Origin of the sequence: Pluralibacter gergoviae ATCC 33028 = NBRC 105706, from assembly GCF_001598855.1 — a bacterium.
GTDB lineage: Bacteria > Pseudomonadota > Gammaproteobacteria > Enterobacterales > Enterobacteriaceae > Pluralibacter > Pluralibacter gergoviae.
In genome coordinates this window covers 1-57671 of the sequence record NZ_BCZS01000018.1, presented here as the reverse complement: position 1 = coordinate 57671, position 57671 = coordinate 1, and the positions used below count along the sequence as shown (strand labels likewise).

At 60.2% G+C, this 57671-nt stretch carries 48 protein-coding genes and 1 riboswitch (1 of these 49 running past the window's edge); of the genes, 26 read left to right on the top strand and 22 right to left on the bottom strand.

Annotation, left to right across the window (positions count from 1 at the left end):
* Positions 1 to 1011 carry the 5' portion of an L-rhamnose isomerase gene (gene rhaA / locus ENGE1_RS17390; protein WP_048254757.1) on the bottom strand. The gene continues 249 nt to the left of window position 1, outside the view, so the window shows 1011 of its 1260 coding nt (coding positions 1-1011); the start codon lies at positions 1009 to 1011; its stop codon lies beyond the left edge, outside the window.
* Positions 1008 to 2474, bottom strand: coding sequence for a rhamnulokinase (rhaB, locus tag ENGE1_RS17385; RefSeq protein ID WP_048254759.1), 1467 nt, complete (start codon positions 2472 to 2474; stop codon positions 1008 to 1010). Before rhaB ends, rhaA begins: the two co-directional genes overlap by 4 nt.
* Before the next feature lie 302 nt (positions 2475 to 2776).
* On the opposite strand from rhaB, the gene rhaS reads away from it, so the two are divergent.
* Positions 2777 to 3613: an HTH-type transcriptional activator RhaS gene (gene rhaS / locus ENGE1_RS17380; protein ID WP_043081506.1), complete on the top strand. Its 837-nt coding sequence runs from the start codon at positions 2777 to 2779 to the stop codon at positions 3611 to 3613.
* A gap of 72 nt (positions 3614 to 3685) precedes the next feature.
* Positions 3686 to 4534, top strand: a complete 849-nt coding sequence (rhaR, locus tag ENGE1_RS17375; RefSeq protein ID WP_043081507.1) for an HTH-type transcriptional activator RhaR — start codon at positions 3686 to 3688, stop codon at positions 4532 to 4534.
* Here rhaR and rhaT read toward each other — a convergent pair whose 3' ends face one another.
* Positions 4535 to 5569, bottom strand: a complete 1035-nt coding sequence (rhaT, locus tag ENGE1_RS17370; RefSeq protein ID WP_048254762.1) for an L-rhamnose/proton symporter RhaT — start codon at positions 5567 to 5569, stop codon at positions 4535 to 4537.
* Between the two features lie 289 nt (positions 5570 to 5858).
* Between rhaT and sodA the strand changes: the two genes are divergently transcribed.
* Positions 5859 to 6479: a superoxide dismutase [Mn] gene (gene sodA, locus ENGE1_RS17365; RefSeq protein WP_043081509.1), complete on the top strand. Its 621-nt coding sequence runs from the start codon at positions 5859 to 5861 to the stop codon at positions 6477 to 6479.
* A gap of 225 nt (positions 6480 to 6704) precedes the next feature.
* Positions 6705 to 7379 carry a 6-hydroxyaminopurine reductase gene (gene yiiM, locus ENGE1_RS17360; protein ID WP_043081510.1) on the top strand — a complete coding sequence of 225 codons (675 nt, stop codon included), beginning with the start codon at positions 6705 to 6707 and terminating at the stop codon, positions 7377 to 7379.
* Positions 7380 to 7391: 12 nt separating this feature from the next.
* On the opposite strand, the gene cpxA is transcribed toward yiiM, so the two are convergent.
* Together cpxA and cpxR are read right to left on the bottom strand one after the other, a co-directional pair.
* A complete protein-coding gene (gene cpxA, locus ENGE1_RS17355) occupies positions 7392 to 8765 on the bottom strand; it encodes an envelope stress sensor histidine kinase CpxA (RefSeq protein ID WP_043081511.1) in 1374 nt (457 codons plus the stop codon).
* Positions 8762 to 9460, bottom strand: a complete 699-nt coding sequence (gene cpxR, locus ENGE1_RS17350; protein ID WP_043081512.1) for an envelope stress response regulator transcription factor CpxR — start codon at positions 9458 to 9460, stop codon at positions 8762 to 8764. The genes cpxA and cpxR overlap by 4 nt, the downstream gene beginning before the upstream one ends.
* Before the next feature lie 149 nt (positions 9461 to 9609).
* Here cpxR and cpxP point away from each other — a divergent pair, with 149 nt between their 5' ends.
* The 3 genes from cpxP to pfkA all read left to right on the top strand — a co-directional run bounded on the left by cpxP (position 9610) and on the right by pfkA (position 12294).
* Positions 9610 to 10107, top strand: a complete 498-nt coding sequence (gene cpxP, locus ENGE1_RS17345) for a cell-envelope stress modulator CpxP (RefSeq protein ID WP_043081513.1) — start codon at positions 9610 to 9612, stop codon at positions 10105 to 10107.
* A gap of 136 nt (positions 10108 to 10243) precedes the next feature.
* The gene (gene fieF / locus ENGE1_RS17340; RefSeq protein ID WP_048273269.1) at positions 10244 to 11158 is read left to right on the top strand and encodes a CDF family cation-efflux transporter FieF; all 915 of its coding nucleotides are present in this window, start codon (positions 10244 to 10246) and stop codon (positions 11156 to 11158) included.
* A gap of 173 nt (positions 11159 to 11331) precedes the next feature.
* Positions 11332 to 12294: a 6-phosphofructokinase gene (gene pfkA, locus ENGE1_RS17335; protein WP_048254766.1), complete on the top strand. Its 963-nt coding sequence runs from the start codon at positions 11332 to 11334 to the stop codon at positions 12292 to 12294.
* A 49-nt stretch (positions 12295 to 12343) separates the two neighbouring features.
* Here the strand turns inward: pfkA and rraA are convergent, their stop codons facing one another.
* The 7 genes from rraA to priA form a co-directional block, all read right to left on the bottom strand.
* Positions 12344 to 12829: a ribonuclease E activity regulator RraA gene (gene rraA, locus ENGE1_RS17330; protein WP_043081516.1), complete on the bottom strand. Its 486-nt coding sequence runs from the start codon at positions 12827 to 12829 to the stop codon at positions 12344 to 12346.
* A 91-nt stretch (positions 12830 to 12920) separates the two neighbouring features.
* Positions 12921 to 13847, bottom strand: coding sequence for a 1,4-dihydroxy-2-naphthoate polyprenyltransferase (gene menA, locus ENGE1_RS17325; protein WP_048254768.1), 927 nt, complete (start codon positions 13845 to 13847; stop codon positions 12921 to 12923).
* Positions 13848 to 13914: 67 nt separating this feature from the next.
* A complete protein-coding gene (gene hslU / locus ENGE1_RS17320) occupies positions 13915 to 15249 on the bottom strand; it encodes an HslU--HslV peptidase ATPase subunit (protein ID WP_043081518.1) in 1335 nt (444 codons plus the stop codon).
* Positions 15250 to 15258: 9 nt separating this feature from the next.
* A complete protein-coding gene (gene hslV, locus ENGE1_RS17315; protein WP_043081519.1) occupies positions 15259 to 15789 on the bottom strand; it encodes an ATP-dependent protease subunit HslV in 531 nt (176 codons plus the stop codon).
* A gap of 93 nt (positions 15790 to 15882) precedes the next feature.
* Positions 15883 to 16869, bottom strand: a complete 987-nt coding sequence (gene ftsN, locus ENGE1_RS17310) for a cell division protein FtsN (protein WP_071883293.1) — start codon at positions 16867 to 16869, stop codon at positions 15883 to 15885.
* A gap of 93 nt (positions 16870 to 16962) precedes the next feature.
* Positions 16963 to 17991 (bottom strand): DNA-binding transcriptional regulator CytR, encoded by a 1029-nt coding sequence (gene cytR / locus ENGE1_RS17305; RefSeq protein ID WP_048254770.1) that lies wholly within the window; start codon positions 17989 to 17991, stop codon positions 16963 to 16965.
* Positions 17992 to 18141: 150 nt separating this feature from the next.
* Entirely contained in the window at positions 18142 to 20340 is a 2199-nt protein-coding gene (priA, locus tag ENGE1_RS17300; RefSeq protein ID WP_048254772.1) for a primosomal protein N', read from the bottom strand.
* A 201-nt stretch (positions 20341 to 20541) separates the two neighbouring features.
* Here priA and rpmE point away from each other — a divergent pair, with 201 nt between their 5' ends.
* Positions 20542 to 20757, top strand: a complete 216-nt coding sequence (gene rpmE / locus ENGE1_RS17295) for a 50S ribosomal protein L31 (RefSeq protein WP_043081523.1) — start codon at positions 20542 to 20544, stop codon at positions 20755 to 20757.
* A gap of 47 nt (positions 20758 to 20804) precedes the next feature.
* Here rpmE and metJ read toward each other — a convergent pair whose 3' ends face one another.
* Complete coding sequence (gene metJ / locus ENGE1_RS17290) at positions 20805 to 21122, bottom strand: met regulon transcriptional regulator MetJ (RefSeq protein WP_043081524.1); 318 nt, start codon at positions 21120 to 21122, stop codon at positions 20805 to 20807.
* A gap of 262 nt (positions 21123 to 21384) precedes the next feature.
* Here metJ and metB point away from each other — a divergent pair, with 262 nt between their 5' ends.
* The 5 genes from metB to ENGE1_RS17265 all read left to right on the top strand — a co-directional run bounded on the left by metB (position 21385) and on the right by ENGE1_RS17265 (position 29539).
* Positions 21385 to 22545 (top strand): cystathionine gamma-synthase, encoded by a 1161-nt coding sequence (gene metB / locus ENGE1_RS17285; RefSeq protein ID WP_043081525.1) that lies wholly within the window; start codon positions 21385 to 21387, stop codon positions 22543 to 22545.
* Positions 22546 to 22547: 2 nt separating this feature from the next.
* Positions 22548 to 24980, top strand: coding sequence for a bifunctional aspartate kinase/homoserine dehydrogenase II (locus tag ENGE1_RS17280; protein WP_048254774.1), 2433 nt, complete (start codon positions 22548 to 22550; stop codon positions 24978 to 24980).
* Positions 24981 to 25203: 223 nt separating this feature from the next.
* A complete protein-coding gene (gene metF / locus ENGE1_RS17275; protein WP_043081527.1) occupies positions 25204 to 26094 on the top strand; it encodes a methylenetetrahydrofolate reductase in 891 nt (296 codons plus the stop codon).
* A gap of 229 nt (positions 26095 to 26323) precedes the next feature.
* Positions 26324 to 28510 carry a catalase/peroxidase HPI gene (gene katG / locus ENGE1_RS17270; RefSeq protein ID WP_043081528.1) on the top strand — a complete coding sequence of 729 codons (2187 nt, stop codon included), beginning with the start codon at positions 26324 to 26326 and terminating at the stop codon, positions 28508 to 28510.
* 108 nt (positions 28511 to 28618) lie between these two features.
* A complete protein-coding gene (locus ENGE1_RS17265; protein ID WP_048254776.1) occupies positions 28619 to 29539 on the top strand; it encodes a DMT family transporter in 921 nt (306 codons plus the stop codon).
* 1 nt (position 29540) lies between these two features.
* Here the strand turns inward: ENGE1_RS17265 and gldA are convergent, their stop codons facing one another.
* The 3 genes from gldA to ptsP are packed head-to-tail and all read right to left on the bottom strand — an operon-like array spanning position 29541 to position 33832.
* The gene (gene gldA / locus ENGE1_RS17260; RefSeq protein ID WP_048254778.1) at positions 29541 to 30644 is read right to left on the bottom strand and encodes a bifunctional L-1,2-propanediol dehydrogenase/glycerol dehydrogenase; all 1104 of its coding nucleotides are present in this window, start codon (positions 30642 to 30644) and stop codon (positions 29541 to 29543) included.
* A 12-nt stretch (positions 30645 to 30656) separates the two neighbouring features.
* On the bottom strand, positions 30657 to 31319 hold the full coding sequence (gene fsa / locus ENGE1_RS17255) for a fructose-6-phosphate aldolase (protein ID WP_048254780.1): 663 nt from the start codon (positions 31317 to 31319) through the stop codon (positions 30657 to 30659).
* A gap of 11 nt (positions 31320 to 31330) precedes the next feature.
* A complete protein-coding gene (gene ptsP, locus ENGE1_RS17250) occupies positions 31331 to 33832 on the bottom strand; it encodes a phosphoenolpyruvate--protein phosphotransferase (protein ID WP_064360661.1) in 2502 nt (833 codons plus the stop codon).
* Between the two features lie 305 nt (positions 33833 to 34137).
* Here ptsP and ENGE1_RS17245 point away from each other — a divergent pair, with 305 nt between their 5' ends.
* From ENGE1_RS17245 to ENGE1_RS17225, 5 genes are read left to right on the top strand one after another with little or no spacing between them, the layout of a single operon-like run.
* Positions 34138 to 35217 (top strand): PTS fructose transporter subunit EIIC, encoded by a 1080-nt coding sequence (locus ENGE1_RS17245; protein ID WP_048254783.1) that lies wholly within the window; start codon positions 34138 to 34140, stop codon positions 35215 to 35217.
* Positions 35218 to 35231: 14 nt separating this feature from the next.
* Positions 35232 to 35552, top strand: a complete 321-nt coding sequence (locus ENGE1_RS17240; RefSeq protein WP_045289264.1) for a PTS fructose-like transporter subunit IIB — start codon at positions 35232 to 35234, stop codon at positions 35550 to 35552.
* 50 nt (positions 35553 to 35602) lie between these two features.
* Complete coding sequence (locus ENGE1_RS17235) at positions 35603 to 37900, top strand: formate C-acetyltransferase (RefSeq protein WP_048254784.1); 2298 nt, start codon at positions 35603 to 35605, stop codon at positions 37898 to 37900.
* Entirely contained in the window at positions 37866 to 38744 is an 879-nt protein-coding gene (locus ENGE1_RS17230; RefSeq protein WP_048254786.1) for a [formate-C-acetyltransferase]-activating enzyme, read from the top strand. The genes ENGE1_RS17235 and ENGE1_RS17230 overlap by 35 nt, the downstream gene beginning before the upstream one ends.
* A gap of 1 nt (position 38745) precedes the next feature.
* Positions 38746 to 39102, top strand: a complete 357-nt coding sequence (locus tag ENGE1_RS17225) for a PTS fructose-like transporter subunit IIB (RefSeq protein ID WP_048254787.1) — start codon at positions 38746 to 38748, stop codon at positions 39100 to 39102.
* On the opposite strand, the gene ENGE1_RS17220 is transcribed toward ENGE1_RS17225, so the two are convergent.
* The 4 genes from ENGE1_RS17220 to argE all read right to left on the bottom strand — a co-directional run bounded on the left by ENGE1_RS17220 (position 39089) and on the right by argE (position 46049).
* Positions 39089 to 39946, bottom strand: a complete 858-nt coding sequence (locus ENGE1_RS17220; RefSeq protein ID WP_048254789.1) for a helix-turn-helix transcriptional regulator — start codon at positions 39944 to 39946, stop codon at positions 39089 to 39091. The two genes, ENGE1_RS17225 and ENGE1_RS17220, sit on opposite strands and share 14 nt — an antisense overlap.
* 80 nt (positions 39947 to 40026) lie before the next feature.
* Entirely contained in the window at positions 40027 to 41760 is a 1734-nt protein-coding gene (locus ENGE1_RS17215) for a phosphoethanolamine transferase CptA (protein WP_048254790.1), read from the bottom strand.
* Between the two features lie 191 nt (positions 41761 to 41951).
* A complete protein-coding gene (ppc, locus tag ENGE1_RS17210; protein ID WP_043081531.1) occupies positions 41952 to 44603 on the bottom strand; it encodes a phosphoenolpyruvate carboxylase in 2652 nt (883 codons plus the stop codon).
* Between the two features lie 294 nt (positions 44604 to 44897).
* The gene (gene argE / locus ENGE1_RS17205; protein WP_048254792.1) at positions 44898 to 46049 is read right to left on the bottom strand and encodes an acetylornithine deacetylase; all 1152 of its coding nucleotides are present in this window, start codon (positions 46047 to 46049) and stop codon (positions 44898 to 44900) included.
* Between the two features lie 88 nt (positions 46050 to 46137).
* On the opposite strand from argE, the gene argC reads away from it, so the two are divergent.
* The 4 genes from argC to oxyR all read left to right on the top strand — a co-directional run bounded on the left by argC (position 46138) and on the right by oxyR (position 50580).
* Positions 46138 to 47142 carry an N-acetyl-gamma-glutamyl-phosphate reductase gene (gene argC, locus ENGE1_RS28540; protein WP_048254794.1) on the top strand — a complete coding sequence of 335 codons (1005 nt, stop codon included), beginning with the start codon at positions 46138 to 46140 and terminating at the stop codon, positions 47140 to 47142.
* A gap of 12 nt (positions 47143 to 47154) precedes the next feature.
* Positions 47155 to 47931 (top strand): acetylglutamate kinase, encoded by a 777-nt coding sequence (gene argB, locus ENGE1_RS28535; protein ID WP_098940843.1) that lies wholly within the window; start codon positions 47155 to 47157, stop codon positions 47929 to 47931.
* A 93-nt stretch (positions 47932 to 48024) separates the two neighbouring features.
* Positions 48025 to 49398 (top strand): argininosuccinate lyase, encoded by a 1374-nt coding sequence (gene argH, locus ENGE1_RS17190; RefSeq protein ID WP_043081535.1) that lies wholly within the window; start codon positions 48025 to 48027, stop codon positions 49396 to 49398.
* A gap of 255 nt (positions 49399 to 49653) precedes the next feature.
* The gene (gene oxyR, locus ENGE1_RS17185; protein WP_043081536.1) at positions 49654 to 50580 is read left to right on the top strand and encodes a DNA-binding transcriptional regulator OxyR; all 927 of its coding nucleotides are present in this window, start codon (positions 49654 to 49656) and stop codon (positions 50578 to 50580) included.
* Here oxyR and sthA read toward each other — a convergent pair.
* Positions 50554 to 51954: a Si-specific NAD(P)(+) transhydrogenase gene (sthA, locus tag ENGE1_RS17180; protein ID WP_045289273.1), complete on the bottom strand. Its 1401-nt coding sequence runs from the start codon at positions 51952 to 51954 to the stop codon at positions 50554 to 50556. The genes oxyR and sthA overlap by 27 nt on opposite strands.
* A 240-nt stretch (positions 51955 to 52194) precedes the next feature.
* On the opposite strand from sthA, the gene fabR reads away from it, so the two are divergent.
* Complete coding sequence (fabR, locus tag ENGE1_RS17175; RefSeq protein ID WP_043081538.1) at positions 52195 to 52830, top strand: HTH-type transcriptional repressor FabR; 636 nt, start codon at positions 52195 to 52197, stop codon at positions 52828 to 52830.
* Between the two features lie 30 nt (positions 52831 to 52860).
* Positions 52861 to 53220 carry a YijD family membrane protein gene (locus ENGE1_RS17170; protein WP_043081539.1) on the top strand — a complete coding sequence of 120 codons (360 nt, stop codon included), beginning with the start codon at positions 52861 to 52863 and terminating at the stop codon, positions 53218 to 53220.
* Between the two features lie 41 nt (positions 53221 to 53261).
* Here ENGE1_RS17170 and trmA read toward each other — a convergent pair whose 3' ends face one another.
* Positions 53262 to 54362: a tRNA (uridine(54)-C5)-methyltransferase TrmA gene (gene trmA, locus ENGE1_RS17165; RefSeq protein ID WP_048254799.1), complete on the bottom strand. Its 1101-nt coding sequence runs from the start codon at positions 54360 to 54362 to the stop codon at positions 53262 to 53264.
* A gap of 103 nt (positions 54363 to 54465) precedes the next feature.
* Positions 54466 to 54642, top strand: a riboswitch (cobalamin riboswitch).
* Positions 54643 to 54709: 67 nt separating this feature from the next.
* Here trmA and btuB point away from each other — a divergent pair.
* Together btuB and murI are read left to right on the top strand one after the other, a co-directional pair.
* Entirely contained in the window at positions 54710 to 56569 is a 1860-nt protein-coding gene (btuB, locus tag ENGE1_RS17160; RefSeq protein ID WP_043081541.1) for a TonB-dependent vitamin B12 receptor BtuB, read from the top strand.
* Positions 56514 to 57365: a glutamate racemase gene (gene murI, locus ENGE1_RS17155; RefSeq protein ID WP_043081542.1), complete on the top strand. Its 852-nt coding sequence runs from the start codon at positions 56514 to 56516 to the stop codon at positions 57363 to 57365. Before btuB ends, murI begins: the two co-directional genes overlap by 56 nt.
* The last annotated feature ends 306 nt before the right edge of the window (positions 57366 to 57671 follow it).

The following is a 57671-nucleotide window of genomic DNA, read 5'->3' as shown; positions in this document are numbered from 1 at the left end:
TGCCGCGATGCGGTTGATGGAGGCATCGAAGAAGTCGAGGCCGATATGCACGCGGTCGAACAGGTTATGGCGAATGATTTCGCTGGCGATGGCCTGGGTTTCGTCATCCAGCAGCACCACGTGGTCGCTGTCCCAGCGCACCGGGCGGCTGACGTGCAGCAGCAGGCGCGGTACGAACAGCATCGCGGCGGAGATCTTGTCGGAGATCACCTCCGTCGGATGGAAGTGGCCCGCGTCCAGGCACAGCGCGGTCTGGCGGCTGGTGGCGTAGCCCATGTAGAACTCACTGGAGCCGACGGTATAGCTCTCCGCGCCGATGCCGAACAGCTTGCTCTCCACGGCGTCGATGTGGTGCGCCGGGCTTAGCTTTTCGCTGATCACCTCATCCAGCGCTTCCATCAGGCGCTGGCGCGGGCCGAAGCGGTCCACGGTCAGGTCCTTCATACCGTCCGGGATCCAGATGTTCATCACCGACGGCGTGCCCAGCTGTTCGCCGAAGTAGGCGGAGATACGGCGGCTGGCCTTGCAGTGGTCGATCCAGAACTGGCGCGTTTTGTCGTCGGCGTGGGCGAGGGTGAAGCCGTCGGCGCTCAGCGGGTGCGAGAAGCAGGACGGGTTAAAATCGAGGCCCAGCTGGTTGGCTTTTGCCCACTCGACCCAGTTTTTGAAGTGCTCAGGCTTGATGGCATCGCGGTCAACCGGGGTATCGGACTCCAGATAGATAGCGTGCAGGTTCAGGCGCTTAGGCCCCGGGATCAGGCTCATGGCCTGCTCCAGATCGGCGCGCAGCTCGCCGGCGTTGCGCGCTTTGCCCGGGTAGTTGCCGGTCGCCTGGATGCCGCCGGTCAGGCCGCCCTCAGGGTTTTCAAATCCGGCGACGTCGTCGCCCTGCCAGCAGTGCATAGAGACCGGCAGGCGGTCGAGCTGGCGAAGAGCCTCCTCGACGTCGACGCCCACGGCCGCGTAACGCTGTTTTGCCAGTTCCCAGGCCTGTTCAAGTTGAGTGGTCATGCGCAAAGCTCCTTAGTCTGTTGGGGGCGAAACAGCGCCGCGCGGCGGGCAATTTCGCTATTCTGATTCGGGATGAAGGTGGTCAGGGCGTAGTTGTTACGCACCACCTTGCGGAAGTCGTCGACGTCATTCAGCTCGTCGAGGGTCATCAGCTGGACGCCGATATTGCCGAGCGTCGAGGCCTCAACCGGCCCGGCCACCACGGCGATCCCGCAGGCGTCGGCGCAGAGCTGGTTAAGCAGAGCGTTCTGGCAGCCGCCGCCCACGATGTGCAGCTGTGAAAAGGCGTGACCGCGCAGATCGGCGAGTTCGTGCAGCACCCGGGCGTAAAGCAGGGCGAGGCTGTCGAAGATGCAGCGCGCCAGTTCGGCAGCGCTCTGCGGCTCCGGCTGGCGGCTCTCCCGGCAGGCGGCGCGAATTTCATCGCTCATGTTTTCCGGGTTGATAAAGCGATCGTCGTTAGGATTGATCACGGCGCGGCAGGCTGGCAGAGCTTCGGTTTCGGCAATCAGGGCGCCGATATCATCGACGTTCTGCTCTTTCAGCACCCGCTGCAGCAGCCACAGGCCCATGATGTTTTTCAGTACCCGATAGCGCCCTTCCGCCCCGCCCTCGTTGGTGATGTTGCTGGCCAGCGCGGCGTCGCTGGTGCAGGGCGTTTTGCTCTCAAAGCCCATCAGCGACCAGGTGCCCGACGAGAGGTAGGCGGCGTGCTTGTCCGCCAGCGGCGAGGCGATCACCGCGCTGGCGGTATCGTGGCTGGCGACGGCGACCACCGGAATTTTATTGCCCAGCGGGCAGATCCAGTGGCCGATCACGTTGCCCGGATGGGTCGGCGTGCCGAACCAGCGGCGCGCGGCGCCCGCCCAGTTGAGCAGCGCGTCGTCCCAGCTGTCGGTATTGATATTCACCATCTGAGTGGTGGTGGCGTTGGTGTACTCCCAGTTCATCTCGCCGGTCAGGCGATAGCTGAAGTAGTCAGGTATAAGCAGCGCGTGGGCCACGTTCTCCAGCCGTCCGGGCTGCTGTTCCGATAGCGCGCGGAACTGGTAGAGGGTATTAAACGGCAGAAACTGGATGCCGCTGCGGCGGTAGATCTCCGCCCGGCCCAGCTGCGCTTCGGCGCGCGGCATCACGCCCAGCGTGCGGCAGTCGCGGTAGGAGACCGGCAGCCCGACGCGGTTGCCCTCTTTGTCGAGCAGCACAAAGTCCACGCCCCAGGTATCAATCCCGATGCTGTCGATAAGGATGCCGGCATCGCACACCTTTTGCAGGCCGAGGCGAATGTCCGACTCCAGGGCGTCAACGTCCCAGCAGTCGCTGCCGTCAATTTTCTGCAGCGCGTTAACGAAGCGGTGCATCTCCCGCAGGGTCAGGTTTTGGCTCTGGCGGTCAAAGCTTGCCAGCATTACGCGTCCGCTGGAGGCGCCTAAATCTACGGCCACACAATGGCGAAAAGTCATGGCGGTGGGTCCCTCTGATAATCGTTGATATCAGTCTGGGACAGAGGCAACCCGCAGACCTTCTCACCACGGACAGGGGCAAAACGTCGCTGGCAAGAAAGCAAAGGTGAACGTGAGAGGCTTCACAGTTTTGCTTAATTTCGCCTCAGGCAGGCGGTGTGACGCCTGACGCATTTCCAGATCTTTCACGTCGTTTCTTAAATATCGGGCAGGGTTTGCGCATTTTGCTGTCAAAAATTGAAGGTGAGTTAGCGGGGGGCTGTTTATTATCCTGATAACTTTTCTCATCTGGTGAGGCCGTTATGACCGTACTGCACAGCGTGGATTTTTTTCCGTCAGGAGATGCGCCCGTGGCGATTGAGCCGCGTCTTCCGCAGGCGGAGTTTCCGGAGCATTACCATGATTTTCATGAGATTGTCATCGTCGAGCACGGGACCGGGATCCACGTGTTCAACGGTCAGCCCTATACCATTGCCGGGGGGACGGTTTGCTTCGTGCGCGACCACGATCGCCACCTCTACGAGCATACCGATAACCTCTGCCTGACCAATGTGCTCTACCGATCGCCGGATGCGTTCCAGTTTTTATCCGGCGTACGCAAGCTGCTGCCGCAGGAGCAGGAGGGCGCCTATCCGTCGCACTGGCGGGTCAATCAGACGGTACTGCAGCAGGTCAGGCAGATCGTCGCCCGCATGGAGACGCTGGACGACGGCAGCGAGCCGCACGCCGTGGCCGATCGCGAGCTGCTGTTTATGCAGCTGCTGGTGCTGCTGCGCAAAGGGAGCCTGGTGGCCGAGTCGGCGAATAATGATGTCCGGTTAAACCAGCTGCTGGCGTGGCTGGAGGATCACTTTGCCGAAGAGATCTGCTGGGAGGGCGTGGCCGAAAGTTTTTCACTGTCGCTGCGCACGCTGCACCGTCAGCTCAAGCAGCACACCGGACTGACGCCGCAGCGCTATCTCAATCGGGTCAGATTAACCCGGGCGCGCCACCTGCTGCGCCACAGCGATGACAGCGTGACGGATATTGCGTTTCGCTGCGGGTTCGGCGACAGCAACCACTTTTCGACGCTGTTTCGCCGCGAATTCAGCTGGTCGCCGCGCGATATTCGCCAGGGACGCGACATGCAGCTGCAGTAACGAGAATTTCATCACCGTTTGCCCGGCGGTAAACGTGAATAATGAGCGGCTATTTGTGATCCGAGGTCTCTGGTGACGGCTCCGCGCATTCTCCGTAAAAGCGAATTTTTTACCTCACCCCGGCAGGCGGTGGCGGTAGCCGATCGCTATCCGCAGGACGCGTTTGCCGAGCATACCCACGAATTTTGCGAGCTGGTGCTGGTGTGGCGCGGCAACGGCCTGCACATTCTCAACGACCGCCCGTACCGCATTACCCGCGGCGATCTGTTCTACATTTGCGCCGAAGATAAGCACTCCTACGCCTCCGTTAACGATCTGGTTCTGCAGAATATTATCTATTGTCCGGAGCGGCTGACGCTCAATGTGGACTGGGCTGAGCACATTCCGGGTCTGGGGAGCGCTCCCCGCGTGCCGCACTGGCGTATCGGCAGCTCCGGTATGGCGCCCGCCAGGCAGGCGATAGCCCAGCTTGAGCAGGAGAGCTGCCGCGACTTGCCCTGCTCTGCGCAGATGGCGGAGCTGATTTTTGCCCAGCTGGTGCTGACGCTGCGCCGCCACCGCTACGCCACGGATAATCAGGCGGCGACCGCCAGCGAAGCCCTGCTGGATAAGCTGCTGACGGCGCTGGCGGGCAGCATCAATCACCCGTTTGCGCTGGAGGCGTTTTGCGCTGAACAGGCGTGCAGCGAGCGGGCGCTGCGCCAGCAGTTCCGCACGCAGACGGGGATGAGCATCAACCACTATCTGCGCCAGCTGCGGGTGTGTCACGCCCAGTACCTGCTGCGGCATACGGAGCTGATGATCGGTGAAGTGGCGATGCGCTGCGGCTTTGAGGACAGTAACTACTTTTCGGTGGTGTTTAATCGGGAAGTGGGGATGACGCCGGGACAGTGGCGTCATCATCATCGGAATACCGCGTAATCAGCTGGCCATGCCCATGCCCACGATATTGGCGGCAATAATAATCACCACGCAGCCGAGACTCAGTACGCCGACCGGACGGCGGCCCGCATTGTTCCACTCTTTCAGGATCAGGCCCACCAGACCGCCGCACAGCACGTAGAAGCTCATGTGCAGCATCCAGCTCATGTAGTCGTACTGCGCCGGAATGCGCGCGTGGCCCCAGGCGTAGAAGAAGAACTGCAGATACCACATCAGGCCGCCGAGCGCCGAAAGCAGCACGTTGGCAATAAGCAGCGGCTTCGCCTGGGCGAAGTCGGCCTTGATCGACAGATTCGATTTGGTGGCCAGGCGAATGAAGCAGAAGCCGAGGTTGACCAGCGCGCCGCCGCCCATAATCACCACATAGCTCGGCAGCGCCACGTACAGCGAATCAACGCCCAGCGCGGCGGCCGCTTCGTGCATCGGTTTAGCGGCGTTCATGGCAAAGGACATCCCGGCGGAGAAGATGCCGCACATCACCGCCAGCATCAGGCCTTTCCTGAGGTTGAACTCTTCGGCTTTGATGCCCATTTTGCGCTCTTTCAGCTGTCCGGCGCGGGTCACGATGCCGACGCCGATCACCGCAACCAGTACGCCCAGCAGCGTCATTCGCCCGCCCGGCGTACCGACCAGGACGTGGAAGTCGCCGTTGAGGATGGGCGTCATGAGCGTGCCGACAATCAGGGTGATACCGATGGCGATACCGATGCCCATCGACATGCCGAGGTAGCGCATGGTCAGCCCGTAGTTAATGTTGCCGATGCCCCACATTGCGCCAAACAGAAACACCGGCAGCAGCGTAGAAGCACTAAAGGAGCTGTAGTAGGCCCAGACGTCGGGCAGCAGCAGGGCGCTGATGGCCCAGGGAAGGATAATCCAGGAGACGATGCCGCCTATCGACCACATGGTCTCCCAGGACCAGTTCCTGACCTTTTTAAAAGGGGCATAGAAACAGGCGGCGCTGGCGGCGCCGATCAAATGCCAAAAAATACCCATCGTAATCGCGTGACTCATGCTTTTATCCTCAGCGTGTTACGTCGACGAATGTTTCATCGGACACAGTGAGTGTAAAAATTGGCCAGTTGATTAACCTTGAGCCTGTTGCCGCATATCCGGCCGGGCTGGCAAAAAGCGCGTGTTCGTCCTGAGCGGGCTCACAAAAACAGCGACAAAACCTTAACGCTTAACCACATAAAAAGTGCGGCATTGATAATCATTTTCAATATCATTTAATTAACTATAATGATCTGACTGCTTACGCGGCGTTCACACTTCTGCCGCCCGATAATAAATGGAGATGAATATGAGTTATACACTGCCATCCCTGCCGTACGCGTATGATGCCCTTGAGCCGCACTTTGACAAGCAGACGATGGAAATCCATCACACCAAACACCACCAGACCTACGTCAACAACGCTAACGCAGCGCTGGAAAACCTGCCGGAGTTCGCTAATCTGCCCGTTGAAGAGCTGATTACCAAACTGGATCAGGTGCCTGCTGACAAGAAAACTGCCCTGCGCAACAACGGCGGCGGTCATGCTAACCACAGCATGTTCTGGAAAGGTCTGAAAAAAGGCACCACCCTGCAGGGCGACCTGAAAGCGGCCATCGAAAGCACTTTCGGCTCCGTTGACAAATTCAAAGAAGAGTTTGAGAAAGCCGCTGCCTCCCGCTTTGGCTCCGGCTGGGCGTGGCTGGTGCTGAAAGACGGCAAACTGGCCGTCGTTTCCACCGCTAACCAGGACTCCCCGCTGATGGGTGAAGCGATTTCCGGCACCTCCGGCTACCCGATTCTGGGCCTGGACGTGTGGGAGCACGCCTACTACCTGAAATTCCAGAACCGCCGCCCGGACTACATCAAAGAGTTCTGGAACGTGGTCAACTGGGACGAAGCCGCAGCGCGTTTCGCCGCTAAAAAATAAGTCTGCGCGTTGACGCAGCGACCAGCCCCGCTCACATCGAGCGGGGTTTTTTTTATCGTCGACATGCTGCACCTGCGCCGCCGGCAGAGCGCTCCTGTGCGATATTCCGGTTCAACCATTGTTAATGGATAGGATGGATCCGCGGCCTGCGGATCTATGCCTGTCGCAATTTGCGCAGCTTACGTGCAAAAATAGCCGCAATGGTGATGAGGTCAGGAGCGAAACATGCACTATCCGGTTGACGTATTTACAGGACGTATTGAAGAGTACGAAGGCAGCAGGCCCAGCGCGATTGCCAAGCGCCAGGTTGACGGCGAGCTGGCGCTGACGGAGAGAGGGCTGGAGGGCGACGAGCAGGCGGAGAAAAGCTGGCACGGCGGCCCGGATCGCGCCCTGTGCCACTACCCGCGCGAGCACTACGACCACTGGCGGCGGGAGTTCCCCGAGCAGGCCGGGCTGTTCTGCGCGCCCGCGTTTGGTGAAAACCTTTCAACCGCCGGGCTGACGGAAGAGAACGTCTTTATCGGCGATATCTTCCGCTGGGGCGAGGCGCTGATCCAGGTGACCCAGCCGCGCTCTCCGTGCTTCAAGCTCAATTACCACTTCAGCATCGGCGATCTCTCCGCGCTGATGCAGGCGAGCGGCCGGGTCGGCTGGCTGTACCGGGTCATCGCCGGCGGCAGCGTCTCGCCGGACCAGCCGCTGACGCTGGCCTCGCGTCTTAGCGACGTCAGCGTGCGCGACGCGGCGGCCATCGCCTGGCACATGCCGTTTGACGACGAACAGTATCACCGCCTGCTCTCTGCGGCAGGGCTGTCGGTGAGCTGGACGCGCACCATGCAGAAGCGGCGTCTCAGCGGTGAAATCGAAGATAACGCCCGGCGGCTGTGGGGCAAATAGCCGCCGGAGACGCTAGTCGCGCTTGTAAAGCGGCAGCCACAGGGTCAGGCGCAGGCCGCCGAGCGGGCTGTCGTCGGCTTTGACCCAGCCCCGGTGCTGCTGAATGGCGGTCTCCACGATCGCCAGCCCCAGGCCGGTACCGCCGGATTCGCGATCCCGCGCCTCGTCGGTGCGGTAGAACGGGCGGAAGATCTGCTCCCGGTCTGCCGGACTGACGCCCGGGCCGTCATCATCCACGTGAATGGTGATGCCGTCCTTATCCACCGAGAAGCTGACTTCGATTTTGGTGTGCGAATAGCGCAGGGCGTTGCGAACGATGTTCTCAAACGCGCTCTCCAGCGCGCTCGGGTTGCCGTACAGCGGCCATGGTCCCGGCGGATAGGCAACGGTAAAGGATTTACCGACCTGCTCCGCCTCGAAGGCGGCGTTGTCCAGCACCTCGCTCCACAGCTGGTTGGCCTTCATGGTTTCGCTCACCAGCGCGTTTTTTGCCTGGTTGCGCGACATCACCAGCAGGTCGTTGATCATGCTGTCCAGACGCTGGGCCTCGGTTTCGATGCGCGAAAGCTCTTTGCTCTCGCCGGTGCGGCGGCGCAGAAGGGCGGTCCCCAGCTGCAGGCGCGTCAGCGGCGTGCGCAGCTCGTGGGAGATGTCGGACAGCAGCCGCTGGTTGGCGGTCATCATCCGCTCCAGGGCGGTCACCATCTGGTTAAAGCTGGCGCCGGCGGCGAGAAATTCCTGCGGACCGGCCTCCAGCTCCGGATGCTGGCGCAGGTTGCCCTGGGCCACCTCATCCGCGGCGTTTTTCAGCTTGCGCGCCGGTTTGGCGAGGCTCCAGGCCAGCCACAGCAGCAGCGGCGCGCTGACCAGCATGGTGACGATCAGCAGCAGCAGCGGGCGGTCAAACAGCAGGTTGATAAAGTCGGACTGCGACGTGCTGGCCGGGCGGATCAGGTAGAGCTGATAGTTATCTTCGCCGTCCCTGACCATGAAAGGACCGACCATTTCAAGGCGGCCGTAGCGCTTTTTCTGCGGATGGTCTGAATTATCGGACTGGCCGATAAAGTTACGAATGATCTGCATTTCGCTGCGTTCTGCGCCGATCACGCGGCCTTCGCTGGTGACCAGTAAAAGACGCTGGCCGGGCGGCGCCCACTTATCGATGGCGCGAAACAGGCGGCGCCACCACATCAAATCATTGGGCGGATCGTTTGCCAGCTCCGCCTCGACATGCTGCTCGATCATCAGACCCTGACGCTGCTCGCTATCGAGCAGCTCAGTCATCTGGCGGGAGTCGAGCTTGGGTAACATCAGCACCAGCATCAGCACCAGCGCCAGGGTTAACCAGAAAATAGCAAAGATGCGAGCGGTCAAGCTTCCTATCATGAAGCGGAGACCATCAGGTAACCGCGGCCGCGCAGGGTTTTAAACCACGGATGGCCGTCCTGGCGCTCCGGCAGCTTGCGGCGCAGGTTAGAAATATGCATGTCGATAGCGCGGTCAAACGGCGTTAAGCGCTTGCCGAGCACCTCCTGACTCAGATGTTCGCGAGAGACCACCTGACCCAGATGCTGCGCCAGCAGGTACAGCAGCGTGAATTCGGTGCCGGTCAGTTCGAGGGCTACGCCGTCGAAGCTGGCCTCCTGACGGCCGGGATTGAGGCTCAGGGCGTCCACTTCCAGCGTGGGTGAGCCGGTTTCCGTGGTCTGCTGCTGCTCGCTCCAATGGGAGCGGCGCAGAATCGCGCGAATACGGGCCACCAGCTCGCGATCGTTAAACGGCTTGGGCAAATAGTCATCGGCGCCCAACTCAAGGCCGAGCACGCGGTCCAGCTCGCTGCCGCGGGCCGTCAGCATAATAACCGGTGTCTGGTGCGTCTGGCGTAGCTCTTTAAGGGTATCAATGCCGTTTTTCTTCGGCATCATCACGTCGAGCAAAAGCAGGTCGATGCTGTCATCCAGGAGGGCCAGCGCCTGTTCCCCATCGTGGGCAACCAGCACGTTGAAGCCTTCCATGTCGAGCAGCTCCTTTAATAGGGAGGTGAGCTCCCGGTCATCATCAACTAACAGGATTTTATTCATTGTTTAAATACCTCCGAGGCAGAAATTACGTCATCAAGGCTTGCTAATCCATGACTTTACGTTGTTTTACACCCCCTGACGCATGTTTTCAGCCTGAATCGTAGACTGTCTCTCGTTGAATCGCGAAACAAAATATTTGGGAGCAAGTGATGCGCAATGTTTTCGCTGCCGTCATGGCCTCAACGCTGGCGCTAAGTGCTCATAGCCAGGCCGCTGAAGTCGTCAACAGCGTTAACTGGCACCCCAATGAGGGGGTCGCGCAAACCAGCAGTCAGGGTCACATGTTCGACGGCATAAGTTTAACCGAGCATCAGCGACAACAGATGCGCGATCTTATGCAGCAGGCCATGCGCAAGCAGCCGCCTGTTAATGTTAGCGAAATAGAGACAATGCATAAGCTTGTCACTGCCGAAAAATTTGATGAAACCGCCGTCCGCGCCCAGGCCGAGAAAATGGCGCAGGAGCAGGTTGCTCGCCAGGTTGAAATGGCAAAAGTACGCAACCAAATGTATCACCTGCTAACGCCGGAGCAGCAGGCGGTTTTAAACCAGAAACACCAGCAGCGCATGGATCAGCTGCGGGAGGTTGCCCGGATGCAACAAGGGGCTATGCCCATGCTGTACAGCAGTAACCGAAGTCACCAGTAACGAACCCTGTTTTCCTTGCCATAGACACCATCCCTGTCTTCCCCCTCATGATGAGGGGTTTTTTTTGTCCTTTTTTCGTCCTTAGCCCGCGGTCACATTCCGCTATAATACCCCCCAGTAAACATCTGGAGTATTTATGGATCAATCCTACGGCCGCCTCGTCAGCCGGGCAGCGGTGGCGGCAACGGCGATGGCCTCTGTCCTGCTGCTGATAAAAATTGTCGCCTGGTGGTACACCGGCTCGGTCAGTATTCTGGCGGCGCTGGTGGATTCTCTGGTGGATATTGCCGCCTCGCTGACCAATCTGCTGGTGGTGCGCTACTCGCTGCAGCCCGCCGATGATGAGCACACCTTCGGCCACGGTAAGGCGGAGTCGCTGGCGGCGCTGGCGCAGAGCATGTTTATCTCCGGCTCAGCGCTGTTTCTGTTCCTGACCGGCCTGCAGCACCTGGTCAACCCGCAGCCGATGAATCAGCCGGGCATTGGGATGCTGGTGACGGTGATTGCGCTGGTCAGCACCCTGGTTCTGGTGACTTTTCAGCGCTGGGTCGTGCGTAAGACGCGCAGCCAGGCGGTACGTGCCGACATGCTGCACTATCAGTCTGATGTTATGATGAATGGCGCGATATTAATTGCGCTGGCGCTATCGTGGTACGGCTGGCACCGCGCCGATGCGCTGTTTGCATTGGGGATTGGCGTCTATATTCTATACAGCGCTCTGCAAATGGGCTACGAGGCCGTACAGTCCCTTTTGGATCGCGCGCTGCCTGACGAAGAGCGTCAGGAAATCAGCGATATCGTCACCGCCTGGCCGGGCGTGAGCGGTGCGCACGACCTTCGTACGCGGCAGTCAGGGCCGACCCGCTTTATTCAGATTCATTTGGAAATGGAAGATAATCTGCCGCTGGTTGAGGCCCATCGGGTTGCAGAAGAGGTCGAGCAGGCGATATTGGCGCGCTTTCCCGGCTCCGATGTCATTATTCATCAGGACCCCTGTTCGGTTGTGCCTTCCGAACGGCGCGAAGGCCCGGTTGTAAGAGATTCGTTGTAAAAGTGTGGGCTGTGTCGACTTTTTTTGTATGAATTACCGCCAGTTGGCGTGACCTGAATCAATTCAGCACGGAGCGCTTGATATACTATTTCTCATAGTGGGTCGCCCCTGGTGAGGGTAGTAGTGCTTCGGGCAACAGAATAATTTGAGTATTCCTAAGTTCAGAGGTAGTCATGATTAAGAAAATCGGTGTGTTGACAAGCGGCGGTGATGCGCCAGGCATGAACGCTGCCATCCGCGGCGTAGTGCGCGCAGCGCTGACGGAAGGACTTGAGGTATTTGGTATCTATGATGGTTACCTCGGTCTGTACGAAGATCGCATGGTTCAGCTCGATCGCTACAGCGTGTCTGACATGATTAATCGCGGCGGTACCTTCCTCGGCTCCGCGCGCTTCCCGGAATTCCGCGAAGAGCACACCCGCGCCGTGGCTATCGAAAACATGAAGCGTCGCGGCCTGGATGCGCTGGTGGTCATCGGCGGCGACGGTTCCTATATGGGCGCCAAGCGCCTGACCGAGATGGGTTTTCCCTGCATCGGCCTGCCGGGTACCATTGATAACGACATCAAAGGCACCGACTATACCATCGGCTTCTTCACCGCGCTGGGCACCGTCGTAGAGGCGATCGACCGACTGCGCGACACCTCCTCCTCGCACCAGCGTATCTCCATCGTTGAAGTGATGGGCCGCTACTGCGGCGACCTGACCCTGGCGGCGGCCATCGCTGGCGGCTGCGAGTTCGTGGTGGTACCGGAAGTCGAGTTCAGCCGCGACGATCTGGTCTCTGAAATCAAAGCCGGCATCGCGAAAGGGAAGAAACACGCTATTGTGGCGATCACCGAGCACATGTGCGACGTGGACGAACTGGCGCACTACATCGAGAAAGAGACCGGCCGCGAAACCCGCGCTACCGTCCTCGGCCATATTCAGCGCGGCGGCTCGCCGGTACCTTATGACCGTATTCTGGCTTCGCGCATGGGCGCTTACGCCATTGAACTGCTGCTGGAAGGCTACGGCGGCCGCTGCGTCGGCATTCAGAACGAGAAGCTGGTGCATCACGACATCATCGACGCCATTGAAAACATGAAGCGTCCGTTCAGAACCGACATGATGGACTGCGCGAAAAAGCTCTACTAAAACAAAAAGGGCCTTCTCACTGAGAAGGCCCTTTTCACATGAAAGCCGTTTATTCGATATCGAGCGCGTCTTCCGAGAGGATAATGCCGGTATTGTCGGCATACAGATGATCGCCGGAGAAGAAGGTGACGCCGCCGAAGTTAACGCGCACATCGCTCTCGCCGATGCCTTCGCCCGCGGCTCCCACCGGAATGGCCGCCAGCGCCTGGATCCCCAGGTCAAGCTCTTCAAGATCGTCCACCTGGCGCACCGCGCCGTAGACCACGATCCCTTCCCATTCGTTCTGCACCGCCAGCTTGCCGAGATCGGCGTCAATCAGCGCCCGGCGCACAGAGCCGCCGCCGTCGACCAGCAGAATGCGGCCACGGCCGTTCTCTTCGAGCATATCGTACAGTAGCCCGTTGTCCTCGAAACACTTCACCGTAATGATCTGTCCACCAAACGACGACCGTCCGCCAAAGTTGGAGAACAGCGGTTCAACGACATTGACATCTTCCTGGTAGATGTCGCAAAGCTCGGATGTATCGTATTTCATAGGGTTAACTTCTGTTGCCGCGAGTTGTTTCAGTATATCGTGTGAAACGCATTGTTGGCAAAATCATCAATTGTTAATTGATATTTGTCAGTTAAGCCAGCGCGTGGCTGAGCACAATGCCGATGACAAACAGCAGGTTAGTCAAAAGCGCTGCTTTGACCGTGCGCTCCAGCATCGGACGCATATCGGCCGGATCCGGGTGGCGGATAACAAATCGCGCCTGCTTAACGAGCAGCGGCGTTGCCAGCAGGAACAGCCAGCCCCACGGCGTGTGCACGGCGATGAGATTGAACAGGGCCAGGCACACCAGGGTGCCCATCAGCAGACAGGCGTGGTAGCGGCGGGCGTTAATCGGGCCGAGACGCACGGCGAGGGTGTTTTTTCCGTTCTCGCGATCGCTGTTGATATCGCGCAGATTATTTATATTCAGCACCGCGGTGGCCAGCAGGCCGCAGGCGGTGGCGGGCAGAAACATAATCGCTTCCACAGTGTGCGCCTGCAGATACCAGCTGCCGATCACGCTCAGCCAGCCAAAGAACACCAGCACCGAAATATCGCCCAGCCCGATATAGCCGTAGGGGCGCGTGCCGACGGTGTAGGTAATGGCGGCCACAATGGCGAGCAGGCCGAGCACCAGAAAGCCGATAAAATCCTCCACGCTCTGATACGCCACCAGCAGCAGTGCCAGGCCGGAAACGCAGATAAGGCCCACGGTTATCATCAGCGCCCGCTTCATTTCTGCCTGGGTGATGACGCCCTTCTGCATCCCGCGCAGCGGGCCGAGGCGGTCCGGCTTATCGCTGCCCTTCACCGCATCGCCGTAGTCATTGGCCAGATTGGAGAGGATCTGCAGCAGCCCGGCGGTCACCAGCGCCAGCGCGGCGACCAGCGGATCGAAGTGGCCCTGCCACCAGGCCAGCGCAATGCCGACGATAATCGCAGAAAAGGCCAGCGGTAATGTTTTGGGACGCAGGCTTTCCAGCCAGGCCTGAGAGCGGCTTATTGAGTGTTCAGTCATAGTTCCGGCCAATAAAAATGGGGGCAAAGAGCCCCCACCAACAGTGATGAAAATGCAATAACCGCGATTATAGAATAAAACGGCTCAGATCTTCATCTGCCACCAGCGCATCGAGGTGCTTACTTACGTATTCCGCATCGATGGTAATGGACTCACCGCCCAGTTCGCTGGCATCGTAGGAGATATCCTCCATCAGGCGCTCAAGTACCGTGTGCAGGCGGCGGGCACCGATGTTCTCGGTGGTCTCGTTTACCTGCCAGGCGGCTTCGGCGATGCGCTTGATACCACTTTCGGTGAACTCGATGTTTACCCCTTCGGTGGCCATCAGCGCTTTGTACTGCACGGTGACGGAGGCATTCGGTTCGGTCAGAATACGCTCAAAATCTTCTGTCGTCAGCGCCTTCAGCTCAACGCGGATCGGCAGACGACCCTGCAGTTCCGGGATCAGGTCAGACGGGCTGGCGACCTGGAACGCGCCGGAGGCGATAAACAGAATGTGGTCGGTCTTCACCATCCCGTGTTTGGTCGAGACGGTGCAGCCTTCTACCAGCGGCAGCAGGTCGCGCTGCACGCCTTCGCGGGAAACGTCCGGGCCGGACGAATTGCCGCCGCGCTTACAGATTTTGTCGATTTCGTCGATAAACACGATCCCATGCTGCTCAACGGCATCGATGGCATCCTGCTTCAGCTCTTCCGGATTCACCAGCTTCGCCGCTTCTTCTTCAATCAGCAGCTTCATGGCGTCTTTGATCTTCAGCTTGCGCGGCTTCTGCTTCTGGCCGCCGAGGTTCTGGAACATCGACTGCAGCTGGCTGGTCATCTCTTCCATGCCCGGAGGTGCCATGATCTCTACGCCCATCGGCGCTGCGGCGAGATCGATTTCAATCTCTTTATCGTCCAGCTGGCCTTCGCGCAGCTTTTTACGGAACGCCTGGCGGGCCGCGGACGGCTCTTCTTTAACCTCGTTCTGGCCCCAGTTATTTTTTGCCGGCGGGATCAGCACGTCGAGAATACGCTCTTCCGCCATCTCTTCCGCGCGGTAGCGGTTCTTATCGATGGACTGCATGCGCACCATTTTTACCGCGGCATCGGTCAGATCGCGGATGATAGAGTCCACTTCTTTACCGACATAGCCCACTTCGGTGAACTTCGTCGCTTCTACCTTGATGAACGGCGCATTGGCGAGCTTGGCCAGGCGGCGGGCGATTTCCGTTTTACCGACGCCGGTCGGGCCTATCATCAGAATGTTTTTCGGGGTGACTTCATGGCGCAGCTCTTCGTCGAGCTGCATACGGCGCCAGCGGTTGCGCAGGGCAATTGCCACGGAGCGCTTGGCCGCGTCCTGGCCGATAATGTGTTTGTTCAGTTCGCTGACAATTTCGCGTGGGGTCATTTCAGACATGGGCGATCCTTACGCTTTGGCGGTCAATTCTTCGATGGTGTGATTGTGGTTGGTATAGATGCAGATATCGCCTGCAATATCCAACGCCTTCACAGCGATGTCGCGTGCGCTCATCTCGGTATTTTCGAGCAGGGCACGGGCTGCGGCCTGGGCATAGGGACCGCCGGAGCCGATGGCAATCAGGTCATTTTCCGGCTGCACCACATCGCCGTTACCGGTGATGATCAGCGACGCATTTTCGTCGGCTACGGCCAGCAGGGCCTCCAGCTTGCGCAGCATGCGGTCGGTACGCCAGTCTTTGGCAAGTTCAACGGCGGCCTTGACCAGGTGACCCTGGTGCATCTCCAGCTTCCGTTCGAACAGCTCAAACAGCGTGAAGGCGTCCGCTGTACCACCAGCGAAGCCCGCGATCACTTTGTCGTTGTACAGACGACGTACTTTTTTGACGTTGCCTTTCATCACGGTATTGCCAAGGGTTGCCTGACCATCACCAGCGATAACGACATGACCGTTACGGCGAACACTTACTATTGTTGTCACGAGGAGCCCCCTCTGGGTGTAAAGCTTAAAACAGAGGCCCCGCACAGAGTACGGGGCAGAATGGAATTATAGATGGGGGGGTTTTTAGGGGTTTCAACCCCCGGCGGCGAGACGAATGCAGTTTCCGTGGCCGGAAGCCTTCAGGCGGGAGAGCGTGGCGTCGGCGCTGGCTTTGCCTTTTACCGGACCGATGACTACCCGATTCCAGCCGTTATTGGTGGTGATGTGGGAATCAAAACCTTCAAACGCCAGCTTCGCGCGGGTGGTTTCAGCCTGCTCGGCGCCTTTGAACGAGCCGCACTGGATCATCCAGCGGCGTTCATCCTGCGTCTGGGCCTGCTTAGCAGGCTCTGGCTCGCGGGTCACCGGGGCCGACTGCTGCGCTTTCGGCTGGCTGGCGGCGGTATGCGCCGGGGTCTGCAGCAGATCCTGATACGGCTGCTGATTGCTGGCCGGTTTGCGCGGCTGCTGGGCCGGTTGGTTCTGCGCGCTACGCGGCTGCTCAACCGGGCGCTGCTGTGAACGCGGCGCCTGCACCGGCTGGCTCTGCGTCCACTGCTGCTGAGTTTGCTGCTGTTGCTGAACCTGCTGCTGCGCCACGCGCTGGCGCTGCAGGGTCTGCTTGCGCTGCTCCGGCGTCTGTTCGTTCCACGGGACTTCCGTCAGCTGCGTCGGCTGCTGGCGCATATCCGCCTGCATCTGGGCCAGCAGCTGGCGCTGTTCGTTGGTCAGCTGATCGGTATTTTTCACCTCGCCGCCGGCGGAAGGTTCGGTAGGCGCACGCACGCCGGGCTGGCGGCTCTCCAGCTCTTTGATATAGCGCCAGCGCTCTTCCGGCTTCGGCGGCAGGCCGTTGCCCGTCACCTGACGGCTTTTCAGGGCCTCGGCTTCTTCTTTTTTATGGTGGGTAATAAAGTACAGACCGCCGATAAAGGCCACCAGTACGGCGGCCGCAATAGCAACCATTGCCGGAGAAACCGCAAGCTGGCTGCCCTGCTTTTTACGGGTATTCCTGGAGGGACCCTTTTTGCGCCGCGAAGGAGCCGGCTGGCTGCGGCGTACATAATCTCGTTGTGCCACTGTCGTTTCGCTGTATTTATTCGTTCGTCAGCCCGCCATGTTACTTAAGCGGCGGGCCTTTGACCAGAACATGAAGTCTGAAAGCGCCCCGGGTCAGGACTTATTTTTTGCGGTACTGCCGCGGACGATCAGCTCACAGTCCAGCAGCCGGGATCCGCTCCTGACGCTCTGACCGTTCAACTGATCGAGCAGCAGCAGCATCGCCTCGCGGCCAATGGCGAAGCGCGGCTGCGACACGGTGGTCAGCGGCGGATCGCAGAACTCCGTCAGGGAGATGTTATCGAAGCCGATAATCGACAGATTATCCGGCACCTTCACTCCCCGGCGCTTGGCCAGCGACAGGGCGCCCAGCGCCATAATATCGCTGTGGCAGAAAACGGCGGTGGGCGGCTGAGGCAGGTCCAGCAGCTGCGCCATCGCGCTGGCGCCGGCTTCAAAGGTAAAGTTGCCGCGGGCGATATAGTGCGGATCGACCGTAATACCGCTGCGGCGCAGGGCCTGAACGTAACCCTGCAGGCGGTAGTGGCACAGCGGCATCTCTTCCGGCCCGGCGATACAGCCGATGCGCTGGTGACCCAGTTCGTGCAGATAGTTAACGGCGTTAAAGGCGGCGGTGAGATTGTCGATATGTACCGTCGGCAGCTCCAGCTCCGGCGCAAATTCGTTCGCCATCACCATCGGCGGCAGATTGCGCTGCTCTTCAACGCCGGCGTCGAACGGCAGGCGGGAACCCAGCAGCAGCATACCGTCAATCTGCTTGGTGATGATCAGGTCGATAAAGGTTTTTTCCTGCTGATTCTGATGGGCGCAGTCGCCAATCAGTACCAGGTAGCCGTGCTCTGCGGCAGTGATTTCCACGCCGCGAATAATTTCGCTAAAGAAGGGATCGCAGATATCGGGAACAATCACCAGCAGGGTACGCGATTCGTTGCGCTTGAGGTTCCGGCCCATCGACTGCGGCAAATAGCCTACGTCCAGCGCCGCCTGTTCCACTTTACTGCGGGTACTCTGAGAGACTTTCTCGGGGTTCATCAGCGCCCGGGAAACGGTTGCCGTTGAGACATTCGCTTTCTGGGCTACATCCTTCATGGTTGCTGCGACAACCTGCTTTTTGCACTTCACCTGGCTTCTCCTCGCTGACCGGCCCAGAGGCGTCCACTGTCTCCGACCACACGCTCTTTTTGTATCAGATTGTTTGTGCGGGGAGTTACAGAATTTTCATAAAAACTGTGATGGATGTTAAATTTTACGATCCAGTTCGCAGGCTTGCGCTTACCCCTCTATCGGATCGACGTCCAGTACCCACTTCACTTTTCGTGACGCGGGCAGCGTATTAATCAGCGCCAGCGTGCCGCTGACGATATGGGCAAGACGCAGGCGTGAAGGGTGCTGGAGGACGATTTGCCAGCGCCAGCGGCCGCCGCGCTTTGGCGCCAGGGCCGGCACCGGGCCGAGCAGCCAGAGCTTATCGTCGGCCAGCGGGCTCGCCTGCAGCAGGTTGCGCAGCTGCTGCAAAAACAGCGGCGCCTGCTGGTTGTCGTGGTCCTCGGCGCGGATCAGTACGTGGCTGGTCCAGGGCGGCAGCTGCAGGGTCTGGCGCTCCGCCAGCGCCTGCTGGGCAAAGGCGTCGTAGCCCTGATGCAGCAGCGTTTGCAATAGAGGGTGTTCAGGATGGTGAGTTTGCAAAATCACCTCCCCCTGCTTGCCGGCGCGGCCGGCGCGGCCGGAAACCTGGGTGTAAAGCTGGGCAAAGCGCTCCGCCGAGCGGAAGTCGGCTGAGAAGAGCGCGCCGTCAACGTCGAGCAGCGCCACCAGCGTGACGTCGGGAAAGTGGTGGCCTTTCGCCAGCATCTGGGTGCCGATAAGGATCCGCGCCCCGCCGCGGTGCACCTCCGCCAGATACTGTTCGAGGGCACCTTTGCGGCTGGTAGTGTCGCGGTCGACGCGGGAAACAGGCACGCCGGGAAACAGCGGCTGCAGCGCCTCTTCCAGCTGTTCGGTGCCGAGGCCCACCGGCACCAGGTGCGTCGAACCGCAGGAGGGGCACTGGCGCGGAATAGGCCGCTGGCTGTCGCAGTGGTGGCAGCGCAGGTGGCGCTGGGCCTGGTGCAGCGTGTAGTAGCTGTCGCAGCGCGGACATTCGGCAATCCACCCGCAGTCGTGGCAGAGCAGCGCCGGGGCGTAGCCGCGGCGGTTGAGGAACAGGATCACCTGATTGTCCGCCTGCAGATGCTGGCGCATACGGCTGATGAGGGCCGGCGACAGCCCGGCCTGCAGCTGCTGATTCTTGAGATCCAGCACGTGCTGATTGGCCGGCCGGGCGCTGCCCGCGCGCTTAGTCAGCTTCAACTGGCGGTACTTGCGCTGGCGCACGTTGTGCAGCGTTTCCAGCGCCGGGGTGGCTGAACCGAGGATAATCGGGATCTGCTCGTTGTGGGCGCGCCAGACGGCGAGATCCCGGGCGTGATAGCGCCAGCCCTCCTGCTGCTTGTAGGAGCTGTCGTGCTCTTCGTCGATAACGATGACGCCGAGGTTTTTAAAGGGCGTAAACAGCGATGAGCGGGTGCCGATCACGATAGCCGCCTCGCCGCTTTTTGCCTTCAGCCAGGCGGCGAGCCGCTCGCCGTCGTTGAGTGCGGAGTGCAGGACTTCTACCGGGGCGTTAAAGCGCTCGCGAAAGCGGGCGATGGTCTGCGGCGTCAGGCCGATTTCCGGCACCATCACCAGCGCCTGCTTGCCCTGGGCCAGCACGTTCTCCAGCACGCTGAGATAGACTTCGGTCTTGCCGGAGCCGGTGACGCCCGCCAGCAGCCAGGCCGAGAAGCTGCCCATTGCGCTGTGGATAGCGCCCACGGCGGTGGCCTGCTCGGTATTGAGGCGCAGGCGTTCGCCGCTGACGGCATAGTCCTGCCGCCAGTCGGCCACGGCAGGCGCTTCGCTTGCCAGTTCGCAGTAGCCTTTTTTGCGCAGCCCCTGCAGGGCCGCGTCGTTGAACTCCAGCTCCGCCACCTGGTGGCGCCAGATTTTGCCCTGGCGCAGGGCGGCAAGCGCCTGCTGCTGCTTTGGCGAGCGCTTCAGGGCGTTGAGGTCGACGGCCAGCCCCTGCTCGGTGGCAAACCAGTACCACAGCGGCGCGGCGCTGGCGGGCTTGCCCTGGCGCAGCATAATGGGCAGGGCGTGGAACAGCACGTCGCCGATAGGATGATGGTAGTACTCCGCCGCCCACAGCAGCAGCTTCCACACCGACGGCGTATAGACCGGTTCCGTATCGAGCACCTCGGCGACGCTTTTCAGCTCGCCGCGCGGCAGTTCGCTCTCTTCGCTGACCGCCACCACGATCCCCACGCGCTCCTGCTGCTTGCCGAACGGCACGCGCACGCGGCAGCCGGCTTCGACGCGGCCGCCGTCGGGCAGCAGATAGTCAAAGGTACGGGCCAGCGGAACGGGCAGGGCAACGTGGACAACGGGCATCGGATCTTCCTGACTTGAAAAGTGGCGCATCAGTATACACATTACTCAGAGCAGAGGTGCGGATCAGTTTGCATTAGCTGCCCAAATTCTGTATGATTCGCCGCCTTTGGTGCATCCGGCATCAGAGATCTATTATTCAACATCGCGTGGTGTCTGGCGTCAGGGCTGGAAGAGCGACGCGGCCTTAATTGAGGTTCTCCCATGAAACAAGGTATTCACCCGAAATACGAAGAAATCACTGCAAGCTGCTCTTGCGGTAACGTGATCAAAATCAACTCCACCGTTGGTCACGATCTGAACCTGGACGTGTGCGCAAAATGCCACCCGTTCTACACTGGCAAGCAGCGTGACGTTGCGACCGGTGGCCGCGTTGACCGCTTCAACAAGCGCTTCAGCGTACCGGGCAGCAAAAAATAAGTTTCCCGAAAAAAAGGCGCCAGCGGCGCCTTTTTTGTACCCGTCTGTCAGTACTCCCACGTATCCGGGTCAATGCCCAGCTCACGCATAATCACTTTTGCCTCTTCCGGAATTTCATCACTGCGCTCTTTACGCAGGTCGACATCATTCGGCAACGGCTGGCCAGTAAATGCATGCAGGAACGCTTCGCACAGCAGCTCGCTGTTGGTGGCGTGGCGCAGGTTATTGACCTGACGGCGCGTGCGTTCATCGGTGAGGATCTTTAACACCTTCAGAGGAATGGACACCGTAATTTTTTTAACCTGCTCACTCTTCTTACCGTGCTCAGCGTAGGGGCTGATATATTCGCCGCTCCATTCAGCCATGAGATACCTTATCCTCTCGTCATTAATATGAAGGCCGAACCCGCGTTCGGGCCAATAATTTCACACAGTTTACCGTAGCGGGGAGGCCGTGACATCTGCCTGCGTGCGGCGAACGTGCGCAATGCCTATAATTTTAACGGCTATTGTGCTGTAGCTCAATCTATACGCAAAGAAGTTTAGATGTCCAGATGTATTGACGTCTATTATGGCAATGGTTACTCTGTGGTCTGTTTTTCATTGCTCAGCCCAGGAATGAACCACCATGACGCGTAAACCAGCCACTATCGCAGTACGCAGCGGATTAAATGACGACGAGCAGTACGGCTGCGTTGTCCCGCCGATTCATCTCTCCAGCACCTATAATTTCACCGGCTTCAATGAGCCGCGCGCTCACGATTACTCCCGCCGCGGCAACCCGACCCGCGACGTGGTCCAGCGCGCGCTGGCCGAACTGGAGGGCGGCGCTGGCGCAGTGCTGACCAATACCGGCATGTCGGCCATCCATCTGGTCACTACAGTGTACCTGAATCCCGGTGATTTGCTGGTGGCCCCGCACGACTGCTACGGCGGCAGCTATCGCCTGTTCGATAGCCTTGCGAAGCGCGGCTGTTACCGGGTGCTGTTCGTTGATCAGGGCGATGAGCAGGCGCTGAAGGCGGCGCTGGCGGAGAAACCGAAGCTGGTGCTGGTGGAAAGCCCGAGCAACCCGCTGCTGCGGGTGGTGGATATCGCGAAAATTTGCCGCCTGGCCCGCGAAGCCGGCGCGGTCAGCGTGGTGGATAACACCTTCCTCAGCCCGGCCCTGCAAAATCCGCTGGCGCTGGGGGCCGATCTGGTGCTGCACTCCTGCACCAAGTACCTCAACGGCCACTCTGACGTGGTGGCGGGCGTGGTGATCGCCAAAGACGCCGATACCGTTACCGAGCTGGCGTGGTGGGCAAATAATATCGGCGTCACCGGCAGCGCCTTCGACAGCTACCTGCTGCTGCGCGGTTTACGCACGCTGTCGCCGCGCATGGAGGCTGCCCAGCGCAACGCCAGCGCAATTGTTGACTATCTCCGGCAGCAACCGCTGGTGAAAAAGCTGTATCATCCTTCCCTGCCGGAAAATCAGGGCCACGAGATAGCCGCCCGGCAGCAGAAAGGGTTTGGCGCGATGCTCAGCTTTGAACTGGACGGCGATGAAGAGACGCTGCGCCGGTTCCTCGGCGGGCTGTCGCTGTTCACTCTGGCCGAATCGCTCGGCGGCGTTGAGAGTCTTATCTCCCACGCCGCGACCATGACCCACGCGGGCATGGCGCCGGAGGCGCGCGCGGCGGCCGGGATCTCTGAGACCCTGCTGCGTATTTCGACCGGTATTGAAGACAGTGAAGATTTAATTGCCGACCTGGAAAATGGGTTCCGGGCAGCAAAAGAGAGGTAAGCATGAGTGTGATAGCGCAGGCAGGGGCGAAGGGTCGCCAGCTGCATAAGTTTGGCGGCAGCAGCCTTGCGGACGTGAAGTGTTACCTGCGCGTGGCCGGCATTATGGCCGAGCACTCGCAGGCTGATGACCTGATGGTAGTGTCCGCCGCGGGCAGCACCACCAACCAGCTGATCGGCTGGCTGAAGCTCAGCCAGAGCGACCGGCTCTCCGCCCATCAGGTGCAGCAGTCCCTGCGCCGCTATCAGACAGAGCTGGTGACTGGCCTGCTGCCGGCAGAGATAGCCGACGGCCTGATTACGCAGTTTATTCACGACCTGGAGCGCCTGGCGGCGCTGCTTGACGGCGGCGTTACCGATGCCGTTTACGCCGAGGTGGTCGGCCACGGTGAAATCTGGTCCGCGAGGCTGATGGCGGCCGTGCTGCAGCAGCAGGGGCTGGACGCCGCCTGGCTTGACGCCCGCGACTTCCTGCGCGCCGAGCGCGCCGCGCAGCCGCAGGTGGATGAAGGGCTCTCCTTCCCGCTGCTCCAGCAGCTGCTGGCCCAGCATCCGCACAAGCGGCTGGTGGTGACCGGCTTTATCAGCCGCAACGGCGCCGGCGAGACGGTGCTGCTCGGCCGCAACGGCTCCGACTATTCGGCCACCCAGATTGGCGCCCTGGCGGGCGTCTCCCGCGTCACCATCTGGAGCGACGTGGCGGGGGTTTACAGCGCCGATCCGCGCAAAGTGAAAGACGCCTGCCTGCTGCCGCTGCTGCGCCTCGACGAAGCCAGCGAACTGGCGCGCCTCGCCGCGCCGGTGCTGCACGCCCGCACCCTGCAGCCGGTCTCCGGCAGCGACATCGACCTGCAGCTGCGCTGCAGCTATACGCCGGATCAGGGCTCAACCCGCATCGAGCGCGTGCTGGCCTCCGGCACCGGCGCGCGAATTGTCACCAGCCATGACGACGTTTGCCTGATTGAGTTCCAGGTGCCCGCCGGGCAGGACTTTAAGCTGGCCCATAAAGAGATAGACCTGATCCTCAAGCGCGGGCAGATCCGCCCGCTGGCGGTGGGCGTGCACAATGACCGCCACCTGCTGCAGTTCTGCTACACCAGCGAGGTGGCCGACAGCGCCCTCAAGCTGCTGGACGAAGCGGGCCTTCCCGGCGAGCTGCGCCTGCGTCAGGGGCTGGCGCTGGTGGCGATGGTCGGCGCGGGCGTGACCCGCAACCCGCTGCACTGCCACCGCTTCTGGCAGCAGATGAAGGGGCAGCCGGTGGAGTTTACCTGGCAGTCTGAGGACGGCATCGGCCTGGTGGCGGTGCTGCGCACCGGCCCGACCGAAAGCCTGATCCAGGGCCTGCACCAGTCCCTGTTCCGCGCCGAAAAGCGTATCGGCCTGGTGCTGTTTGGCAAAGGCAATATCGGTTCCCGCTGGCTGGAGCTGTTTGCCCGCGAGCAGAGCCAGCTCTCCGCCCGCACCGGCTTTGAGTTTGTGCTGGCGGGCGTCGTGGACAGCCGCCGCAGCCTGCTGAGCTACGACGGGCTGGATGCCAGCCGCGCGCTGGCGTTCTTTAACGATGAAGCCGTCGAGCAGGACGAGGAATCGCTGTTCCTGTGGATGCGCGCCCACCCGTATGATGATTTGGTGGTGCTGGACGTCACCGCCAGCGAGCAACTGGCCGATCAGTATCTGGATTTCGCCAGCCACGGATTCCACGTCATCAGCGCCAACAAGCTGGCCGGGGCCAGCAACAGCGATAAGTACCGGCAGATCCACAACGCCTTTGAGAAGACCGGCCGCCACTGGCTGTATAACGCCACCGTCGGCGCGGGCCTGCCGGTGAATTACACCGTGCGCGATCTGCGCGACAGCGGCGACAGCATTCTGGCCATCAGCGGCATTTTCTCCGGCACCCTCTCCTGGCTGTTCCTGCAGTTCGACGGCACGGTGCCGTTTACCGAGCTGGTGGATCAGGCCTGGCAGCAGGGGCTGACCGAACCCGATCCGCGGGTGGATCTCTCCGGCAAGGATGTGATGCGCAAGCTGGTGATCCTCGCCCGCGAAGCGGGCTACGACATCGAGCCGGATCAGGTGCGCGTTGAGTCGCTGGTGCCGCCGCACTGCGAGGAGGAGTCCGTTGACCACTTCTTCGAGAACTGCGATGAACTGAACGATCAGATGGTTCAGCGCCTCGAAGCCGCGCAGGAGCTGGGGCTGGTGCTGCGCTACGTGGCGCGCTTCGACGCCAACGGCAAGGCGCGCGTCGGCGTTGAGGCCGTCCGCCCCGAGCACCCGCTGGCGGCGCTGCTGCCGTGCGATAACGTCTTTGCCATCGAGAGCCGCTGGTATCGCGATAACCCGCTGGTGATCCGCGGCCCGGGCGCCGGGCGCGACGTCACCGCCGGGGCGATTCAGTCAGACATTAACCGCCTGGCGCAGCTGCTGTAGATCCCGCAACCCCTCACGCTCTCCCTGCCGGAGAGCGTGAGGATGTCAGGCAGCGCTGGCCCTCATCATGCAGGACTTTCACCTTCCCTGAATACTCCTCACCTTTTCTGCCGTTTTTTCTGTTGACGCCGGGGCGCTTTTCGTTCATTTTTACATCTGGACGTCTAAACGTATAGAAGTTCGCAAAACAACAAATCAACGCAGCGACAAATAGAGGTAAGGTATGAGCTTTTTTCACGCCAGCCACCAGGAAGCCCTGAACCAGAGCCTGGCGGAAGTGCAGGGGCAGATTAATGTTTCCTTTGAATTCTTCCCACCGCGCAGCAGTGAAATGGAGCAGACCCTGTGGGCCTCTATCGATCGGCTGAGCAGCCTGAAGCCGAAGTTTGTCTCTGTCACCTACGGCGCCAACTCCGGCGAGCGCGACCGCACCCACAGCATCATCAAAGGCATTAAAGAGCGAACCGGCCTTGAAGCGGCGCCGCACCTGACCTGCATCGACGCCACCCGCGATGAGCTGAAGGCGATTGCCAGCGATTACTGGAACAACGGTATTCGCCATATCGTCGCCCTGCGCGGCGACCTGCCGCCGGGCAGCGGCAGGCCGGAGATGTACGCTGCGGACCTGGTGGCGCTGCTGAAAGAGGTCGGCGATTTTGATATTTCCGTTGCCGCCTATCCGGAAGTGCACCCGGAAGCCAAAAGCGCGCAGGCCGATCTGCTGAACCTGCGTAAAAAAGTGGAAGCGGGCGCCAACCGGGCGATCACCCAGTTCTTTTTCGACGTTGAGAGCTATCTACGCTTTCGCGATCGCTGCGCCTCTACCGGCATCGACGTTGAGATCATCCCCGGCATCCTGCCGGTGTCGAACTTTAAGCAGGCGAAGAAGTTTGCCGATATGACCAACGTGCGCATTCCGGCGTGGATGGCGAAAATGTTCGACGGGCTGGACGACGATCCTGAAACCCGCAAGATGGTCGGCGCCAACATTGCGATGGATATGGTTAAGATCCTCAGCCGCGAAGGGGTAAAAGATTTCCACTTCTATACCCTGAACCGCGCTGAAATGAGCTATGCCATTTGCCACACGCTGGGCGTCCGTCCCGGCCTCTGAAAGCAGGCCCTCCGGGGCCTGTCATCTTTTCGTTGCAGCAATATAACCCCTCATCTTTTAGGCCTATTTTCGCAGCTTTAGGCTCACATCGACATTTCTATAAAAAACATTTGCTATGTTATTCCGTCAGTAGAAGGAAATAACTATCAATTCTGTAGATCTTTTCATCTATAACTTATTTCAAGAGCCAGATATTGTGGTTCGGGATTATTGTAGGGAGCATAAAAAGATGAGCGAACAAGATAGCGAACTGAGTACGTCAGGGGGCAAGTGCCCTTTTCAACACAGCAACCACGGTAGTCATGATGAGAGCGCCGGTGCGGGTACCACCAACAAAGACTGGTGGCCAAAGCAGCTCCGCGTTGACCTTCTCAACCAGCACTCGAACCGCTCTAACCCGCTCGGCGAAGAGTTTGATTACCGCAAAGAGTTCAGCAAGCTGGACTACTCCGCGCTGAAAGGCGATCTGCGTAAACTGCTGACTGATTCACAGCCGTGGTGGCCCGCAGACTGGGGCAGCTACGGCGGCCTGTTTATCCGCATGGCGTGGCACGGCGCGGGCACCTACCGCTCCGAAGACGGTCGCGGCGGCGCGGGTCGCGGGCAGCAGCGCTTTGCGCCGCTGAACGCCTGGCCGGACAACGTCAGCCTCGACAAGGCCCGTCGCCTGCTGTGGCCCATTAAGCAGAAATACGGTCAGAAAATCTCCTGGGCCGATCTCTTCATCCTTGCCGGTAACGTCGCGCTGGAAAACTCCGGCTTCCGCACCTTCGGCTTCGGCGCCGGACGCCAAGACGTCTGGGAACCGGATCTCGACGTTAACTGGGGTGATGAAACTATCTGGCTGAAGCACCGCGACCCTGAAGAGCTGGCTAAACGTCCGCTGGCAGCCACCGAGATGGGCCTTATCTACGTGAACCCGGAAGGTCCGGAAGCCAGCGGCGAACCGCTGTCGGCGGCGGCGGCGATTCGCGCCACTTTCGGCAACATGGGTATGAACGATGAAGAGACCGTGGCGCTGATCGCCGGCGGCCACACGCTGGGTAAAACCCACGGCGCGGCCTCGGCCACCAACGTCGGTCCCGATCCGGAAGCCGCCCCTATCGAATCGATGGGTCTCGGCTGGGCCAACAGCCACGGCTCCGGCTCCGGCGCAGACGCGATTACGTCCGGTCTGGAAGTGGTCTGGACCCAGACGCCGACCCAGTGGAGCAACTACTTCTTCGAGAACCTGTTCAAATATGAGTGGGTGCAGACCCGCAGCCCGGCGGGCGCGATCCAGTTTGAAGCCGTCGATGCGCCGGAGATTATTCCAGATCCGTTCGATCCGTCGAAAAAGCGCAAGCCGACCATGCTGGTGACCGACCTGACCCTGCGCTTCGATCCGGACTTCGAGAAGATCTGCCGCCGCTTCCTTAACGACCCGCAGGCCTTCAACGAAGCTTTCGCCCGCGCGTGGTTCAAGCTGACCCACCGCGATATGGGGCCGAAGTCCCGCTACCTGGGGCCGGAAGTGCCGAAAGAAGATCTGATCTGGCAGGATCCGCTGCCGGAGGCCATCTACCATCCGACGCCTGCCGATATCGATAGTCTGAAAGCGGAGATCGCCCGCGCCGGCCTGTCGGTGAGCGAGCTGGTCTCCGTGGCCTGGGCCTCGGCATCCACCTTCCGCGGCGGCGACAAGCGCGGCGGGGCGAACGGCGCGCGCCTGGCGCTGGCGCCGCAGCGCGACTGGGACGTGAACGCCGTGGCCGCCCGCGTGCTGCCGAAGCTGGAAGCGATTCAGAAAGCCGCCGGCAAAGCATCGCTGGCGGACATTATCGTGCTGGCGGGCGTGGTTGGCGTTGAGCAGGCGGCGGAAGCGGCCGGCGTGAGCATCAGGGTGCCGTTTATTCCGGGCCGCGTCGATGCGCGTCAGGATCAGACCGACATCGAGATGTTCAAACTGCTCGAGCCGGCGGCAGACGGCTTCCGCAACTACCGCGCCAAGCTCGACGCGGCCACCACCGAGTCGCTGCTGATCGATAAAGCGCAGCAGCTGACCCTGACCGCGCCGGAGCTGACGGTGCTGATAGGCGGCCTGCGCGCGATGGGCGCCAACTTCGACGGCAGCAAGAACGGCGTGTTCACCGATCGCGAAGGGGTGCTCAGCAACGACTTCTTCATCAATCTGCTGGATATGCGCCACGAGTGGAAAGCCACGGATGACTCTTCCGAGCTGTTCGAAGGCCGCGACCGCCTGAGCGGTGAGGTGAAGTTCACCGCAACCCGCGCGGATCTGGTCTTCGGCTCCAACGCCGTGCTGCGCGCGGTGGCCGAGGTTTACGCCAGCAGCGATGCCAAAGAGAAGTTTGTTAAAGACTTCGTGGCGGCCTGGGTGAAGGTAATGAACCTCGACCGCTTCGACCTGCTGTAATCCCTGCCTGACACACTGCGATGCGTGAATAACCACACGTATCGCAGTGTTTTTATCTGTCCGTAAGCGTATAGTCCTCCCGAGTTGACGACTTTTACCGGACCTATCATGACTGCCTCAGGAAAGAGCAACCCGCTGGCTATCGGCGGCCTTATCGTTCTCACCATCATCTGGAGCTACAGCTGGATCGCGATGAAGCAGGTCACGCTCTATATCGGCGCGTTTGACTTCACCGCGCTGCGCTGCGTTTTCGGCGCGCTGGTGCTGTTTATCGCCCTGCTGCTGCGCGGCCGCGGCCTGCGGCCCACGCCTTTTAAATTTACTCTCGCAATCGCGCTGCTGCAGACCTGCGGCATGGTCGGCCTGGCGCAGTGGGCGCTGGTCAGCGGCGGCGCCGGGAAAGTAGCCATCCTCAGCTACACCATGCCGTTCTGGGTGGTGATCATGGCGGCGCTGTTTCTCGGCGAGCGTATGCGCCGCCTGCAGTACGCGGCCATCGCGGTAGCCGCCGTCGGCCTGCTGCTGGTGCTGCAGCCCTGGCAGCTGGATCTCAGTTCAATGAAGAGCGCGCTGCTGGCGATCGCTTCCGGCATCAGTTGGGGCGCCAGCGCCATCGTGGCGAAGCGGATGTATGCCCGCCATCCCGATATCGACCTGCTGTCGCTGACCAGCTGGCAGATGCTGTATGCGGCAATTGTGATGAGCGGGATTGCCCTGCTGGTGCCGCAGCCCGCCATCAGCTGGCAGCCTGCGGTGGTTTTTGCCCTCGGCTACAGCGCCATTCTGGCAACGGCGGTAGCGTGGAGCCTGTGGCTTTTTGTCCTGCGGAATCTACCGGCCGGCATTGCCAGCCTGAGTACGCTGGCGGTGCCGGTATGCGGCGTGCTGTTTTCGTGGTGGCTGCTGGGCGAAAATCCCGGGCCGGTTGAGGGCTGCGGCATCGTGCTGATCGTACTGGCGCTGGCGATTGTCAGTCTGAAAAAGCGCCGGATACGGGTTCAGAAAATGCCGCAGCCGCTGCACCGCTAAGTTATTCCCACTCTTCCAGAAAGCGCTTACCGTACTGGTCGGCCACCATCAGCGCGGCGTAGACCTGCTCCGGCGTCGCGCCGCCCGGCATATTGTGGATGGTTTCGCCTTCGGCGCAGGCCGCTTCCGCCACGGTGCGCATTTTCGCCGGGATATCCTGGGTAATATCCAGCTGTGCGAGCGTTATCGGCAGGCCGACGGCGTGGCACAGGGCCGCCGCCGTCTCAATTTCTTCTACCGGGGCGTTCTCCAGCACCAGCTGGGTCAGGGTACCAAAGGCCACCTTTTCACCATGATAGTAGTGATGGGCATCCGGGATGGCGGTCAGGCCGTTGTGGATAGCGTGCGCCGCCGCCAGGCCGCCGCTCTCGAAACCGACGCCGCTGAGGTAGGTGTTGGCCTCAATAATGCGCTCCAGCGCCGGCGTAACGACGTGCTGCCCGGCGGCCAGCATCGCCTTTTCGCCCTCTTCGAGCAGAGTGGTGTAGCACAGCTCGGCCAGCGCCAGCGCCGCCTGAGTGCACTTGCCGCCCGCCATGGTGGTGGCGCCGCTGCGCGAGCAGGCGCGGGCTTCAAACCAGGTGGCCAGCGCGTCGCCAATACCCGCCGCCAGCAGGCGGGCCGGCGCGCCGGCGACAATTTTGGTGTCCACAATGACCAGGTTCGGGTTCTGCGGCAGCAGCAGGTAGCGGTCAAATTCGCCGCTATCGGTGTAGATAACGGAGAGCGCGCTGCACGGTGCATCGGTGGAGGCGATGGTCGGCGCGATGGCAACGGGTACGGCCATATAGTGGGCCAGCGCTTTTGCCGTATCGAGGGTTTTACCGCCGCCGATGCCGAGCACCGCGTCGCAGCCCGCTTCTTGCGCGATAGCGCGCAGGCGGTCGATTTCATTCTGCGAGCACTCGCCGCCGAAAGGAACGATCTTCAGCGCTATGCCTGCCGCTCTGCCGCTCTCTTCCAGCGTGCTCTGAGCAAAGCCTAAGACGAACTTGTCGCCCACCACTAGCCAGCGTTCGGCCATCGGCTTCAGATAGTCTCCCAGACGCGATACCGCGTCCGGACCCTGAATATATTTACCCGGTGATTGAATAATGCGATCCATATTGCTTCTTCCTCAAAGGTTGATGTGGCCGAATGCGTTTTTCCAGTCTGACTCAAACTTCTCTATCGCCGACTCTACCGCAGGTGTATTCAGCATTTGTTGCGCTACATCCACAGGAAGCGTGATTGCTTCGCAGCCCGCCAGCAGACAGTCGAGCGCCTGACGCGGCGTTTTGAAGCTGGCAGCCAGCACCATGCTGTCGGGTGCGTGCAGCGCCAGCAGGGCCTGCAGCTCCTGTACGGTGCGGATGCCGTCGCCGCCCTGGGCATCGACGCGGTTGACGTAGGGCGCGACGTATTTCGCCCCCGCCAGCGCGGCCAGCAGACCCTGCGCCGCGCTGTAGACGGCGGTGCCGAGAGTGGTGATGCCCTCTTTTTTCAGCTGCTTAATGGCTGCCAGGCCTTCTGCGGTGACGGGGATTTTCACCACAATTCCCGGCACCGCGTTGCTCAGGCGCTTCGCCTCCGCCACCATGCCCTGCGCGTCGCGGCTCATGGTCTGCGCAAACAGCGTGCCTTTCTCGCCGAGGGTATTCTGCAGGCGGGGCAGCACGTCCCAGATGGATTCTTTACTGGCGGCGACGATACTCGGGTTGGTGGTGACGCCCGCGATGGGAAAAATGCGCGCCAGGCGCTCAACGTCGGCGACGTTGGCGGTATCCAGATACAGTTCCATAGTGTGTCCTTTTAAAGTTCCAGTTCGTGTTGCAGCAGAGCGGCGATAGCCCCGGCGGAGGCGGCGTTCACCAGCGCGCTGCGAAATTCTTCGTGCATAATGCGCCGCGCCAGGCGCGAGAAGATGCGCATATGCTGATCGCCGGCGGCGTGTTTATTGAGGGTCAGCATGATGATGAACTGCGCCTCCTCATCGCCCCAGCGCACCGGCGCTGGCAGGCGCGCCACGCTGATCGTGGACTGTTCGATGTGCTCTGATTTGCTGTGCGGGATGGCGAAGCTGAAGCCGAGTCCGGTGGAGAAGACCGCTTCGCGGGCCCACAGGTCGGCCTCCAGCTTGCGCGGATAGCGGCAGCGGCCCGCCAGCAGCAGATTGTCGGTCATACCCTTCAGCACCTCTTCTTTGCTGCGCCAGTCGCTGTCGAGGGTAATGCACTCCGCGGTGACCAGCGGCGCATCCTGCTGGCTCATGCGAAACTGCGCCAGCAGGTGCTCCACTTCAAGAGAGGTGCGGCAGGCCATTGCCTGGTTGAGCAGCTGTCGGCAGGCGCGGCTGTCGAGCCGGGCCATGCGCGCTTTGGCCGCCGGAATCGACGGCGCGCTCATGCTGACCTCATCCAGCCCCAGGCCCACCAGCAGCGGCAGCACCGAACCTTTAGCGCCCAGCTCGCCGCACAGGCCAATCCATTTGCCCTGGCGGTGTACCGCCTGCACGGCGAAATCCAGCGCCCGCAGGAAAGCCGGATTCAGGCTGTTGTAGTGGCGGGTCACTTTCGCGTTGTCGCGATCTACCGCCAGCAGGTACTGGGTCAGGTCGTTGCTGCCGATGCTGAAGAAGTCTATCTCTTCGCAGCACTGGTCGATGATGAACATCACCGACGGCACCTCCAGCATGATGCCGAGCGGGGTCCGCTCATCAAAAGGCTCGTGTTTGGCGCGCAGCTGCTGCTTCGCCTCCGCCAGCTTCTCTTTCACCCACAGGATCTCTTCCATGGAGGAGATCATCGGGATCATGATTTTGAGGCTGCCGTGGGCCGAGGCCCGCAGGATCGCCCGCAGCTGGGTGGTGAACAGCGCGGCATACTCTTCATAGATGCGCACCGCGCGGTAGCCGAGGAACGGGTTGGCTTCGGCGGGAATATTGAGGTAGTCCACCGGCTTGTCGCCGCCGATATCCATCGTGCGCACAATAATGCTGCGCCCCTGGGCGGACTCCAGCGCCTGGCAGAAGATGTTGTATAGCTCGCTCTCGCCGGGGGCGCTGCTGCGATCCATATAGAGCATTTCGGTGCGGAACAGGCCGACGGCTTCCGCGCCGTTGCCGAACGCCGCCTGGGCTTCCACCGAGTGGGCGATGTTGGCCGCCACCTCGATGCGGATACCGTCGGCGGTGCGCGCCTCGCGGGTAAGCCAGACGCGCTGCTGCTCGCGCAGCGCCGCCTGGACCCGCGCCTCCTGCAGGTAGTAGCGTGCTACCGCGTCATCCGGGGCCACCACCACGGCGCCGGCGTTGCCGTCAATGCACACCGTTTTATGCAGCCACGGCGTCAGCGCCTCCATCTCCACGCCGACCAGCGTCGGGATATTGAAGGAGCGGGCGAGGATCACGGTGTGGGAGGTGGTGCCGCCGCTTTTGAGCAGCAGCCCCTTCAGCAGGGTTTTATCCAGCTCAAGGAACTGGCTCGGCGTCAGTTCGTCGGCCATGCAGACGGCGGGTCGGGTGAGCTTGCCCGGCGCCGGGAAGCGCTGCTCGCCGTAGATCTGCTGCAGCAGCTGTAAGCAGACGTCGCGCACGTCCAGCGCGCGCTCCTGCAGGTAGCCGCTTGCCGAGCGCGAGAATTCATCGCCGAAGTGGCGGGCGCTGGCGATAACGGCCTCGGCGCAGCTCAGACCGCGCGATACGCCGTCCAGCAGGTGCTGGCGCAGCGCGGCATCGCCCGCCAGCGAGCGGTGGGCTTCAAGGATCGCGCCGGTCGTGCCGTCGCTGTCCAGCAGGCGAAAATCGATGCTTTTAAGCAGCAGCGCCAGCCCTTTATCCAGCGCGGATTGCTCCTCTTCCGGCGTTCTGACGTCCGGCAGCGGGCCGATAGCGTTGAGGTCGAGAGAGGCGAGCAGGACCAGATCGCCGATGGCGCTGCCGCCGCAAACCGGGCGGGCGCGGAACAGCTGCGGATTGAGGTTGGTCAGCGAGACCGGCAGCGCGGACATTTCATGCTGCGGCTCGCCCGCCAGCGGCGCGTCGCAGTGGGGAAACTCTTCGACCAGCCAGCGGCTCAGACGCCGGTGGGCGGCCTCTTCGTCGCTGCCGCTGATGGTCAGGCGGCAGCTGTCGCCGGCCAGCGTGTCGGTGCCGATAAGCGACAGGGCGCTTTTGGCGCTGCCCTTGCGGTCGGTGCGCAGGTTATGCCATTCGATCTGTGAGGTGAAGGTGTTGCACAACGTCTCGACGTGGCTCGCCGGGCGGGCGTGGACGCCGTTGGGCAGCTCACAGGTAAATTCCACAATCAGGGCCATCTCTTCTCTCCTGCGTAATATTTCTGATACAGCATAAAAGGGCTTCCCGGCGGCGTACTATGTGACAAATCTGCCAAAAGCTGGACAAATGTAATATCAACGCCAAAGTGCGAAGCAGCTCGCAAATTGCCGCTTGTGCGGGAAAAATGGCGGGGAATGAAGTTATGAAGCGGATCTCATTTTTGTACTGATATTACAAAAGTCCAGTAAATGACCTTTTTGTCCACTGTCTGCGCCATTGCGGATTGCCTATTGTTTTCCGTAACCACATTACGGACAGGGCATTACTCGCCCGGGAGCGACTTATGAATGACTTGGTGCAGATCCTGAAGAACACCCGTCAGCACCTGATGACCGGCGTTTCGCATATGATCCCCTTCGTCGTAGCAGGCGGTATTTTGCTGGCGGTTTCCGTCATGCTGTACGGCAAGGGCGCCGTGCCGGACGCCGCGACCGATCCGAATCTGAAAAAGCTGTTTGATATTGGCGTCGCCGGGCTCACGCTGATGGTGCCCTTTCTTGCCGCCTATATCGGCTACTCCATTGCCGAACGCTCCGCGCTGGCGCCCTGCGCTATCGGCGCCTGGGTGGGCAACAGCTTCGGCGCCGGCTTCTTCGGCGCGCTGATCGCCGGGATTATCGGCGGTATCGTGGTTCACTATCTGAAAAAAATTCCGGTGCATAAGGTCCTGCGCTCGGTAATGCCTATCTTTGTCATCCCGATCGTCGGCACCTTTGTGACCGCAGGCATCATGATGTGGGGGCTCGGTGAGCCGGTGGGCGCGCTGACCAGCGGCCTGACCCAGTGGCTGCAGGGGATGCAGCAGGGCAGCATCGTCCTGCTGGCGGTGATTATGGGCCTGATGCTGGCCTTCGATATGGGCGGACCGGTGAATAAGGTTGCCTATGCCTTCATGCTGATCTGCGTGTCGCAGGGCGTGTATACCGTGGTGGCTATCGCCGCCGTCGCCATCTGCGTACCGCCGCTGGGCCTCGGGCTGGCAACGCTGGTGGGGCGCAAAAACTTTACCCCGGAAGAGCGCGAGGCGGGTAAAGCGGCGCTGGTGATGGGCTGCGTCGGCGTGACCGAAGGCGCTATTCCATTTGCCGCCTCCGACCCGCTGCGCGTTATTCCTTCCATCATGATCGGCTCCGCCTGCGGCGCGGCGACCGCGGCGCTGTTCGGTGCCCAGTGTTATGCGGGCTGGGGCGGTCTTATCGTGCTGCCGGTGGTTGAGGGCAAGCTGGGCTATATCGCCGCCGTCGCCGTCGGGGCCGTCGTAACCGCCGCCTGCGTCACCGTCCTGAAAAGCGTCGCCCGTAAAAAGGTCGTCCCGGCTGAAGACGGCGCCGACGATCTGGATTTAGATTTCGAAATTAATTAAGCGAGGAGTGAGCCATGACTAAGATTATTGCCGTAACCGCCTGCCCGTCGGGCGTCGCCCATACCTATATGGCCGCCGAGGCGCTTGAGAGCGCTGCGAAGGCGAAAGGCTGGGAAGTGAAGGTAGAGACTCAGGGCTCTATCGGGCTTGAAAACGAACTGACCGCCGACGATGTTGCCAGCGCGGATCTGGTGATTCTGACCAAAGACATCGGCATTAAGCAGGAGGAGCGCTTCAGCGGTAAAACCATCGTGCGCGTCAACATCAGCGATGCCGTGAAGCGCGCGGATGCCATTATGAGCAAAATTGATGCGCACCTGAAGCAAACGGCCTGATCCCTCTCCCGCCCGGACGGGCGGGCTTCTCTTTTCTACAGGAGTTCCTCATGACGAATCGTATTCAGCGCCTGAAAGACGCTCTGTTTCAGAGCAACCGCGAAATCTCTCTTGAGCGCGCGCTGCTCTATACCGCCAGCCACCGCCAGACCGAAGGCGAGCCGGTTATCCTGCGCCGCGCGAAGGCGACGGCGCATATTCTTGAGCACGTAGAGATTTCGATTCGCGATGAGGAACTGATTGCCGGCAACCGCACGGTTAAGCCGCGGGCGGGCATTATGTCGCCGGAAATGGACCCCTACTGGCTGCTCAAGGAGCTGGACGCCTTTTCCACCCGGCCGCAGGACCGCTTCGATATCAGCGATGCAGATAAAGAGATCTACCGCAGCGAGCTGTTCCCCTACTGGGAAAAGCGCTCGATGAAGGACTTTATCAACGGCCAGATGACCGATGAGGTGAAGGCCGCCGTCAGTACCCAGATTTTCAGCGTTAACCAGACCGATAAAGGGCAGGGGCACATCATTATCGATTACCCACACCTGCTCAATCACGGCCTTGATGCGCTGGTGGCGCAGATGCGCCAGCACTGCCGGCGCGAGCCGGAAAATCACTTTTACCAGGCGGCGGCGCTGCTGCTGAAAGCGTCGCAAAAGCATATCCTGCGCTATGCCGCGCTTGCCGACGAGATGGCCGCAGCCTGCGAGGACCCGCGCCGCCGCGAGGAGCTGCTGGCGATAGCCGCCAACTCGCGCCACAATGCCCGGCACAAGCCGCAGACCTTCTGGCAGGCGTGCCAGCTGTTCTGGTACCTCAATATCATTCTGCAGTACGAATCCAATGCCAGCTCGTTATCGCTGGGCCGCTTCGATCAGTATATGCTGCCGTTTTATCAGGCGTCCCTCAGCCAGGGCGAAGATCCGGCGTTTCTTAAGGAGCTTCTCGAATCGCTGTGGGTGAAGTGCAACGACATCGTGCTGCTGCGATCCACCGGCAGCGCCCGCTACTTCGCCGGCTTTCCTACCGGCTACACCGCGCTGCTCGGCGGCCTGACGGAGAGCGGGCGCAGCGCGGTGAACGTACTGTCGTTCCTTTGTCTGGACGCTTATCAGAGCGTGCAGCTGCCGCAGCCTAACCTCGGGGTGCGCACCAATGCCCTGATCGACACGCCGTTCCTGATGAAAACGGCGGAAACTATTCGCCTCGGGACCGGCATTCCGCAGATTTTTAACGATGAAGCGGTGGTTCCCGCTTTCCTCAACCGCGGCGTATCGCTGGAAGACGCCCGCGACTACGCGGTCGTCGGCTGCGTAGAGCTCTCCATTCCCGGGCGCACCTACGGCCTGCACGATATCGCGATGTTTAACCTGCTGAAAGTGATGGAGATTAGCCTGTATGAAAATGAAGGCAACGCCGCGCTGAGCTATGAAGGGCTGCTGGCGCACATCCGCAGCAAGATAGACCACTATATTTCCCTGATGGTTGAGGGCAGCAACATCTGCGATATCGGCCACCGCGACTGGGCGCCGGTGCCGCTGCTCTCCTCGTTTATCAGCGACTGCATCGAAAACGGGCGCGATATTACCGACGGCGGCGCGCGCTACAATTTCTCCGGCGTGCAGGGTATCGGCATCGCCAACCTGAGCGACTCGCTTAACGCCCTGAAGGGGATGGTGTTCGAGCAGCAGCGCCTGAGCTTTGACGAACTGCTGGCGGTGCTGAAGGCTAATTTCGCCACGCCGGAGGGTGAGAAGGTGCGCGCAAGGTTGATCAACCGCTTCGAGAAGTACGGCAACGATATCGACGACGTGGATAACATCAGCGCCGGGCTGCTGCGCCACTACTGCAAGGAAGTGGAGAAATACCGCAACCCGCGCGGCGGCTATTTTACGCCGGGCTCCTATACCGTTTCCGCCCACGTACCGCTCGGCTCGGTGGTCGGCGCAACGCCGGACGGACGCTACGCCGGGGAGCAGCTGGCGGACGGCGGGCTGTCGCCGATGCTCGGTCAGGACATGCAGGGCCCGACGGCGGTGCTCAAGTCGGTGAGCAAGCTGGATAACACGCTGCTCTCCAACGGCACGCTGCTGAACGTCAAGTTCACGCCGGCGACGCTGGAGGGCGATGCCGGGCTGCGCAAGCTGGCGGACTTCCTGCGCGCCTTTACCCAGCTCAAATTGCAGCACATCCAGTTTAACGTGGTCAACGCCGATACGCTGCGCGAGGCCCAGCAGCGGCCTCAGGACTTTGCCGGGCTGGTGGTCCGCGTTGCCGGCTACAGCGCCTTCTTTGTCGAGCTGTCGAAGGAGATCCAGGATGACATCATTCGCCGCACCGCGCATCAGCTGTGAGGTCGTCGAGCCGCGCGGCGAAGATGTCGCGCGCATCTTTAACATTCAGCGCTACTCGCTGAATGACGGCGAGGGGATCCGAACGGTGGTCTTTTTTAAAGGCTGCCCGCACACCTGTCCGTGGTGCGCCAACCCGGAGTCGATGTCGCCGAAAATCGAAACCGTGCGCCGGGAGAGCAAGTGCCTGCGCTGCGCCACCTGCCTGCGCGATGCCGACGAGTGCCCCTCCGGCGCGTTTGAGCGCATTGGCCGCGACGTGACCCTTGACGCGCTGGAAAAAGAGGTGATGAAAGACGAGCTTTTCTTTCGCACCTCCGGCGGCGGCGTGACGCTCTCCGGCGGCGAGGTGCTGATGCAGGCGCCCTTTGCGACGCGTTTTCTCGCGCGCCTGCGGCGCTGGGGCGTCGCCTGCGCCATCGAAACGGCGGGCGATGCGCCGTCCGGCCGGCTGCTGCCGCTGGCGCACTTGTGCGATGAAGTGCTGTTCGACCTGAAAATTATGGACCCTCTGCTGGCGAAGGCGGTGGTCAATATCAATATGCCCAGAGTGCTGGAGAACCTGCGCCTGCTGGTCAGGGAAGGCATCAACGTGATCCCGCGCCTGCCGCTGATCCCCGGCTACACCCTGAGCCCTGAGAATCTGCAGCAGGCGTTGACGCAGCTGTCATCATTGGGTATTAAGCAGGTCCACCTGCTGCCTTTTCACCTCTACGGCGCGCCGAAATACCGCCTGCTCGGCAGGCGCTGGACGATGGGCGAGGTAAAGGCGCCCGCGGCGCAGGAGATTGCGCGATTGCGCGAGATGGCGGAAGACGCCGGATTTCAGGTCACACTCGGAGGTTAATATGGCCATCGTCCCTGTTCGATATCTGGTTGCCGTCACCGCCTGCGTGAGCGGCGTGGCGCACACCTATATGGCCGCCGAGCGGCTGGAGAAGCTCTGCCAGCAGGAGAAATGGCAGATCAAAATAGAGACGCAGGGCGCGCTGGGCACTGAGAATCTGCTCAGCGAGGAGGATATTCAGCGCGCCGATGCCGTGCTGCTGATCACCGATATTGAGCTGGCGGGCGCGGAACGCTTTATCGACAGCAGCTACGTGCAGTCGGGGATCAGCGCTTTTCTGCGCGATCCGTCTAAAGTCATGAGCGCGGTGCGCAAGGTGCTGGCCGCGCCGCAGCGCACCCACCTTATTCTGAACTAGCCGCTTTTTCCGTCAGCTGGCTGTGGTACTGGCGGCGGTACTCGGTCGGCGAGCGCTCGGTGTTTTTGCGAAACAGGCGGCAGAAGTAGTTGCTGTCGACAAACCCGCAGCTGCGGGCCACCTCTTTGACCTTCAGATCGTATCCCTTCAGCAGCGTTTTCGCCTGCTCCAGCCTGACGTGATTCAGGTATTCGTTAAAGCCCTGCCCGCCGCTTTTCTGGAACAGATGAGAGAGGTAGTTGGGGGAGATATAGAACGCCTGCGCCACCGACTCGCGGGTGAGCGGCGAGGCGTAGTGTCGGTCAATATGGTCGCGGATGGCCTCAAACAGCGCCTGGCTGCGCGACGCTGTCTGGATCTGGCTGCCGAGCAGGTCGCGGCAGTGGCTGAGCAGGCTGGCGACGATAAGCCGGGCCGTCTGCTGCTCCTGCGGCTGCATCTGCATTTCGCCAAGGGTCTGCAGCAGAAAGGAGCCGATGCGCGGGCCGCGGCGGGCGACGTGCTGGCGGGCAAGATTCTGCGAGGTTTCGCCATCCCACGCCACCACGCTAAAGCCGAGCTGCTGCTTGCCGAAAAGAATGCTGAGGGTGGTTACCGGCGCCCGGCGCAGCGGAAAGTTCCAGCTGCCCGGCGGAACGTAGAGGATATCGCCTGCGCTGAGGCTCACGTCGTCGGCGACTGCCGCATCGGCGCACTCGCCCGCCAGCACCAGCTCCAGCCGGGGAAAATCAACCTGCCAGGAGAGCTTCGGCGGCGCGCCGCCGCCGTCGGCAAAGAAGATCCGTCCGAGCGGCGTGGTGCCGTCAGCAAAGCAAGAGAGAAGGTGGCTGATATCCTGATACATAGCGCGTTCCGCAGTTCCGTGACCGGGAAACAGTAACCGCCGCGATGTAAAAAGGCCACTGTAAAAGTGGCCTCCGGTAACTACTGATTGCCGACAGATTCGCCGTACGGCAGGCTATCGTAAGATTTTAGCGTCGCCGGTTTGTAGGGGTCGCCAATCCAGCGGGTGGTCTCTTTGAACTGCGGGCTGGTAATCGAGCGCGTCGGGTCGTAGCCGTCATAGCTCAGGCCGGCCAGATCGGACCAGGTGTGGATAAGCTCTGCGCTGCTGTACTTGCGGTCCACGTCCTGCGAAAAGTCGCGCGGATGGGCCGACTGCCACTTATCGGACGTCCATAGCAGGAACGGCACGGTGTACATATGGCGCGTCGGGTTGCCTTCGTTGCGGCCCTGCGTCTGGTGCGGAGGCGTGTCGTACACCTCTTCGCCGTGGTCGGAGAAGTAGAGCAGGAAGCCGTTAGGATCGGTCGCCCTGTAGCTGTTAATCAGGCTGGCCACCACGTGATCGTTGTAGCGGTTGGCGTTGTCGTAGTCGTTGTAATCCTCGCGCTGATCGTCGGAGAGGTTGCTGGGAACGGTATCCATCTTACCGTCAAACTTGCCCCAGTTTTCCGGATAGCGGTATTTGTACTTGATGTGCGTCCCCAGCAGGTGCACGACGATAAACTTCTTCGGCGCCGGATCGGCCATCACCTCTTTAAACGGCGCCAGCACGTTGGTGTCGTACTCGCGCGCGCTCTGGGTGCGCTGCTGATTCATATAGAACTGCTTATCCGTCTGCTCGGAAAATACCGTCAGCATGGTGTTGCGCTCGGTCATTGTCTGCTGGTTGGTGATCCAGAAGGTCTTATATCCGGCCTGCTTCATCATATTCATCAGCGACGGTTTGGTCAGATAGAGGTCCGGATGCTGCTCGTTGGCGAAGGTCAGGGCCTGCTGCAGGATCTCAATGGTATAGGGCCGCGAGGTGACGACGTCGTTAAAGACGGTCAGGTTTTTATCGCTCTTGTGCATCGCGTCCAGCTCCGGCGTGGTTTCACGCGGGTAGCCGTAGAGGCTCATGCGGCCGCGCTGGGTGGATTCGCCGATGACCAGTACCAGCGTGCGCGGCGCGTCGCCGGAGCTGTCCTTCAGATTGGCCAGCGGCGGCAGGGCGTTGTTGGCGTCCAGCAGGCGGTTAAGGCTGCTCAGCTGCTGGCGGTACTGGTAGTAGCCGGTAATAAACTGCCACGGCGCGGCGGGCTCCATGCGCGAGGCCATGCCGTTGAGCGTTTTCTCAATGGGCTTGTGCTTAATAAAGGTGCCCGTAATCAGCGGATTAAGGATCAGTCCGTACAGCAGGGCAAATGACACCAGCCAGCGCCACGGCGACGGAATATAGACCGGCTTGAGACGGGTCCAGAGGAAAATAACCACCGCCGTGTAGGCGATAGCGGTGAGCACAATTTTCCAGCTGAAGTACTGCGTCAGGTACTCTCCCGCCTCGCCGGTGTTCGATTCGAACATCGTGAACATCACGCTCTGGGAGAACTCCTGGCCGTAAATCACGTAGTAGCAGAGCGTGGCCAGCGATGCGGCCCACAGTACGATACCGATGACGGCGGCAATGGCGCGGGTTCTGGCAGGAAAAAGAAATATCGGGATCAGCCACAGGGAGCTGAACAGCAGGGAGTCGCGCAGCCCGTTAGTACCGCTGAAGCCGCTGAAGCAGATAATGGCCTGCAGCAGCGTAGAGAAAAACCAGAAGTAGAGCAGCGCCCAGACGAGGGCCTGCCAGCTAAATTTGCCCTTGGCCGGTGAAGGTGTTGAAAGCATATCCTGAACCTGTTTGTTATCGTGGCGGCAAACGTAGCGGTAAAAGATTAAGCAAACATTAATTAACGCCGGTTAGGTGATTATTCTGTGGATAAAAAGTCACGTAGCGGACAAAACAGAGAGGATTCTGAGGGGAAACGCGGGGAAATGCGCTGCTCTCACCGGCAGTGAGAGCAGCGCAGTATGGCCGGTTAGCCGGTGTTGCGCATGCCGGCCGCGACGCCGGCGATGGTGACCATCAGCGCCTGCTCGACGCGCGGGTCGGGCTCTTGCCCGGCCTCTTCCGCCTGGCGCGAGCGGTGCAGCAGCTCGGCCTGCAGGACGTTCAGCGGATCGGTATAGATGTTACGCAGCTGGATGGATTCGGCGATCCACGGCAGGTCGGCCATCAGGTGTGAATCGTTGGCGATAGCCAGCACTACCTTGATATCGGCCTCCAGCAGCTTGCGCAGCTCGCTGCCGAGCGGCCACAGCGCTTTCTTCACCAGGCGCTGATCGTAGTACTCCGCCAGCCACAGGTCGGCCTTGGAGAAGACCATCTCCAGCATCCCCAGACGGGTTGAGAAGAACGGCCAGTCGCGGCACATCGCCTCCAGCTCGCTCTGCTTACCTTCTTCAACCGCTTTCTGCAGCGCCGCGCCGGCGCCGAGCCAGGCCGGCAGCATCAGGCGGTTTTGCGTCCAGGCGAAAATCCACGGAATGGCGCGCAGCGACTCGACGCCGCCGGTGGGGCGACGTTTGGCCGGGCGCGAACCCAGCGGCAGCTTGCCCAGCTCCTGCTCCGGCGTGGCCGAGCGGAAGTAGGGCACAAAGTCTTTGTTTTCGCGCACGAAGCCGCGGTACATGTTGCAGGAGATCTCAGAGAGTTCGTCCATGATGTGGCGCCACTCTGGCTTCGGCTCCGGCGGCGGCAGCAGGTTGGCCTCCAGAATGGCGCTGGTGTACAGCGACAGGCTGCTGATGGTCACTTCCGGCAGGCCGTACTTGAAGCGGATCATCTCGCCCTGCTCGGTGACGCGCAGGCCGCCCTTGAGGCTGCCCGGCGGCTGGGAGAGCAGCGCCGCGTGGGCAGGGGCGCCGCCGCGGCCGATGGAGCCGCCGCGGCCGTGGAACAGGGTCAGCTCAATGCCCGCTTTTTCGCAGGTTTTGATCAGCGCATCCTGGGCCTGATACTGCGCCCAGGAGGCGGCCATCACGCCCGCGTCTTTGGCGGAGTCGGAGTAGCCGATCATCACCATCTGCTTGCCCTGGATAAAGCCGCGATACCAGTCGATATTCAGCAGCTGGGTCATCACGTCGTTGGCGTTATTCAGATCGTCGAGGGTCTCGAACAGCGGCGCGACCGGCAGGGCAAAACCGATCCCGGCCTCTTTGAGCAGCAGGTGAACCGCCAGCACGTCGGACGGCGTTTTGGCCATCGAGATCACGTAGGCGGCGATGGAGCCCTGCGGCGCTTCGGCGATCGCCCGGCAGGTATCGAGTACTTCGCGGGTGTCGTCGCTGGGTTCCCAGCTGCGCGGCAGCAGCGGGCGCTTGGAGTTCAGTTCGCGGATCAGGAACGCCTGCTTGTCGGCCTCCGACCAGCTTTCGTAGTCGCCGATGCCGAGGTAGCGGGTCAGCTCGCCCAGCGCCTCGGTGTGGCGGGTGCTCTCCTGGCGCACGTCGATGCGCACCAGCGGCACGCCAAAGCACTTCACGCGGCGCAGGGTGTCGAGCAGTTCGCCGTTGGCGATGATGCCCATGCCGCAGGCCTGCAGCGATTTGTAGCAGGCGTACAGCGGCTCCCACAGCTGTTCGTTCTGGGTGATAAGCCCGGCGGGTTTCGGCAGCTTTTCGCCCTTGAGGCGCGCTTCCAGCCACGCCTGGGTGGCCATCAGCTGGCTGCGCAGGGATTTCAGCAGATAGCGGTACGGCTCCGCCGCGCCCGCTTCGCCGACGTACTCGCGCAGCTCGTCGGTACAGTTCACCATCGACAGCTCGGAGATCAGGACCTGCATGTCTTTAAGGAACAGGTCGGTGGCCTTCCAGCGGCTCAGCAGCAGCACGGTGCGGGTAATATTTGACGTTACGTTCGGGTTGCCGTCGCGGTCGCCGCCCATCCAGGAGGTGAAGCGCACCGGCACGAAATCGACCGGCAGCTGATAGTTGAGGTTCTTCTCCAACTGCTCGTTCAGCTCGCGCAGATAGTGCGGAACCCCTTCCCACAGGCTGTTTTCCACCACCGCAAAGCCCCACTTGGCTTCATCGACCGGGCTGGGGCGATGCTTGCGGATCTCGTCCGTATGCCAGGACTGGGCAATCAGCTGGCGCAGGCGGCGCATCAGGCGGTGGCGCTCGTAGTCGGCAATATCCTGGTTATCCAGCTGCTTCAGGCAGTTGTTGATTTCGCCCATTTTATGAATCAGCGTGCGGCGGGTGATCTCCGTCGGATGGGCGGTCAGCACCAGCTCCAGCGACAGCGCCTCGACGGCTTTTTGAATACTGGCTTCGTTGAGATTGGGCTGCTCTTTCAGCTTGCGCAGCGTTTTTGCCATCACTTCCGGGTTGCTGGCCGCTTCGCCGCTCGGGGAGATGCTGTGGTACTGCTCGGCGGTATTCGCCAGGTTGAGGAACTGGCTGAAGGCGCGGGCCACCGGCAGCAGCTCGTCGTTGGAGAGGTTTTGCAGGGTGGTGAGCAGCGCCTGGCGATCGGCTTCATTGCCTGAGCGCGACGACTTCGACAGCTTACGGATGGTTTCCACCCGATCGAGAATATGTTCACCCAGAGCTTCTTTGATGGTCTCACCCAGCACCTTGCCGAGCATACTGACATTACTACGCAAAGCGGAATATTGTTCGTTCATTAACCCAGACACCCCATCTCATTTATGTATGTCACCGAATTTTACGCAACAGTCACGGCGCCGCAGTCAGTACAGCGATTGCGGTACGAAATCGTCGGGATATGGTATTCGGTAAATTTTGATAGTCACTTTATAAAGCCACGTAAAAACCCGCACGTCAATTGCGGCGAAATCGGTTCAGCAAACGAAGAATTAGGCGAAATTTAACAAATTTAATCAAGATGGCGCGAGATAAGCACAGCTTATAGCGAGGGGGTGGGCGTCATCCTCCCGGGCGGGAGGATGACGAGAGCGCTAGTGCCAGCAGAAGTGGCGCACGACTTTGCCGATCAGTTCCTGGGTCGGCTTAATAAAGCGGGTTTCCAGGAACTCATCCGGCTGGTGGGCCTGATTAATGGAGCCCGGGCCGAGCACCAGGGTCGGGCACAGCGTCTGGATATAGGGCGCTTCGGTGCAGTAGTTCACCACCTCCGCTTCGGTGCCGAGCAGTTTTTCCACCACCTGGACCAGGTTGTGATCGGGCGGGCACTCGTAGCCGGGGATCGGCGGGTGCAGTTCGGAGACCGTCAGACGGCCAGGCCAGCGTTCGCTGACCGGTGCCAGCGCCTCGTTCAGCAGTCCGTTGAGATCGTTGAGGGTCATGCCCGGCAGCGGGCGGATATCTAAATGCAGTTCGCAGCAGGCGCAGATGCGGTTTGCGGCATCGCCGCCGCTGATGGCGCCCAGGTTAAGCGTCGGATACGGCACGGCAAAGGCGGCATTGTGATAGCGATCTTTAAGTGAGTCGCGAAGCTGCATGATGCGCCCGATAGCGTCGTGCATCAACTCGATGGCGTTGACGCCCCGGTCCGGATCGCTTGAGTGGCCGGACTGGCCGAGCACCCGTACGGCGCTGGACATGTGGCCTTTGTGGGCCCGCACCGGCTGCAGCGAGGTGGGTTCGCCAATAATGGCGCAGTCCGGGCGCAGGCTGGTGGATTCAGAGAAGTAGCGGGCGCCCGCCATGCTGGTCTCTTCATCGGCGGTTGCCAGGATATAGAGCGGTTTTTTCAGTTTTGTCACGTCGACGTCGCGCAGGGCGTCGAGAATAAAAGCGAAGAAGCCCTTCATGTCGGCGGTGCCGAGGCCGTAGAGCTTGTTATCGTGTTCGCTCAGGGTGAAGGGATCGCGGGTCCAGCGGCCTTCGTCGAAGGGCACGGTGTCGGTATGACCGGTGAGCAGCAGGCCACCGGCGCCGCGGCCGGTGCTGGCCAGCAGGTTGAATTTTTTGCGCGTGCCGGGGACCGGCTGGATCTCAACGCTGAAGCCAAGCGCGGCAAACCAATCGCCCAGCAAATTGATTAAAGCTTCATTGCTCTGATCGAGAGATTCTTCCGTGGCGCTGATGGAGGGAGTCGCGATCAGCGCGCGATAAATCTCGATAAACGGCGGTAAAGTGTTTTTCATTGTTGACACACCTGAGGTCGTGATAGTATCAATATTCATGCATTTATTGTGAATAAAAATACACTATCGTTGCGCATTAAGGAACCCGATGTTGAATACGCTGATTGTTGGCGCCAGCGGTTATGCCGGTGCCGAGCTGGTAAGCTACATAAATCGCCATCCGCACATGACCATAACCGCTTTGACCGTATCAGCGCAAAGCAATGATGCGGGAAAGTTAATTTCTGACCTGCATCCGCAGCTGAAGGGGATTGTCGATCTGCCGCTGCAGCCGATGTCCGATATTCGCGAGTTCAGCGCCGGCGTTGACGTCGTTTTTCTGGCTACCGCCCACGAGGTGAGCCACGATCTGGCGCCGCAGTTCCTCGCCGAAGGCTGCGTAGTGTTCGATCTTTCCGGCGCGTTCCGCGTCAACGATGCTGAGTTTTATCAGCAATACTACGGTTTTACTCATCAACATCCTCAGCTGCTGGCGCAGGCAGTATACGGCCTGGCGGAGTGGAGCGGCGACAAGCTGAAAGAGGCAAATCTGATCGCAGTACCGGGCTGTTATCCGACGGCGGCGCAGCTGGCGCTGAAGCCGCTGATCGATGCCGGGATGCTGGATCTCGCCCAGTGGCCGGTGATCAACGCCACCAGCGGCGTCAGCGGTGCCGGGCGCAAGGCGGCCCTCTCTAACAGCTTCTGCGAAGTGAGCCTGCAGCCCTACGGCGTGTTTAACCACCGCCATCATCCGGAAATCACCACCCACCTTGGGGCGGAGGTGATTTTTACCCCGCACCTCGGCAACTTTAAGCGCGGCATTCTGGAAACCATTACCTGCCGCCTGAAGCCGGGCGTGAACCGCGCACAGGTCGCGGAAGTCTTTGCAGCCGCCTATGCCAGCAAGCCGCTGGTGCGCCTCTACGAGAGCGGCGTGCCGGCGCTGAAAAACGTTGTCGGCCTGCCGTTCTGCGATATCGGCTTTGCCGTTCAGGGCGAGCACCTGATTATCGTCGCGGCAGAGGACAATCTGCTGAAAGGCGCGGCGGCGCAGGCCGTGCAGTGCGCAAATATCCGTTTCGGTTTTGCCGAAACACAGTCTCTTCTCTGAATGGATGGCGTCGTGATGAACCCTTTAATTATTAAACTCGGTGGCGTACTGCTGGACAGTGAGGAAGCGCTGGAGCGTCTGTTTACCGCCCTGGTGGCGTACCGCGCGGAGCATCAGCGCCCGCTGGTGATCGTGCACGGCGGCGGCTGCGTGGTGGATGAGCTGATGAAAAAGCTCAATCTGCCGGTGAAAAAGAAAAACGGTCTGCGGGTGACCCCGGCGGATCAGATTGACATCATTACCGGCGCGCTGGCGGGGATTGCCAATAAGACGCTGCTGGCGTGGGCGAAGAAGCACGATATCGCCTCTGTCGGGCTCTATCTGGGCGATGGCGATAGCGTAACGGTAACCCAGCTTGATGAAGAGCTTGGCCACGTCGGGCTGGCGAAGCCGGGCTCGGCAACCCTTATCAATACGCTGCTGGCGGGCGGCTTCCTGCCGGTGGTCAGTTCAGTAGGCGTGACGGAAGAGGGCCTGCTAATGAACGTGAATGCCGATCAGGCGGCGACGGCGCTGGCGGCGACGCTGGGGGCGGATCTTATTCTGCTCTCCGACGTCAGCGGCATCCTCGACGGCAAAGGTCAGCGCATCCCCGAAATGACGGCGGCGAAAGCCGAACAGCTGATTGCGCAGGGCATTATTACCGACGGCATGATCGTCAAGGTTAACGCGGCGCTGGATGCGGCCCGTACTCTCGGCCGCCCGGTGGATATCGCCTCCTGGCGCCACGCCGAGCAGCTGCCGACGCTGTTTAACGGTACGCCGATTGGTACGCGTATTCTGGCGTAGTCTTTCCCCTCGCCCTAACCCTCTCCTTCAGGGAGAGGGCCGGGGTGAGGGCAGTTTTCTTACCTGACATTAACGAATTTAAGGATTGTTACTATGGCACTTTGGGGCGGGCGTTTTACTCAGGCGGCGGACCAGCGGTTCAAACAGTTCAACGACTCTCTGCGCTTCGACTATCGCCTGGCGGAGCAGGATATCGTTGGCTCCGTAGCCTGGTCGAAAGCGCTGGTCACCGTCGGCGTACTGACGGCAGAGGAGCAGCAGCAGCTGGAGGCGGCGCTGGGTACGCTGCTGGAAGAGGTGCGCGCGAATCCGGAGCAAATCCTGGAAAGCGATGCCGAAGATATTCACAGCTGGGTCGAGGGTAAGCTGATTGATAAAGTCGGCCCGCTGGGTAAAAAGCTGCATACCGGCCGCAGCCGCAACGATCAGGTGGCAACCGATCTCAAGCTGTGGTGCAAAGAGAGCGTGGCCGGCCTGCTGGATGCCGTGCGCCAGCTGCAAACGGCGCTGGTAGCAACCGCGCAGAGTAACCAGGACGCGGTGATGCCGGGCTATACCCACCTGCAGCGCGCTCAGCCGGTGACCTTCGCCCACTGGTGTCTCGCCTACGTTGAGATGCTGGCCCGCGACGAGAGCCGCCTGCAGGATACGCTTAAGCGCCTCGACGTCAGCCCGCTGGGCTGCGGCGCGCTGGCGGGCACCGCCTACGAAATCGACCGCGAGCAGCTGGCAGGCTGGCTGGGCTTTGCCTCCGCCACCCGCAACAGCCTGGATACCGTTTCCGATCGTGACCACGTGCTGGAGCTGCTGTCCGACGCCTCTATCGGCATGGTGCATCTGTCGCGCTTTGCCGAAGACCTGATTTTCTTCAACACCGGCGAGGCGGGCTTCGTTGAGCTGTCTGACCGCGTGACGTCCGGCTCATCGCTGATGCCGCAGAAAAAAAACCCGGACGCGCTGGAGCTTATTCGCGGCAAGTGCGGCCGCGTGCAGGGCGCGCTGACCGGCATGATGATGACCCTCAAGGGGCTGCCGCTGGCCTACAACAAGGACATGCAGGAAGATAAAGAGGGTCTGTTTGACGCGCTTGATACCTGGAGCGACTGCCTGCACATGGCGGCGCTGGTGCTTGACGGCATTCAGGTGAAGCGCCCCCGCTGTCAGGAGGCGGCCCAGCAGGGCTACGCCAACGCCACTGAGCTTGCGGACTATCTGGTGGCGAAAGGCGTGCCGTTCCGCGAGGCGCACCACATTGTCGGCGAAGCGGTGGTGGAGGCGATTCGCCAGGGCAAGCCGCTGGAGGATCTGCCGCTGGCCGATCTGCAAACGTTCAGCGCGACGATTGGCGAGGACGTCTACCCGATCCTCTCCCTGCAGTCCTGCCTCGACAAGCGCGCCGCAAAAGGCGGCGTCTCCCCGACCCAGGTCGCGCAGGCGATAGCGGACGCCAAAAAACGGCTGGCGTAGCCCGCCGTCCAACGCTCTGAGCCCGGCTTAACGCCGGGCTTTTTTGTGCAAAAAAAAGCGGACCGTGGGAGGTCCGCAAAAGTTCACGTTGGCTTTAGTTGTTCGGCTTGAAAACGCGGCGGCAAGGACAGGGGGGTTAAATGAGGTGCCGCTGCGTTTCTGATGCTAATTATTACCCGGAGTGCTTGATAGGGATAATCGTTCATTGCTATTCTATCTATCGCCATGAACTATCGTGGCCATGGAGGATGAATAATGAATATTCGCGATCTTGAATACCTGGTGGCGTTAGCCGAGCATCGTCACTTCCGCCGCGCGGCGGACTCCTGCCACGTCAGCCAGCCGACGCTGAGCGGACAGATCCGCAAGCTGGAAGACGAGCTGGGCGTGATGCTGCTGGAGCGCACCAGCCGCAAGGTGCTGTTCACTCAGGCCGGTCTGCTGCTGGTGGATCAGGCCCGGACCGTGCTGCGCGAGGTCAAAGTGCTCAAGGAGATGGCAAGCCAGCAGGGCGAAACGATGTCCGGGCCGCTGCACATCGGCCTGATACCTACCGTTGGTCCCTACCTGCTGCCGCACATCATTCCGATGCTGCATCAGACGTTCCCTAAGCTTGAGATGTACCTTCACGAAGCCCAGACGCATCAGCTGCTGGCGCAGCTCGACAGCGGCAAGCTCGACTGCGCAATCCTGGCGCTGGTCAAAGAGAGCGAGGCCTTTATCGAGGTGCCGCTGTTTGACGAACCCATGATGCTGGCGATTTATGACGATCACCCATGGGCCGGACGCGACCGCGTGCCGATGTCCGATCTGGCGGGGGAGAAGCTGCTGATGCTGGAAGACGGGCACTGCCTGCGCGACCAGGCGATGGGTTTCTGTTTTGAGGCCGGCGCCGACGAGGATACCCATTTCCGGGCCACCAGCCTGGAGACGCTGCGCAATATGGTGGCGGCGGGCAGCGGCATTACGCTACTGCCGGCGCTGGCGGTGCCATCGGAGCGCAGGCGCGACGGCGTGGTCTATCTGCCGTGCATTAAGCCGGAGCCCCGGCGCACCATCGGGCTGGTCTATCGTCCGGGATCGCCGCTGCGCAGCCGCTATGAGCAGCTGGCAGAGGCCATCCGCGAATCGATGGATGGCCATTTTGACAAAGCGTTAAAACAGGCGGTTCAGGCCGTTTAGCGCCGCGACCCGATAGGCTTCCGCCATGGTCGGGTAGTTAAAGGTGGTGTTAACGAAGTACTCGATGGTGTTACCACCGCCTTTCTGCTCCATGATCGCCTGGCCGATATGAATAATTTCGGCCGCGCGTTCGCCAAAGCAGTGGATCCCCAGGATCTCCTTGGTTTCCCGATGGAACAGGATCTTCAGCGTCCCCACGTTCATGCCGACAATCTGCGCCCGCGCGAGGTGCTTGAACTGCGCGCGCCCCACTTCATACGGCACTTTCATTGCCGTCAGTTGCTGCTCGGTTTTCCCGACGGAGCTGATTTCCGGAATGGTGTAGATGCCGGTAGGAATGTCTTCAATCAGGTGGGCGGTGGCTTCGCCTTTAATCATCGCCTGAGCGGCAATGCGGCCCTGATCGTAGGCGGCTGAAGCGAGGCTCGGGTAGCCAATCACGTCGCCGACCGCGTAGATATGCGGAACGGCGGTCTGGTACATGCTGTTGACCTTCAGCTGGCCGCGGCTGTCCGCCTGCAGGCCAACGTTTTCCAGCGACAGAGAATCGGTATTGCCGGTACGGCCGTTGGCAAACAGCAGGCAGTCGGCTTTCAGCTTCTTGCCGGACTTCAGGTGCATAATGACGCCGTCGTCCAGGCCCTCAATTCGCTCGTACTCTTCATTGTGGCGAATGACTACGCCGTTATTCCAGAAGTGGTAAGAGAGGGAGTCTGACATCTCCTGATCGAGGAAGGCCAGCAGGCGGTCGCGGGTGTTGATCAGGTCAACTTTGACCTCCATGCCGCGGAAGATCGACGCATATTCGCAGCCGATGACCCCGGCGCCGTAAATGATCACGTGGCGCGGTTCATGGTGCAGGTCAAGGATAGAGTCGCTGTCGTAGATGCGCGGATGGTTGAAGTCGACGTCTGCCGGGCGGTAGGGGCGCGAACCGCAGGCGATAACAAATTTTTCTGCCGTAATCTGCTCAACGGAGCCGTCATGACACTTCAGGGCAATGGTGTGCTCATCAACGAAGTGGGCGTCGCCCTGCAGCATCTCGCAGTGGTTGCGTTCGTAGAAGCCCTGGCGCATTCGGGTCTGCTGATTGATAACGCTGTCGGCGTGGTTGAGGATGTCGGCAAAGGAGGAGCGGAGAAGTCTGGTGTGGTCGCTGTATAAAGGATTCTGGTTAAACTCGATGATACGGCTGACCGCCTGGCGGAGTGCTTTTGACGGGATGGTGCCCCAGTGGGTGCAGCCGCCGCCGACGTTGTGATAGCGCTCGAGAACGGCTACCCGGGCTCCCTGTTTAACCAGCCCCATAGAAGCCCCTTCACCGCCGGGGCCGGAGCCAATCACTATTACATCATAATCATAGGAATCTGACATGGTGAGGTTTACCTGCTCTTATACGTAAAATCAACATAATGGTAACATTACCGGCGCGTTAACCCAATTATCGTTGGGTATTTTCGCACCAAAAGAGCACAAACTCCCCATCGCTGCATCACTTTTCCCGCGCCCGACCTCACGTTTCCGGCGATAAACAATCATTCACAATCCAGCAGTAAACGATTAATTTCAATCTCTGGTATAGTGCCAGCTGGTAGAGGGAAGGATTCAGACATCGTGATGGGCGTAAGAGCGCAACAAAAAGAGAAGACCCGCCGTTCGCTGGTAGAGGCAGCATTCAGCCAGCTGAGTGCGGAGAGAAGTTTTGCCAGCCTGAGCCTGCGGGAGGTTGCTCGCGAGGCCGGCATTGCGCCGACCTCATTCTATCGCCACTTTCGCGATGTCGATGAGCTGGGGCTCACGATGGTTGACGAGAGCGGGCTGATGCTGCGCCAGCTGATGCGCCAGGCGCGCCAGCGTATCGCCAAAGGCGGCAGCGTTATCCGCACCTCGGTCTCCACATTTATGGAATTTATTGGTAATAACCCGAACGCATTTCGCCTGCTGTTGCGCGAACGTTCAGGGACCTCTGCCGCGTTTCGCGCCGCGGTTGCCAGAGAAATTCAGCACTTTATCGCTGAACTCGCTGACTACCTCGAGATCGAAAACCATATGCCGCGGGCCTTTACCGAAGCTCAGGCTGAAGCGATGGTCACCATCGTCTTCAGCGCCGGCGCCGAGGCGCTGGATATCACCCCGGAGCAGCGTCTGCAGTTAGAGGAACGCCTGGTTCTGCAACTGCGGATGATCTCGAAGGGGGCGTATTACTGGTATCGCCGGGAGCAGGAAAAAGTGGCCCACCGTGTCGAGTAAGTGAAATTCCGAGTAAGTGAAGGACGAGTAATGAAACAGACTGGTCAAGATAGAGGTACGTTACTGCTGGCATTAATTGCCGGCCTGTCGATTAACGGTTCATTTGCGGCGCTGTTCAGCTCCGTGGTGCCTTTTTCGATTTTCCCGATCATTGCCCTGGTGCTGACGGTCTACTGCCTGCATCAGCGCTATCAGAACCGCACGATGCCGCTGGGTCTGCCCGGGCTTGCCGCCGCCTGCTTTATCCTCGGCGTGCTCCTGTACAGTACCGTGGTACGGGCCGAATATCCGGACATCGGCTCTAACTTCTTCCCGGCGGTGCTGTCGGTCATTATGGTGTTCTGGATCGGTTACCGGATGCGTAACCCGAAAGTGAACGTTAGCGAGTAATCTCTCTTAAAACGGCAGGGTTTCCTGCCGTTTTGCCCTCTTTATTTCCTGATCAGCCAGACGCCGCACTCCATATGGTGGGTGTAGGGGAACTGGTCGAACAGCGCCAGCCGCACAATGCGATGCGTCTGTCCTAATGTTTCCAGATTCTTACACAGCGTTTCCGGATTGCAGGAAATGTAGAGAATATTGTCATATCCCTGCACCATTTTCTCCGTCTCACTGTCCAGCCCGCTGCGCGGCGGATCGACAAAAATCGTTTCGCACTGATAGCTTTTGAGGTCGATGCCCTGCAGGCGGTTGAACGCGCGCACGCCGTTCATTGCCTGGGTGAACTCCTCCGCCGCCATGCGGATGATCTGCACGTTGTCGATATGATTGGCGGCAATGTTGTATTGCGCGGCGGCCACGGACGGCTTGGCGATTTCGGTAGCCAGCACTCGATCGAAATTGCGCGCCAGGGCGAGAGAGAAGTTGCCGTTGCCGCAGTAAAGCTCCAGCAGATCGCCCTTTGCGCCCTGCGTTACGTCCAACGCCCACTCCAGCATCTGGATATTCATGGCGGCATTGGGCTGGGTGAAGCTGTTTTCGACCTGGCGATAGATCATTTCGCGGCCCTTCACCGGCAGGCGCTCATCAATATAGTCCTGGTCCAGCGCAATCTTGGTTTTGGTCGCCCGGCCAATCAGATGCACGTTGAGATTGGCGGCGCGCAGCGCGTCGCGCAGGCGGGTGGCGGCGGCCTGCCACTCAGCGTCCAGCTTCTTGTGGTAGAGCAGGGAGATCACCGCCTGATTGCTCATGGTGGTCAGGTAATCAACCTGGAACAGCTTGCGGCGCAGGACGTCGTCTGCTTTGACGCCGTCAATCACCGCCTTCATCAGGACGTTAATCAGCTCGCTGGCGGCCGGAAAGCTGTCGACGCGGATCCGCTGTTTCGTCTCCTGGTCGAAAATGATGTGGTACAGGTCGTCGCCGTCGTGCCAGAGGCGGAATTCGGCGCGCATCCGGTAGTGGCTGACCGGGGAGCGAAAGACCTCCGGCACCGGCGCATTATGCGGAGCCATCATACTCTGCAGGCGGACGACTTTTTCCGCCAGCTGGGCCTCATACTGTTCTGTCGGCAGGTGTTCGGGGGTCATAGCGGGTCCTGAATAAGAGAAATTACGCGGGGATTGTAGGGGATGGATAGCTGATGTCCAGACTTTCTCGGCGACAGCTATCTGGACACCTAAACGTGTGCAGATGTAACATTCTTTCTCCGGTCTCTGTGAGTGAAAAGGGAATCCAGTGCAAATCTGGAGCTGACGCGCAGCGGTAAAGACTGGCGGGATGATCGCGATAGACACTGCGGCAACGTGGGAAGTCTTCATCCATAACACGCCACCCAGCCCGAAGACCTGCCGGAGTACGTCGCAAGGGATACTCATCATCGCGAATTAATGATGGGGCCGGCGGCATCCTTCTTAGCTACTGGATGCTTTAAAAAATGATAAAAAAAACGATGCTGTTGACGGGCCTCTCCGTCACGGCTTTTTCTGGCTGGGCGCAGGATGCCGGTCAGGACACCATGGTTGTCACAGCAAGTCGCTTCCAACAGCCGGTGAGTACGGTACTGGCGTCAACAACAGTCGTTACGCGTGAGGATATCGATCGCTGGCAGGCGAAAAGTTTACCGGATGTTATGGCGCGTTTGCCCGGCGTTGATATCTCTCAAAATGGTGGCATGGGGCAGCTTTCGTCACTGTTTATCCGGGGCAGTGAATCCCGCCATGTTCTGCTGCTGATTGACGGTATCCGCCTGAATCAGGCGGGGGTATCAGGTTCCAGCGATCTTAGTCAGATACCGATGTCTATGGTGCAGCGGATTGAGTATATCCGGGGACCGCGCTCGGCGGTGTACGGTTCTGATGCCATCGGCGGTGTGGTCAATATCATCACCGGCCGGGATGATACGGGCACGACACTCACCGCAGGAATGGGTTCTCACGGCTATCAGTCGTATGAAGTCTCTTCGCAGCAGCAGGTTGATAAAACCAAAATCACGGTGGCGGGAAACTATACCTATACCCATGGCTTTGACGTTAAAGCCGATGATGGCTTTAACTCACGACAGCCCGATCGCGATGGCTTTATGAGTAAGTCCCTGTATGGCGCGCTTGAGCAGCAGTTTAATGATAATTTAAGCGGCTTCGTGCGCGGGTTTGGCTATGACAACCGTACTGCGTTCGATGGCAGCAGTATTTATGATGATAACTTCAACGAGATAGGGACTACCGACACGCGCAAGCTTTATAGTCAGACGTGGGACGGCGGCCTGCGCTATCACCAGGGCATCTACTCAACGGAGCTGGTCGGAAGCTACAGCCACAGTAAAGATTACAATTATGACCCGCATCTCGGCCAGTTTGATAAAACCGCCTCTCTTGATGACTCCAGACAGTACAACCTGCAGTGGGGCAACTCATTCGCGGTCGGCCACGGTACGGTCAGCGCGGGCGTTGACTGGCAAAAGCAAACGACAAAACCCGGAACCGCCTACCTTGCTGAGGGGCACGATCGCCGTACGACCGGCATTTACGCTACCGCACAGCAGCAGTTCAGCGCCGTCACGGTGGAGGGCGCCGTGCGTACGGACCATAATTCCCAGTTTGGTCAGCATACGACATGGCAATCAAGCGCAGCCTGGGAGTTCATCACGGGTTATAAAGTCTTTGCTTCCTACGGCACGGCGTACAAAGCGCCAAACCTGGGACAGCTATACAGCGACTACTACGGCAACCGGGATTTGAATCCCGAAAAAAGTAAAGAGTGGGAAGGCGGGTTCGAAGGCGTAACCGGGCCGGTAACCTGGCATGTTTCGGGTTATCGTAATGATGTTAAAGACCTTATTGATTCGGATCCCAATACCTATCGCTACTACAACATCGGCAAAGCCCGTATTAAGGGCGTGGAAGCAACGGCCTCATTCGATACGGCGGATATTCACCATCAGCTCTCTTACGATTATGTCGATCCTGAAAACCGCCGCACTCATCAAACGTTATTACGCCGGGCTAAGCAGCAGGTGAAGTACGACATTAATGGTGAGGTTTATTCTGTGGGCTGGGATGTCAGCTACCGTTATCTCGGACGTCGCTATGATAACGATTATCATAATGACTACAGCGGCGAGCGCATCAGGATGGGCGGAGTCAGTCTGTGGGACGTCGCCTTATCGTATCCAGTCACAACTCATCTGACGGTTCGTGGTAAAATCGCCAACCTGTTCGATAAAGATTACGAGACCGTTTATGGCTACCAAACTGCAGGACGGGAATACTACTTGTCTGGCAGCTACACCTTCTGATCCGCGTCCCACCGTGCTGGTATTTGATTCCGGCGTCGGTGGGCTGTCGGTTTATGATGAGATTCGGCACCTGCTGCCGGATCTCCACTACATCTATGTCTTCGATAACGCGGCTTTCCCCTATGGCGAGAAGAGCGAAGCGTTTATCGTTGAGCGCGTTGTTGACATCGTGACCGCGGTGCGGGCGCGTTATCCGCTGGCGCTGGCGGTGATCGCCTGTAACTCTGCCAGTACGGTTTCTCTTCCCGCCCTGCGCGAAAAATTCACCTTCCCGGTGGTGGGCGTCGTCCCGGCAATTAAGCCCGCTGCACGCTTAACGGCTAACGGTATCGTCGGCCTGCTGGCCACGCGCGGTACCGTTAAGCGTCCCTATACCCGGGAGCTGATTGAGCGCTTCGCGCACGAGTGCCGGATCGAGATGCTGGGCTCAGGCGAGCTGGTTGAGCTGGCAGAAGCTAAGCTCCACGGCGAGCCGGTATCTCTGGACGAGATGCGGCGCATACTGCGGCCGTGGCTGAGAATGCCTGAGCCGCCCGATACCGTGGTTCTGGGCTGCACCCATTTTCCGCTTTTACAGGATGAGCTGAAGGCGGTTCTGCCCGAAGGCACCCGGCTGGTGGACTCCGGGGCGGCCATTGCCCGCAGAACGGCATGGCTGCTTGAGCATGAGGCCCCGGAGGCAAAATCTTGTGATGAGAATATTGCTTTCTGCCTGGCGCTGACGCCGGCCACTGAGCAACTTTTGCCCGTTTTACGGCGATATGGCTTTGAAAGGCTTGAAAAACTGGTTGTTTAATACGCTTTTGCGTAAAAAAGAGACGGTTGAAAAGTTTTTTTAAAACAGGGCTTGTCAACGTCAGAGAACTCCCTATAATGCGCCACCACTGACACGGAACAACGGCAAACACGCCGCCGGGTCAGCAGGATTTCTCCGGAAATTCTGTCAGAGAAAAGCGAAAATAATTGCTTGACTCTGAATGAGGAAAACGTATTATACGGAACCTCGCGACAGAGCGCTAAAGCGCGTCGCAACTGCTCTTTAACAATTTATCAGACAATCTGTGTGGGCACTCAAAGTGACATGGATTCTTAACGTCGCAAG

What these genes read in the sequence shown, in the direction of transcription:
- rhaB (WP_048254759.1), bottom strand. Translation starts at nt 2,474, where the DNA reads ATGACTTTTCGCCATTGTGTGGCCGTAGATTTAGGCGCCTCCAGCGGA.
- rhaS (WP_043081506.1), top strand. Translation starts at nt 2,777, where the DNA reads ATGACCGTACTGCACAGCGTGGATTTTTTTCCGTCAGGAGATGCGCCC.
- rhaT (WP_048254762.1), bottom strand. Translation starts at nt 5,569, where the DNA reads ATGAGTCACGCGATTACGATGGGTATTTTTTGGCATTTGATCGGCGCC.
- sodA (WP_043081509.1), top strand. Translation starts at nt 5,859, where the DNA reads ATGAGTTATACACTGCCATCCCTGCCGTACGCGTATGATGCCCTTGAG.
- yiiM (WP_043081510.1), top strand. Translation starts at nt 6,705, where the DNA reads ATGCACTATCCGGTTGACGTATTTACAGGACGTATTGAAGAGTACGAA.
- cpxA (WP_043081511.1), bottom strand. Translation starts at nt 8,765, where the DNA reads ATGATAGGAAGCTTGACCGCTCGCATCTTTGCTATTTTCTGGTTAACC.
- cpxR (WP_043081512.1), bottom strand. Translation starts at nt 9,460, where the DNA reads ATGAATAAAATCCTGTTAGTTGATGATGACCGGGAGCTCACCTCCCTA.
- cpxP (WP_043081513.1), top strand. Translation starts at nt 9,610, where the DNA reads ATGCGCAATGTTTTCGCTGCCGTCATGGCCTCAACGCTGGCGCTAAGT.
- fieF (WP_048273269.1), top strand. Translation starts at nt 10,244, where the DNA reads ATGGATCAATCCTACGGCCGCCTCGTCAGCCGGGCAGCGGTGGCGGCA.
- pfkA (WP_048254766.1), top strand. Translation starts at nt 11,332, where the DNA reads ATGATTAAGAAAATCGGTGTGTTGACAAGCGGCGGTGATGCGCCAGGC.
- rraA (WP_043081516.1), bottom strand. Translation starts at nt 12,829, where the DNA reads ATGAAATACGATACATCCGAGCTTTGCGACATCTACCAGGAAGATGTC.
- menA (WP_048254768.1), bottom strand. Translation starts at nt 13,847, where the DNA reads ATGACTGAACACTCAATAAGCCGCTCTCAGGCCTGGCTGGAAAGCCTG.
- hslU (WP_043081518.1), bottom strand. Translation starts at nt 15,249, where the DNA reads ATGTCTGAAATGACCCCACGCGAAATTGTCAGCGAACTGAACAAACAC.
- priA (WP_048254772.1), bottom strand. Translation starts at nt 20,340, where the DNA reads ATGCCCGTTGTCCACGTTGCCCTGCCCGTTCCGCTGGCCCGTACCTTT.
- rpmE (WP_043081523.1), top strand. Translation starts at nt 20,542, where the DNA reads ATGAAACAAGGTATTCACCCGAAATACGAAGAAATCACTGCAAGCTGC.
- metJ (WP_043081524.1), bottom strand. Translation starts at nt 21,122, where the DNA reads ATGGCTGAATGGAGCGGCGAATATATCAGCCCCTACGCTGAGCACGGT.
- metB (WP_043081525.1), top strand. Translation starts at nt 21,385, where the DNA reads ATGACGCGTAAACCAGCCACTATCGCAGTACGCAGCGGATTAAATGAC.
- ENGE1_RS17280 (WP_048254774.1), top strand. Translation starts at nt 22,548, where the DNA reads ATGAGTGTGATAGCGCAGGCAGGGGCGAAGGGTCGCCAGCTGCATAAG.
- metF (WP_043081527.1), top strand. Translation starts at nt 25,204, where the DNA reads ATGAGCTTTTTTCACGCCAGCCACCAGGAAGCCCTGAACCAGAGCCTG.
- katG (WP_043081528.1), top strand. Translation starts at nt 26,324, where the DNA reads ATGAGCGAACAAGATAGCGAACTGAGTACGTCAGGGGGCAAGTGCCCT.
- ENGE1_RS17265 (WP_048254776.1), top strand. Translation starts at nt 28,619, where the DNA reads ATGACTGCCTCAGGAAAGAGCAACCCGCTGGCTATCGGCGGCCTTATC.
- gldA (WP_048254778.1), bottom strand. Translation starts at nt 30,644, where the DNA reads ATGGATCGCATTATTCAATCACCGGGTAAATATATTCAGGGTCCGGAC.
- fsa (WP_048254780.1), bottom strand. Translation starts at nt 31,319, where the DNA reads ATGGAACTGTATCTGGATACCGCCAACGTCGCCGACGTTGAGCGCCTG.
- ptsP (WP_064360661.1), bottom strand. Translation starts at nt 33,832, where the DNA reads ATGGCCCTGATTGTGGAATTTACCTGTGAGCTGCCCAACGGCGTCCAC.
- ENGE1_RS17245 (WP_048254783.1), top strand. Translation starts at nt 34,138, where the DNA reads ATGAATGACTTGGTGCAGATCCTGAAGAACACCCGTCAGCACCTGATG.
- ENGE1_RS17240 (WP_045289264.1), top strand. Translation starts at nt 35,232, where the DNA reads ATGACTAAGATTATTGCCGTAACCGCCTGCCCGTCGGGCGTCGCCCAT.
- ENGE1_RS17235 (WP_048254784.1), top strand. Translation starts at nt 35,603, where the DNA reads ATGACGAATCGTATTCAGCGCCTGAAAGACGCTCTGTTTCAGAGCAAC.
- ENGE1_RS17230 (WP_048254786.1), top strand. Translation starts at nt 37,866, where the DNA reads ATGACATCATTCGCCGCACCGCGCATCAGCTGTGAGGTCGTCGAGCCG.
- ENGE1_RS17225 (WP_048254787.1), top strand. Translation starts at nt 38,746, where the DNA reads ATGGCCATCGTCCCTGTTCGATATCTGGTTGCCGTCACCGCCTGCGTG.
- ENGE1_RS17220 (WP_048254789.1), bottom strand. Translation starts at nt 39,946, where the DNA reads ATGTATCAGGATATCAGCCACCTTCTCTCTTGCTTTGCTGACGGCACC.
- ENGE1_RS17215 (WP_048254790.1), bottom strand. Translation starts at nt 41,760, where the DNA reads ATGCTTTCAACACCTTCACCGGCCAAGGGCAAATTTAGCTGGCAGGCC.
- ppc (WP_043081531.1), bottom strand. Translation starts at nt 44,603, where the DNA reads ATGAACGAACAATATTCCGCTTTGCGTAGTAATGTCAGTATGCTCGGC.
- argE (WP_048254792.1), bottom strand. Translation starts at nt 46,049, where the DNA reads ATGAAAAACACTTTACCGCCGTTTATCGAGATTTATCGCGCGCTGATC.
- argC (WP_048254794.1), top strand. Translation starts at nt 46,138, where the DNA reads ATGTTGAATACGCTGATTGTTGGCGCCAGCGGTTATGCCGGTGCCGAG.
- argH (WP_043081535.1), top strand. Translation starts at nt 48,025, where the DNA reads ATGGCACTTTGGGGCGGGCGTTTTACTCAGGCGGCGGACCAGCGGTTC.
- oxyR (WP_043081536.1), top strand. Translation starts at nt 49,654, where the DNA reads ATGAATATTCGCGATCTTGAATACCTGGTGGCGTTAGCCGAGCATCGT.
- sthA (WP_045289273.1), bottom strand. Translation starts at nt 51,954, where the DNA reads ATGTCAGATTCCTATGATTATGATGTAATAGTGATTGGCTCCGGCCCC.
- ENGE1_RS17170 (WP_043081539.1), top strand. Translation starts at nt 52,861, where the DNA reads ATGAAACAGACTGGTCAAGATAGAGGTACGTTACTGCTGGCATTAATT.
- trmA (WP_048254799.1), bottom strand. Translation starts at nt 54,362, where the DNA reads ATGACCCCCGAACACCTGCCGACAGAACAGTATGAGGCCCAGCTGGCG.
- btuB (WP_043081541.1), top strand. Translation starts at nt 54,710, where the DNA reads ATGATAAAAAAAACGATGCTGTTGACGGGCCTCTCCGTCACGGCTTTT.
- murI (WP_043081542.1), top strand. Translation starts at nt 56,514, where the DNA reads ATGGCTACCAAACTGCAGGACGGGAATACTACTTGTCTGGCAGCTACA.